Raw genomic sequence first — 57,671 nt, 5'->3', positions numbered from 1 at the left:
ATATTATTGGTGTGCGTGCTTTTGCGCAGTTCGAGAATAAAGAAGATGATTATCAAGAAAAGATTCTCAATCAGTTTATAAAATATTCGGGAAAACCTGTCTTCAGTATGGAAGCTGCTACAGGTCATCCACTACAAGCATTTGCCGACCTAATTACAATCGAAGAATATAAGAAAACAGCTCGTCCGAAGGTCGTTTTAACATGGGCTCCACACCCGAAAGCATTGCCACAGGCAGTACCTAACTCTTTCGCCGATTTTATGAATGAGGCGGATGTTGATTTTGTTATCACTCACCCTGAAGGCTATGAGTTGGACTCTAAATTTGTGCGTGGTGCTAAAGTCGAATACGATCAGGATAAGGCGCTGGCCGGAGCAGACTTTGTGTATGCTAAAAACTGGGCTGCGTATACCGATCCGAATTATGGAAAGATACTAAGCAAAGATATGTCGTGGACAGTAACCAGTGAGAAAATGGCACTTACTAACAATGCTTATTTTATGCATTGCCTACCTGTACGCCGTAATATGATTGTAAGTGATGATGTTATAGAAAGCCCTCAATCTATTGTTATTCAAGAGGCGGCGAACCGTGAGATATCAGCACAGACCGTTATAAAAAGAATGCTTGAGAGCTTGTAATAGAACAAATTTATTATAAGAAAAATATAAGGAAGTGTTTTCAATTAAATGAATAACACTTCTTTATATTTTTAATGCCTGCAGATTAGTAATGATGAATCACATTACCTTCGTTTATCTGAATATTTTTCTTTTGAAAATACTCGGAAGGAATCATTCCTGTTAGTTGTCTGAAATTACGTAAAGCGGTGCTACGCGAACGAAATCCGACAAAAAAGAAAGCTTCTTGATAATTAACATATTGGCCCGATTCTATTTGTTGCAAGAAATCCTCAATGCGCAGCTTATTAATATAGTGTGTATAGCTTTCATAGCCATTTTCGCGCATAACTTGCGCCAGAGTTGTACGGTTAGTAAAAAGTTCTGAGGCTAACATATTGAGAGACAAATAAGGATCTCGCCATGCATATTTTTTCTTCATATATGCATCTAATCTATCAATCAAGATCGTATTTTTTTGCTCAGGACATGAGGATGACTGCGCATCTTCTACCGTAGCGTCTTCAGACTGTATATTTTTTTCTTCAGCATTTTTCTCAAGAACTGATTTTCCGATGAGACGATCGAACAGCTCCATGTAAACAATATAGAGGCTACACCCGACACTAATATAATAGTACGAAATATTCATTATAGGGTGATTAAATATCAAGATGAGAACATATGCCAGAATATTTATAAAAAGTGTAATCGAGTATTTCTTCAACCAAATATAATCGGTGTTATTGTAGCGTCTTGTACGATGAACAAAAAAGACAAACAACCCGGGGAGAAATATCAATAACGCAAGTAAAAGGCGAAACCAAACCTCAAATCGATGAGCATCGGGCAACATCTCCAGAAGCGTATTATATGGAGTATAGTGCATACCTGTGCGGGAGGTAATAAGATAAACACCCAGCAAAAACAGCCAAAGAGAATATAGCTTTATTATCCGCCAAAAATTTAAACAGCCGGGAGCAATAACCTCTATAGGATACATAATGTAAGATACAACCATAAAGTTTGCCACCAACAATAATTTTGCAGAAACCACAAAATCGGGAACGACCCCGTTGCAAAGCGCAATAAAACGTGGAATATAATTAAAAACAGAGAAAAAGACTATGACCGCAAGAATTACACGAGAACGTTCTCCGGTCTTACGGCGAAGAACTAACAATAGCGAGGCAAGCAAACATACAAGCGCACCAGCAAAGACTGTAGCTATATATAGATATTGCATTATGGGTAATAATTAAATGTAATAAGATAAGGATATGAATGAAGTCGCATTCATTTAACTTGTTTTTCACTTTTGAGCCAGATCTTCTTTTTACTCTAATTGTAAAAAAGAGATCTTAATAATGTAAGCAAATTTGAAATATTACAGGTCTGGTAATTTAAATAGTCTCGTCTTCAAAATACTTTTTGGACCTTTCTTCTGCAAAAGTAAGTTTTAATTTTAACTTTTCATGCCAACAAAACTAATAATTATAGGATATTGAAAGAGAAATTTCGTTAAAAACACAAAATATGTTATCGGGAATATCTTCAACTGTAATTTTCACAAAATAGCTTCCTGTAGGGAATATAGATTTAATATTATCTAAATACAGAGCTCATTAAGGAATTTTAATATTGCAAATCAGCAAAACTAAACTATAAAATTTGTAAATATAAGACAGCAGTTTTGTAAATATGAAACATCGCAAGTTTTGATATTGCATAGATTTGCATATCCAATTGTGTGTTGCTACTCCGTGTCAATAGCATATATTCGGTATACCAGCAATACGTAAATTAGAGAGAATCGATATTAGAAAACACCCGAATGAATTAAACTGCTTAAAAAAATTATCACTAATATTTATTATACGATGAAAAAAATTTATTATTTACTTTTACTTATTGCAGTAACCTTTCCCTTTAGTTTGGTTTCATGCAATAATACTGACGAAGAGATTACCTCAAATCCATTTGACAGTATCAGCAACGGGAATATCAACGGACGAAACAAGATTGTCGTTATTAGCGACTTGCATCTAGGAAATGATTTGTCTTACTCAGAAAATGTGAAACACCTCAAACGTTTAGAAGAATTCTTAACTGAAGTAAGGTCGTCAACGACTATCAAAGAACTTGTTCTTAATGGCGATATACTGGACGAATGGTATATTCCTACACGTGTAAATCCTTATGGTGGTGGTTCGCAGGCCGACTTTATAAGAAAGTCTGTAGCAGCAAATAAGAATGTTTTTGATATTTTGAACGGAATAATTAAAGATGGTAAGATAAAACTCACCTATATTCCGGGTAATCACGACATGGGATTCACGGCAGAAAATATCGATATTGCAATGCCGGGAGTGAACCAAGCTCGCGATGCAGGAGCTAAATATGGAATAGGAACTTATCATCCCGAAGGTTATCCTCAGATAGCGATAGAGCACAGCCATCGGTACGATTTCTTTAATGCGATAACACCAAATGCGAATGAGAGCGAAGCTCCGGGTGCAACTTTACCTCCGGGTTATTTCTTTGCTCGTATTGCAGCTAACTCGTTTACTGACCCCACTACTCCGGAAGCAGCAACCAAAGTTCCTGAAGTAGTACAAAATAACCCAGGTAATGCCGAACAAGAAAGTAAATTCATTTATTATAACCTGTGGAAGGAAGTAATGGAAGGACTTATTTATGTGAAGGACAATTTCAGTGACCCCATTATTGAAACAAATGTAGGTAACTACACAAAGACTTATTCGATAAACGACATTCTGCCATATAACAGCACAACTGATGGAAGTATCCAAATGAAGTTATACAATAACTTGTTTACACAAACCAATTGGAATCGTCGATTAAAATACAACAATGCTATTGTTATGACAGATATCAACGAAGCAATAGTAGGTAGTCTGAGAACAGAATTTATCGACAAGCAAGCAGATGTGCAGTATTTTAGGAATGCTCTATCTAACGTTCGTATTGTCATCTTTGGACACACTCATATCCCGATGATAAAATCCTATACTAATCTGGACAAGCAACCTTGTATATATGCAAACTCGGGAACATGGGAAGACCAAAAGACCCGAGACAAAAACGAAGTGATTGACCAAGATGCGAAAAAGATGAACTTTATAGTGATTGCTCCTGTGAAATCTGACAAAACAAAAATAGAAGTGGGATTGTACCAATATCGTTATGGAAAGCATGTCTTAAATGAGAAAAAAGAAATAGATTTATAATATCCTCGATCTTAAAGTTCTATTGTCCCGATGGCAATTTCTCTCAAAAGAAAAATGTCATCGGGACTGATATTTAATTCTTTGTAATAAATAAAGAATAGAAAGCCGCAATAAAAAATTAGGGTAAAAAAATATATAATTAATCAAAAAAGAAGTATCTTTTCGGTAAAAATAAAATAGGGTGACAAGAAGTAAAATCTAATAATATGCATTATGTACAATTCAATTAGAAAGATACTTACCTATGTCAGCTTACAAAAGCAGACAGAAGATTTTGAAGAAATACACAATTCCATAACACAAGGAATTTCTTTTAAGGGAACCAACATCTGGATATTAGTTTGTGCTATTATTATAGCATCAGTGGGGCTTAACACCAATTCAACGGCAGTAATAATAGGTGCCATGCTTATTTCTCCATTGATGGGGCCGATTAACGGAATGGGCTATAGTATCGCTATTCACGACTTTGGCCTGCTTCGCCAGTCTTTAAAAAACTTTGGATTTGCAGTATTAGCGAGTATAATAGCCTCAACTATATATTTTACGATTACACCTGTTCATACAGCCCACTCCGAATTGCTAGCTCGTACCAGCCCGACTATTTACGATGTGCTGATTGCTCTATTTGGTGGATTTGCAGGTATAATCGCAATCAGCAGTAAGCAAAAAGGAAATGTCATACCCGGCGTAGCTATTGCAACAGCCTTGATGCCTCCTCTGTGCACAGCAGGATATGGTTTGGCAACTTTTCAGTTCTCTTTCTTCTACGGAGCGTTTTATTTATTTACCATCAATACTGTCTGTATTGCTTATGCTTCGGTTTTGATTTCTCAAATGCTGAAATTTCCAATCAGAGATATCAATATAAGTGAAACTAAAAAGAAGCGTATTAATCAAGCATTATCTATCATTCTAATCATAATCATATTACCTAGCATCTATTTAGGCTATCGCATGTCTCAGAATGAGAAATTCAGGGCAAATGCAGAAAAATATACACGTTACGTTGGAATATATAAAGGAAATTACCTGCTCAACAATGAGATTAGTGCCAATAAAAAAGAAATTAATTTAGTATATGGCGGATCATCATTGACGGAAGATGATAAAAAAGCAATTATTGATCAGGCTAATTTATTCTCTTTAATTGATGCTAAAATAACAATTGAGCAAGGACTGGCTATAGATAATGACATGGCTAAAGATCGCTTAAAAGCACAATCGGAAGAAGAAAGGTTAAGACAACAAATAGCCCTTCTTAATTTGGAAGTCACTAGCTATAGACACAAAATAGATAGTGTACAGAATCAATATTTCATAGGGAAGCAATTATTATCTGAATTGGCTCCTCTATATCCCCAGATAGAGAGTTGTTCATATTCTGATGCATATATTTATCAACAAAGCGATACTTTATCTCGCGAAAAAACAGGTATATTTACGATTACATCGAAGAACACCCTTTCGAAAAATGAACAGGAAAAGATAAAGAATTGGCTAATGAAAAGATTAAATAAAAAAGAGGTCAAGGTGTATTTTGACATAGGGAGGTAGTCATTAATTATATTATTTTCTAGATTATATTGGTTTTCAATATTATCTATATTTTTATACAATAGAAAGTATCTATCGCTATTATTATTCTATCCATGTTAATTTAGAAGATATTAGATTCCATCTACCATTCTCTTTTTTCAGATAAGCCTCTCCTCCTTGATAAACAAGTCTAAAGAATAATTTAGCATAGTTCATTTCTTTATCAAAGACTATAGTATACACTTGTGGGTATGTCAAAAGCTGCCAATATGCTCCCCAGTGTCCTCTCCATATTTTTATCTTTTTTTCAAGAAAACATTGTCTTTTAGCTACCTCTTTGTCCGACAAATAATATAAATAATTAAGAGCTTCTTTATTCTTCTTAATACGAGTGCCTAAAAACGTTGTTAATTCTATATTGTATGAAGGACTTAGATATACAACTTCTTTACCTCTAAAAGAAATATTCGGTCTAAAATTAGTAATAGTATCAGTGCTTATGATATCTTTGTCTAATAATTCTTTCATTAATCTTTCTTCTGCAAAAGCAGGTATCTTTTGTAGATTTAAACTGTCAATACCATCTTGTCCTTCCTTTTTCAATAGCTTTTTGTAAATTATTATTTTCTCGTCTTCAGTATAAAATACTTTATTTTGAACTCTATACTGAAGATTATGCTGAATGATTATATATTTTGTGTTCTGATATATAGTATCTCCCCACTCAGAACTTCCAATTCTTTGCAAGTCTATTGGATTATAAAAAGCATAAAACACATCATATACAGCTTTCTCTGTAGTCAATAAGGCTTGATATTCTTTATCTGAAATTGGCAAAATATCTTTTCGCCAATGATCCAAGAAATCTTCAAGCTTCTTTTCTGACTTTTTTTTGTATGCTTCTTCCAATATATTAAACTGAGAATATGAATAGTTAAAGGATGAGCACAGTAAAAACATAATAATAACTTTCCTCATAGTCCAAATTATTAATAGAGTAATATGTAAAAATACTAATCTATTTTATCTGAGGAAAACTATTATTTTATTTTTACAACAAATTACTCGTAGCTTAACTCTAATAATCCAGAAATTCATATCCTTGCACTAAAAAAATCTCTGAGAACAAACATACGGTACTTTCTGTCGTCTGTCATCCTATTGTTGGTTTAACTTACACCCTTAAAAAAACACCTTTTTGACAATAAAAAAAGACAGCTACAAATTGTAACTGTCTTTTTTAACGTGGTGCCACCAGGAATCGAACCGGGGACACAAGGATTTTCAGTCCTTTGCTCTATCCTGCATTAAAAGCTCGGCAAGCCTTCGCTTTCAATGCTCCAACTGAGCTATACACCACCGTTTTGCGTGTTATTCAACCTCTTATTTCGAATATTATTCTATCTTTCATTATACTCGGTTTACACACTGGTTTACACAAGTTACTTGATTAATACTAATTTTAATTATTTCTAAACTAAAACGGTAAACAATATTTCATGCTTACCGTTGTTACAACCTTATTATTTTATTCTCTGGAAGCTTTCATTATACCCCTTTAAATTTCCCTTAATGTCATATCCTTCTATAATTAAACTAATCGAGTTTAATTCATGTATTTTATAAATATCCCAATCTTGAACATCATCTTCATCCCAGATTAGATATAATTTATCCGATTCTATTTTATATTTACCTGTTTCACTATAACTATCTTTTGTATAGAAATACTCAAACGTCCCATTAGATTTATACTCAATTATTTCATATGTATCAGTATGCCCTTCTCCCATTACTTTCCATTTGCCTATAATTGAATTATCCTCTTTTGTGCCGTCTTCATTATCACTGCTGCAAGCTGTAATATTAAATACCATAGTTGCGAATAGGAGTAATACCGTAATAAATTTAATCTGTTTCATTTCTTTTAATAAATTAGTTGTTATCTGTTTAGCCAATAATATTCAAATACTGCAATTACAATAATGTAAATTATCCAAGCGAACATTACACTATTGCCATAAGGGTTACTGTTTCTTAAATCATTGGCAATATCAATAACCACGAATAATAGAATCAATGGAACTGCAATAGCTCCAATAATAGTAAGAGGTAGGTTTGTCTTTTTTTCTCCCATAGTAAATAAATTTGTTTATGTCTTTCTGTCCTCTTAAAAGACGATTAAATAAAATAAAAAGCATGAGAACGATTGCCAAATACCTGATTTGAAGGGTCTCGACTCCCTGCCATTCAAGATAAATAGACAACCGCCTCATGCCATTATCTTATATAATACCAAATAGGTTTATACATTCCAAATGACATGAAAGCGAGTTGCTATTATTCCCTGATGGCTAAAAATTGTCGAGATTTTCAAATCAAGAATAATGCTTTTATGCTTTCACTAATATGTCTCTCCAATATCAACACTTTGATAAATAGGAGTTGGGACAAAGTTAAATAAAAGCGTTTCAGTTACAAATAGTTGGATTGAGAATTTTTGAAAAAGAAGTATTTATTTTCATACTGCTTTATCGGTAAAACAATCTGATTAAATGTATAATCAATAAATTATATATTGAACTTTAATTAAATCGGTTTTCACGGGAATAGATTTTTTCTTGGGACTCCGATTGTTTTTTACAGTACCGTTGTATGTTTTTAAAGCATTCTTTTTCTTATCGAACTTTGCGGGGGTCTTTTGGGGCGCTAAAGTGGTGTTTATGTATATGAGATTATTTTCTATTTAGGAGAGATGGAATTTTATCAGGTATAAAATATACACATATTATATAAATAAGGAAAAAGCATTTATTTTGTTTTTTTTAGATAAAATTATGGGATAGTTAATTCATGAGGAGATTCTAATGTTACTGTATTACTTATTTCAATATGTATATTATGTACTCTAGCATACTCTGTTTTTTTTAAAAGAGCTGAACTATCTGTAGTCCAATACATATTATCAAAAGGACCCGCTATTTTGGGAAAACTTATTATTCCTATAACTATTTTATCAGAACTTATTATTCCTTTGTTTCTAAAAAATAGGGCTGTCTTTCCTATCTGATCTGTTGCTTGTAAAGGATATCGTAGAGCATTGTTTCTATTATCTGTATATTTTGTTTCAATAAATAATATCCAGTTTTCTTCTTTCATCTCAGAAGGGAATAAAACACATTCACATTGAGATTCACATTTAGATCGACTAATCTTAAAAGCATTATTCAGAAATGCATCATAGTAAACTTCTATTCTTGATAAACTATTGTCTAGAGTAACTGCAGATATCTCTGGTTTATTAGAAGTAATAATTACATTGCCATTATTATAGTTTGCATAATCTGCAATATAAATATACTCTGTATCAATAATATTAACAATATGACATTTCGAAGCTGGATTTCTTCCACCGTAAAGTAATCGTTCTATCTTAGTCTTCATTTTTTAAAACACTTGAGAATATTGCTATACTCTTTCAACGTATCCCCCATTATATCATTAAAGTAATGTTGTCCAATGACTTTTTGTTCAGAGTCTTTTATATCCTTTAATTGACCGTCATATATCTCCCATATTGAAACTTTGTCTGGATCTATCCAAGATTTATAGCTATGGAAAGATTTATTCTTTGTAGTTATATCTTTTAATTGTCCCCCTAAAATACAATTATTTAATGCATATAGAATAAATGGACTATGGGTTGTGATCATTAATATTGAATCTTCAATTGTATTTGATTGCTCAACTAGATAATAAAGGAGTTGTTGTTGAGTAGATGGGAATAAATTACTCTCTGGCTCTTCTAAAAATAATTTTAGATGATTGTTCTTTAGATAGTTATTTCTTAACTCACTAGCTTCCGACACAAATTTACCTATAGGACTTTTTATGATCTTTTTTAACTTCGAGTTTTTCTTCTTTAGATTTGCTTCCTCAGATAGTGATTCAACTTGTTTAATGAATTCGTCTATTTTTCTTATCCAAGTATCCACTGAATTTCCAACTTCTTTATCAATAAGATAATTTGTCAATTTAGACTCTAGCTCCTTATTGGCAGAGTCTTCTTTTATACTTCCTAGTTCTTCTGTGTTATTGATTGTTTTTAGAAAGTAGCCAATCAGAACATAAATAGGGATTAAAGACTGAGTTCCACTAGAGGCTGTTGTTAATTTTATTTTCTTTTTATCATTATCCTCTAAAATGGTTATGAAGTCATTCTTCAAATCATTATCATAATAGTATTCAATATCTAAACTTTCTATAAACAAAGGATGCTCTTTATCATATATATATCTAGCTTCATTCCAATCTGTCATATAATTTTTTATATTATTCTTTGGCAAGGTTACTTCAATCCAATTCGGAATAACAGATACCACATTTCTCTCTGCTGGAATATATGAAATTTTTGGACGTTTATACTCATATCTATTGTTCCATGAGAATTTAGGAATTGAACTCTCAGATGCATTAAATTCAATTGATAAAACATCACTAACATACTTTATATAGCTCTTTTCATTTACATAATCTTCTAGATTATGAAAAACCTCTAAATTTTGTAGAAAAACATTTTGTGAGTAAAAAAAATCAAAAGATTGATCAACACATATTTTCTTTTCAACCCATGATAAATAACATGCTATTTTATTTATAGTACTTTTTCCACTGCTTTGAGGTCCAATAATAATGTTTATTTTATTCAAATTAATATCAACATTCTTAATTGGACCAACATTTCGTATTATTAAATGCATAAGTTATTTAAATAAAATATATAAGTATTGATTTATTGAGTAAAGATAATTAATTTTAAACATCTTCCAATTTGATGACAGTTTTTATCATTTTAAATTATTTACAGAAAAGCCACTAACAATTTAATGTCAATGGCTTTATCACTAAAGGACAATATCAAATTATATTTACTTGTAAAATAAAAATTTGTCCTTTCACTTTAATAATCAGCTGCAGTAAACAAAATTTTCAGAGAATATATAAATCTTAATATCAAAAAATAGACTTCTCCTTTTTTATTCTTATTGACTATTCCCTCTATAAGAGAGATAAATAATATTTTTGAGAAATTTGAGAATCCTAATTTTTAAGTAAGAATCAATCCTGTCTTGTCGATACTCTCAGTTTAAAATTCATTCGTAGAATTTCAAAACCGTTTTTATCTTTTCCCTCTTTATCTTTGACTTTGCAAGGTTTGGTATCATACCAATCAGAATTTTTAAGTTGTTCTGCTGTGGCATTTTTCTTGTAGCCTGCTTTATTATATATATCTTGTAATTTAGCTTTTATATAGTCTTTAGTATAGCGGTTACCAACAGAAAAGGTGAGAGGTAAAAGTTTTAAAACTTTCATTTCAGAATCTTTATTATCTTTTAAGATTAGTAGTTTCTTTATTTCATCCATTTTATAATCAGTAGAATTTATTTCTTCTTTGGTTAACATCTGGTAGGCTTTGTATAAAGTAGGCTGTGTATTTATTAGTTTATCAAGAGCTTGGTCTGCGAAAATAATAAATTGATTTTTACGGTTTTCGGGGTCTAAGATTTCAAAATCTGATAGTATTTCTTGAACAGATTTCTTGGTTTTACGTTGTATTGCCTTTTCTAATATTTGTTTGTGCTCCAATACATCTGTTTGAAATCCTGAGTTTTCCCAAGCTTGCTGTATGTAGTCAATATGATTAAATTCCTCATTACAGGCAGATTCATTAATAAACTGGTCTGTTTTCTGATAACATAATTTCGCATATCCTGTTCCTTTATCTAATGTTGTGTATCTTTTTACAAATTCGGTTTTGTCTTTGTTGGGTTCTCTGTTATTCGCTTTACAAGCATCGAGATAGCGGTTATATTCTTCCATATCCCAATTTGCATCAAATAAATATTCGTCTTTAAATTCTTCCAATGTTTTAAATGTTAGTCTGTTTCTGTGATTAGTAATGTGATAGATTGCAAAAGGCTTTGTTTCAGGGCGGTTCTCCTTGATTCTTTGTCTGCCAACTGCTTGAACTCCTTTATTAGAGATACCAACCTTTGTATGTGGTTTATTTACATCTGTTACTAAAATGATCGTAGGGTTAATATCTTCCAGATTCCATCCCTCAAAATGACTTGTAGTATAGAAATTCACTTTTTTATATTCTCCTTTAATTGGTTGCTGTTTGAAAAATTGATATACTTTTTCCAGATTCTCTTCTTTATCGGCACAATGTACATTACAGTCTTTAAGTTCTGCTAGTTCAATAGCTTCTGCAATTTCGGTTACTGAATTATAAAATATATGCAGATTTCCTTTTGTATTCATTTCTCCTGTTAGAAACGCATTTACACATGCTCTTATGCTTCTTGTATTTATAATTGTAATATTGTCTATAGGTTCATCAAACTTGATCCTGTAATAGTTGAATTCTTCCATTCGGGGGTCTGAAAAGTAATAAGGGGTAGCTGATATAATAATTTTGTTTTTAAAATTGAATAGAAGTTCAAAAGCATCAATCATGCTTTCTCTAAAATATTCAGTTATAACAGAATGTGCTTCGTCAAGAATTAGGTAAAAATCAGAGTATAATTTATTTATTATTTCTACGTTTTCGGCTGCTTCTATTATCTTATGTAAGCTGTCAGGAGTAACAATGATTTTTTTGAATGGTATACCTTTTAGTAAATATTCTTCTATATCCTTCGTTTTGACTCCACCTTTTACAAAAAATAAGTCTGGATATTCTAATTCTCCGTATTCATCTGTTGAGTTGATTTTATCTGTAATAATACTTTTAATAGGCACAATAAGAATAGAATTTCTGTCAGTCTTTAACTCTAGATGTGTGCCACCAATGCCACAACGCCCTTTGTGTATGAATGCATTTTCTGGTAATACTTTAAAAGCCTTATCTATGTAATCTGTTAGTTTTAGTGTGATTGGTTCTTCATTTGATTTTTGACTTTGCATATTAATTAAATAAATAGATTAAAGAATTTAATCTGGCTGTGTTTCTCAATATCACATTGAGAGCATCTGAAAAATAGGAAGACAAAGGCAAAATAATAGACAGACTTTTTATAGCCTGTCTATTATCAATATGCTGTGTCTAAAAATCTGATTTTAAGGAAAATTATTAATGCAAAAGTAGATAAGATAAGATCATAAATACTTTGGGATATGTAGATTTTTCCCTTATTTGATATACAAATTTACTGAATTTCGCACTGCAAACATAGTGAAATAGGGGTATCTTGAAAAATAGGGACAATTTATATTTTTATATTTAAAAAGAATAATATATTGTCCTCTTAAACAAATCCGACAGAATAATATCATGTCTAATTTCTTTATACAAAAAGAAAATAATTATAAAAGTATAAGATTATGATAACATTATTTTTCATAACTTGCAGTACTTAAATATAATACTATGGCAATTCTGTATCCCCAATATGATATTATTATGACTTTAAAAGTACCTCCAACAGAAGGTGAAAAAAGAATAATTGATTTTTTATTGGATATTTTAAATGATGAATATGAGATATTCTTTCAACCCTTTTTAAATGGTGATTGTCCTGATATTATAGTTATGAGAAAAGGAGGGGGTATTTTGATAATAGAGGTTAAAGATTGGGATTTGAATAGTTACCACATTAAATATAAAGACAAATGGCATGTTTCATATAATAATGCCTATATAAAATCTCCGATTTCTCAAGTTCTAAAATATAAAGAAAACCTATATGACCTACATATTCAGAGTTTACTTGACTTAAAATTAAAAGATTACAAATATTGGCTTATTGTTAATTGTGCTGTTTTCTTTTATAATGAAAATCACAATGATATTTATAACTTTATTTTTGCTCCATTTCATGAAAGACAAAGAGGCTTAAATATAAATGATACAGAATGTCAAATCGAACTTCAAAAGTATAAAGATTTTATAGATAAAAATGTAAGTATAATAGGCAAAGATGATCTCAAAGATAGTTTCTTTAATAGCTTACTTAATAAAACATGGATAAGTAGAAAATCACGATATTTTGATTTAGAATTATATAGAAGTTTTAAGAGATATCTTAAACCTTCATTTCATTCGATTGAAGATGGCAAGGATATAAGATATACGACTAAACAAAAAGAATTAATTATAAGTAAAGATGGGGAACAAAAAATAAGAGGAATAGCGGGCTCTGGAAAAACTTTAGTTTTAGCAAAAAGAGCTATAAACGCTCACATTAGAAAAAATGAAACGATTTTGATCCTAACATATAATATTTCTCTCAGAAATTACATCCACGAGAAATTAAGCGATGTCCGAGAGAATTTTCATTGGGAAAGTTTTCACATTTTAAATTATCATGATTTTATAAATTCTATAATGAATAATCTTGGTATAGAATTTATGATACCGAAGGATTTTGATTGTATGTCATCAATATTTAAAGAGCAATTCTTCAATCAAAATTATTATGGAAATATAAAACTATTTGAAAAACATATAGAAAGAATTAATAAATATTCGACTATTTTAATAGATGAAGTACAAGATTTTCAAACAGAGTGGTTGAGAATTGTTAAAAAATATTTTTTGGCTCAAGATGGAGAATTTGTTGTATTTGGAGATAGTAAACAAGACATTTATAATAGAGTTTCTCTTGATTCTTCTAATAAGAAAAGTATTCAAATACCAGATAGCCCAGGGCGATGGAATGAATTAAATCAGTCTTTTCGATTAACACCAATATTAACAGCTTATGCCTCGAACTTTCAGAATACTTTCATGAAAGAAAAACATGATGTTGATATATTTGATAATACTGAGAATATTCAAAGACGAATAAATGACAATATTTACTATAAATATTTAGAAGGACGATATTTTGATGATATCATAAAAACAATTATACAATTTTCTAAAACGAACCGAATCCATCCGAATGATATTTGCATTCTCTCTTCTTCTATAGATTTAATTCGAGAATTAGATTTCTTATTTAGGGATAATACTAAAGAGAAAACATATATAATGTCCGAAACCAAAGAACAATATGATGAAAGAATAAAAAAATCAAATAATAATAAGAAATATTTTGAAAGAATAAGAAAGAATAAGAAAATTCATTTCTGGATGAACTCAGGATTAACTAAATTATCAACAGTTCATAGCTTTAAAGGATGGGAGATTGATTCTTTGTTTTTTATAATCACAGAAGATTTTGAAACAAATTATGAGCTTACATATACTGGATTCACACGTTGTATTAACAATTTGATCATATTGAATATAGGCAATATACGATTTGATTTATATATGAAAAGTTTACCTTATGTGATTGTTCTATAAGTTATACCATCTATATATATTTTGCTTTAAGTAGCTTATAACCTTTTTCAAATTGATTTTTGCGTTTTATGGTTCTTCGGGGTGTAGTTTCAAAGTAGTCTTTTATATCGGTTGCTCTTATCTTTTTATTGATTTCTAAAATAGTATAGATTTTATTAAGGGTATCTGTTATTTCTTTTTCAGTATAGGCAATACCAATTTTAAAAGATTGTAATACAGCTTCTATTACAGGAAAACTAAGCCTTTTTTCATCGGTCTTTTTCTTTATTAATGCAAGTGTTAGAGATTGTTTCTTATACTCTTTATCAATAATAAATTCCTTATCAAAGTTTTGACATATTTCAACTATAAATTCGTCTTTGCGCTTCAATTCTTCAAATATTGCTTTTTGTTCTTCGGTTTCTATTCTTTTATCCAATTCCAGACTGAAAAATATATCAACTATCTCTTTACGCAATAGCCTGTCATTTTTAGAGGATATCTTTAGTTTGTCGGTTTCCCAATCATAGGAATTATTATACTGATTTTCAATTTCAAAAAATTCTTCATCAAAAGAGTAAGACAAAATAAAGTCCTGCCATGTTTTATATCTTGATTTTGTGGCTTCTGCATCTAAAAGGTTTTCAGTCATAAAATAATTGAAAGAATTATCTTCTTCTAAATATTTACTTATTTCAATACGTTCTAAGGCTTCTTTCATTACTTGTTTAACTCCATTCTCTGTGGCTGAATTATAGATCGTCTTTAGCTGAATATAAGCTTTGCGTTGTTCTTCCAAATATTCTTGCAATTCTTTATATTTTTTAGCCTGTATGGTTTTATCCAATCCTGCAATATGGGTAAATGATGTTATACCATTTCTGAATCTTCCAGCAATTTGTCGGGATTCTAATAAAGGCTCAATCATTGTTTGAGGTGCTTTTATAGCATCGGATATAACAATAACATGAGGTTTATAATCTGTTATAATATCAACGGCTGAATAAAAACGGCTTGTATAGAAATTGTATTTATTGAGGTCTGATATTTTAGTAAAAATATTTGAAAATCCTTTTCTAGTTAGTTTCTCAATACTCTGATTAGAACAATATATATTTGATTGTTCTTTAATATTCAATGCGTTGACAATAGCAATTATTATATCTATCGAATTGATAAAGAAACATATTCGGCTATCTTCTTTATCTGATATATTATTAATAAAATGGTGAATATCCTGCAATATATTGTTGGTTGAATAGAGATTTACTTTTAAAGCGTGATAGTATTTAGGTTCTACTATTACTTCTTTAAAATTATACTTTTTGAATATAGGGTATGAATTGAAATTGGTAAGTGTAGCGGATATTAAGGAACGGTTTTTAAATTTCCAAAAGTCCTGTATGGGTAGGGTTATTGTTTCTCTGAAATCTAATTCAGATGTAAGTTTGTGTGCTTCATCATACAATAAGAAATAATCATTGTACATATCTATATTTAACAATGAAAATGCCCTTTTGACCTTTCCGAATGATTCAGGGGTAGTCATTATCTTTTTATAAGTAATTGTATTATTTTGTAGATAGTCAATTATATGGTTTGTCTGTATGCCCTCAAATACTCCGAATAAAGTATTATGTTTTCCAATTTTGCCTTCTATAACAGGTGTATTTGGTTCTATTATGATTGAATTACGGTTTGATTCTATTTCAAGTGTGGTTGCACCTATTCCTGTTATCTTTTTATAAATAACTGCATTTGCAGGGATAGAGCCTTTTAAATATTCTCCTTTGTTTATATATATTGTTTCTTTTTTAGCCATAATAGAAAAAGGACAAGATATATTTTATATCATACACAAAAATATAAATTGTCCTTTAGTTATTGTTATATAAAAATATCAATCCATATACATTGACTCATCCCAATATTCGAAACCTTCATATTGAGATTGATAATCAGTCTGTTGATTCTGTTCAAATTCCCATTCTGCTAAAAGATAGTCGTTTGCGATATCTTCTTCTGTTAGAGGTATATTATACTCTGCGAGTTCTTCGGGAGTAGTAGGTATACTTATTCCTGTAAATGTTGTATGACGAGAATTTGTATCTTTTCCGCCTTCCTTGATTTGGGTAATATGTATTAGTTTACCTATTAGATCAGAGATGTTTTTAAATGATTCATTGTCAAATAAAGGGTTGGAAGTTCCATCTATTAGACTATTTACATTTATTTGAAAAACTGTATTTCCATATGTGTCTGCTTTGTTTTCTTTATATAGAGCATAAGCGATATTGACTGTTTTATTCTGTGACTTAAATTCACTTGTCTTAGGCTTTATATCAATGAAATAATAATATCCCCTTTGTAGGTTAGCTATTTTATTATTTACGTGAAAATAACCTTCATTGATTACGTCTTTTAAAAATGGGGTTTCCTTCGCAATTCCGTATTTTTTAACCTCTTTGTATTTATCTCCTTCTTTCTCAGATTCGACAAATTCGTATTCTTTTAATTTTGCAATTTTTGAAAGTTGATCTTTTGTCCAGTATGCCATATAGTCAGTTTTTTTTTAATATTTTATTTATCTCGCTCTTTAATTTCTTATGAGTTTGTTTCAACTCTTCATATTCTTCGTATAGCTTATTGTAACGATCTTCTAAGTTTTTATAAGAAGCATTGATCTCCTCTAGATTAAGGGATAATTCATAAGTCTCCCAACAGCCAAGTCTATTTAGTTTTTCTAATAATGGAACTAATTCTTCTATTAAAAACAAATCATTATTCTGAAGTGATTCATATGAATATGATTTATTTCTTAATGAATCACGTATTTCCACATTTCTTCCAAAAAAATTTGTACAACCTCTATCGTTATCAATATGAGTGATTTCAAAATTTCCTATTTTGAGAATTGTAGGAAGCCCATTCTCATCTATAATGGTATAACAATACCAATTAGTTTCATTTCCAGAATTACTTTTATAAGTATGACTATACTTTTTAAAAATACGATACTTAACATATAAAACTCGATTAATTTCTTCAAGCGTTTTTTTTCTAATAATCTTTCCGCTTTCTAAAAATGCTAAAAAAACATCCTTATCTGTAATTTCCAACCCCATGATGTAAACAAGCTTATTTAACGAGTGCAATTTAGTAAAAAACGAAATACCTCTTATAAATACAAAGAGGTATTTTTTAACAATTACAACAAGTTTTTCATTGCTTCATCAATCTGACTATTTTCAAAGCTATCTAAGTAGATTTGCGTTATTTTTTCCGAACTATGACCTAATGATTCAGATATAATAGAAGTATTTACACCAGAACGTTTTAAAACAGTTGCAAACGAATGGCGAGCCACATATGTTGTTAAGTCAATTGGGATATTCAATTCTTTACCAATGTCTTTTAACCGTTTATTTACTTTAGTAATTACCTTATGAACTCGATTTACTTTTTGTTGCTCTGTTTTATGGAAACTGTTTAAAATCGGGAATAGATAAGGATTCTCGAAATTAGAATATTTATTGATGATCTCCATTGCTTTATACTGTAATGGCGTTTTTATCAACTTATTTGTCTTTCTTCGGAAGTATATTAATCTATCCTCAATTATATTATCTCTGGTTAAATAAGCCATATCAACAAAGTTTATCCCTGCCATTAAATAAGAGAATGTAAATAATTCAATAGCAAGCATTTCATATATGTTATTACCATCATAAGGGTAATTTATAACAGAAATAACATTACCTTTTGAAATAGAACGCTTTACAGTTTCCTGCTTTAGTTTAGAAACATTATATTCCTTAAATGGATAGTGTTCCGCTTTGGCAATGTTCTCTTTAATCGCTGCATTGTAAACGGCTCTCAAAGTCCTAAATCGGATGCCTATCGTGTTTGTTGATATATTGTTGCTTCGTAACCAAGTTTCATACTTCTTTAGCCAAGAAACATCCATATCCGAAAAGTAAATATCAAGATGCGTATTATACTCTAATAATGAATTTAAGACTTGTAAATGAGATAAGGCATATCCACGCCGTTTTTCTTTGAATAACCGCTCTATCTGGTCTTCAAATGCTTCTTTTACTGTTTTCTTGATTATAGGATTATGTACTTTATCAATTAATGATTTAGCGGTAAACTCCTTATTTGTAGACTTATAATCAATTATCTGTTCTCTGTATTCTTTCGTTTTATCTGAAATAAGGGTTGATATTTGCTCTTTATTAGGACAGTTACGTTTTGGCTTGTTTTTGGTAAAATCCCAATACTCTGGATTTATTGAAATTCCAAGGCTTAAATATCGTCTTTTTCGGTCTTTCGTTACTCTTAGCATTAAAGGATTCTCATTGTTTTTCAACACTTTAGATTTATAACAAATCACATCAATTGTCGCACTCATGGTTTACACATCGGTTTACACAACCTATGTAAAACAGTGTATTTCCGTATATAAAAGATAGGGAAGTTATATTAAACGAAAAAGCCATAATTCAATGAATTACAGCTTTTTACTAAGTGGTGCCACCAGGAATCGAACCGGGGACACAAGGATTTTCAGTCCTTTGCTCTACCAACTGAGCTATGGCACCTTAACCGTTTTGCGTGTGCAAAGATAGTACATAATTTATATTCTCCAAAAATTATACGAACTAATTTGATAATATTTTCACAATTCATAGAGCCCTGCAAGCTGCAACCAGCCTAATTATTGAGCTTTTTAGCCTCATTATCAGAATCTATAGACTAAATAAAGTCGGCTGAAAAATATTTTAAAAAAACAGGTGATATTTTTCATATAAAATCGTATTCAGGCACGAAAGCTGATTCGCTTTACATAAAAACAAAAATATCGGTCTTAATTCGATACTACTTTCAATCCAATAATTGAACAGACAAGCGTAAAAATAAAGAATAACCGCCAAAAGCTAGAAGGCTCTTTAAATACCAAAATACCTAACAATACAGTACCAACTGCACCAATGCCTGTAAATATAGCATAAGCTGTACCCATTGGTATTGTTTGAACAGCTTTTATCAACAAATACATACCCAAAGCAAGACAAATACCAAAACCAATATACCAGTAATAGGAATGAGGAGCAATTGCCTCTTTTGCTTTTGATATGCAAAATGTAAACCCAACCTCAAACAAACTCGCTAATAATAAATAAATCCATCCCATAATACTATACACTAACTGAACAAACGTTCAATATATTAAAAAAATAATACTACTTCAATAAAAAAATATAATGTAATAAAGCCTTTTCCAGATTCTGAACGATCGAATTTCCATCTGTACTGAAAATACTTTGAAACCAAATACCATCAGTCAGGGTGAACAATTGCATCGCTGAAACTTCAATATCTGTATCCTGCTTTATCTCTTTCTTCGATACACTATTTCTCAGCGCACTCTCCCACCCGATTTTTTCTTTTTCGATTGTAGCCTGATATTTATTTCTAAATATGGCATCACGTTGCATCACTTGATAGAAAAGAAAATGATAGTTGAGCATCGACACATTTGTATTCTTAGATGCTTCGCCAACAATATCAGAGACTATTCTAGCGATCTTCTTAAAACGCTTGCACATAAAATCAACAAATTCGAAAACTGTGTAATTTGCGGTGCGTCGAACTTCAAAATCAAATATTCTTATAAAATACTTTTCAGTAACCTGTATAAACAGATCCTCTTTATTCTTGTAATAATGATACAGAAGACCTCTGGACAGACCAGTCGCTTGCTGTATATCAGATATTGACACAGCATCAAAGCCTTTCAAGAGCAACAGCTCAAATGTTCTTTCTAATATTAATTCTTCTGACACCATAATTGAACAATCATTCAACAAAGATATATTTTTATACCAAATCAGACAAGATCGAATGTATAATTATAGAAAATTTATAGAATAATAGTCTTTATAAACCAATCGTAAAGCAACGAGAGAAGAATCCAATTAAGTGAACCATAATAGAGCAGCACGGGATAAAGATGACAATAGATACAAAAACGATGAAAAGTTCTTACCTTTGCCCTTTCTTTATTTAGATCGAAATATAACAAAGGCATCGAGAAAAATGACTGTATTATACGAAGACAACCATATCATTATCATCAATAAAACAGTATCTGAGATTGTACAAGGAGACAAAACCGGAGATAAGCCACTTTCAGAAATTGTAAAAGAGTATCTAAAGGAGAAATACAACAAACCCGGAAATGTATTTTGCGGGGTAACACACCGTCTCGACAGGCCGGTAAGCGGCATTGTTATCTTTGCGAAGACAAGCAAAGCCCTTAGCCGTTTGAATGAAATGTTCAAAAACAAACAGATAGATAAAACCTACTGGGCAATAGTAAAAAACATGCCGAAAGAAGCGGAAGGAACACTTAGAAACTATCTAATTAGAAATGAAAAGCAAAACAAATCGTATGCTTACGATGTGGAAAAGCCAAATTCGAAATTAGCCATACTCCATTATAAGTTGATCGCACGATCCAACAGATATAATTTACTTGAAGTCGACCTCGAAACAGGCCGTCACCACCAGATACGTGTACAACTGTCTAAAATGGGATGCCCTATAAAAGGTGATCTGAAATACGGCTTCGACAGGTCCAATCCTGATGGAGGCATCAGCCTTCACGCACGTAAAATATCTTTCCTACACCCTGTTTCAAAAGAACGGATTGAGGTTACTGCCCCTCTTCCAAAAGAGACCCTTTGGCAAGCTCTGGAAAAAGCAATTAGTTAGAACTTACAGGAACTTCTTTCCCAGAGATGACATCCTCTATATATGAACGTAGAGAGGTATATTCCACGCCCTTGGGAAAAGTACGTCCGTAAATATAACGTGTTACTCCTTTTATTTTAGAAACTTTGTATTCTCCTCCAGACTGATTATCAAGAGATGGTGTATATTCAACGAAAATAGAAGAGTCCACTTCTCCCGAGTCATTCATCACATAGAATATATTTTTAACGAAAGGCTGAGATGAGCTCTCTTCATAACGTTCGTACGCATATACATCAAAGGGATCAACTTTAAACTGATCTATACAAAAGTTATCAGAGATGGTAGTCGAAGCCAACTGGCCTTCTTTATATGCATTATATAGCTTAGTCTTATATGCATCCGCCCTGTTATACTCCCCAAGCTTAACATAACACTGAACCAGCTTTTCATAAGAATAATAATCGTCAGGAAGATAGCCGACTAATTCCTCATAGGCTTCTGCAGCTTTGGTATATCTACCAAAATCATATTCTATTCGTGCTATATTATAAAGTACTGTAACCAACAATTCCTTATCCTTCTCAATTTTGTCTTTGGCAGTATAAAATACATTCAATGCATCAGACAGATCGTCTCGGCTTGCATATATTACTCCTATCATGTAGAATGCCTTCTCAGACGGAGGATTAAATGATGTAGCCTTCTTATAGTTTTCCAAAGCTTTATCTGTATCTTCTTTTGCAACAAATACATCACCTAATCCGACGTATGCATCTGCAAAATCAGGAGAAATAGCGATAGCCTTTTCAAAACTACCTTTTGCATCATCTGCACTGCCATTTGCATTCTGAACTAATCCTTTCACATAATAAGCCCGGGCACATTTTGCACTCTTCTGTACAGATAAATCTATATATCGCGACGCATTGATCAGATCGTCCAAGTAAAAATAAGCCTCTGCTACATAAGCAAGGTTATCGGCCGAAAGGCTGCGTGGCTGAGCGGCATATTGTTCTACCACCTCTTGATAAAGTCCTTTATCAAACAATGATTTTATATCCTCTGTTGGTTTTACGACTTGTAGCTGTGCAGAGAGCAATGACTGTACCGAAAAGCACATTAGAAACGAGATAAAGAACAACTTAACAATACTCTTTTTCATACTTAATTTCCTTTATTTTTCTTAAAACCATTTCTGTCTTCTTATCCAAAGGTAAGAAAGAACCGCAATCAATATAAGAGTTATCCAAGCTCCGAGATAACCATATTTCCAATCCATTTCGGGCATCAACTTGAAATTCATACCCCAGACACCTACCATAAATGTCATTGGAATAAATATGGTAGACACTATCGTCAATCGTTTTATAATATCATTCATCTTTAGGTTATTGTTATTATAATACAAGTCCAGAAGGGAAGTCAGCGACTCATGGAAAGAAGCTAAGTTGCCCAAGATAGAGCGCATACGATCATCAAAGTCATTATAATAAACAATATTTTCCTCTTCTATCAACTTATTGTTGTTATGCAAGAGATTGACAAATTCTTCGCGCAGAGAAGTGATAGTACGCTTTATATGCATATAATCGACCCGGCATTCGTGCATCAAACGCAGAATATCGATAGATCCTTTTCCTTCTATCAAATGATCTTCTACATCCGCAAGCCTATCTTCAATATCCATTACGGTATTCACATTCGCCTGATTCACGGCACTCATCAAAATGTATAGAAGGAAGTCTGCTCCTTTCTGACGCACTACCACATTATTCTCTTCTATATTTCTTTTTACATCATCAAAAACAGGGATTGCTGCCTCCTGAAAACTAACAACAAAGTTCTTTCCAAGAATAAACCCGATCTGCATATCGTCAATATCTGTAGTCTCTTTTACCTGATAAAAGAGAGGCATCAGAACAAATGAGATATTTTCATACCCAACAGCCTTTACAACTTGTCTGTTTCCCAGAAGGTCCTTAATATCAAAACCATGAAGTCCAAGCTCTTTACAAATTCTGTATACAGTATTAGCATCAGATATCCCTGTTATCTTTATCCAATTTACTTTCGTTGTATCTATCTTATCCTTAATAGATTCTTGCAATTGAATATTCCTAACCTCCAGACGTGTCATATCATATTGAACGAGTTCAATAGACATCGGTATATCCTTATCACCAAGATATACGGGTTTGGTTAATAGATAATTGTTTCGTGAAACTTTATTCTTCGATTTTCTGGTGGTTCGTTTACTCATACTGCAAAATTATGTTTTGAGTGATATTAAACAATATCAAAAGTAAGAATAAAATACTATATTTGTCGACTCTAAATCCGTATTATTTAAACTAAGGCAGATTTACTGACGATAAATTATTAACACTTGTGATGTAACCAATGAACGAAATATACAGCATATTAAAGAAAAAGAAAATGCAATTCTTTTTCTTATTTTATATCCTACTCCTACTGCCTATACTGTGCCCTTTAGCTCAAAATTTTACTCTTTTAGACAAAGTTGCTGTTTTCTTGGTCTGTGGTTTATTCTTTGCTGCCATCTGGATCTTATCGCTATTTATCAGTTCCAGATCTGAAAAGATCATATACTCTATCATGTTGGCTGTCTCAATTATTCCGGGATCAATCTATCTGGCCTACTTACTGTTTGCACACGTTATGCTTGAGCAAAACAGTGTGACCAGTCTATTCGAAACCAACCCCGAAGAGAGTAAAGAGTTTATAGCGCATTATCTGAGTATGTGGGTTATAGCCGGAGTTGTAGTATACGCTGCGATACCTATCGTGATGATCTGTAAAATGCGATCGTTCAGAAAGCTCAAAATAAAAGAATATAAAACGCTGTTTATATTAAGTATAATAACAATAATAGCCATTGTTGGCATAGGCAGAGTATCGCGATCTGTATATTTCATCAATTTCTACAGAACATTTATCAGCTACAAAATCCGTACAACCCATGAAGTAAAAGAGATACAAGCACGTCAAAGCTTAGATTATGACGTAAAGACCAACCATAAAGATTCCATTCCTCAGATAATGGTACTGGTGATTGGCGAATCACTGAACAAACATCACATGTCTCTCTACGGCTATCCAAGAAATACAAATCCCTTGTTGTCACAATACGGAGATAGCCTTGTTGTATATAATGATGTAGTAGCTCCACATGTGCATACAATTCCGGTGGTTCGTTCTTTATTATCGATGAACGAAGTAGATCATTCGGAATACTTCACAGAGAAACCATCTATGTACGAATTATTCAACCGTGCGGGATACGAAACATACCTCATAAGCAATCAGAGATTTAATGACGAAATGCGGGCAAGCTACGACATACTGCTATCGCTTGCGAAGAAAAGATATAATCTGGCATCTTACAGGCAACACGATGATATCGTCCTTCCCATACTGAATAAAATACTGGAAAAGAATGACAAGAAAGATAAATTGATTATCATACATCTCATAGGCAACCACATGGCCTATGAATTCAGATATCCTAAAGAATACATATTCTTCAACAACCAAAAAGACGGCTTGGTGAAAGATACTCCATACAGAGAAGAAAAGGCAAAAAAAGCAATAGATGCTTACGACAACTCTGTTCTCTATAACGACTATATAGTAAACAGCATTATCGGTTCTCTAAAAAAATTACAGCATCAGGATGCAGCCATGATCTACTTATCCGACCACGGAGAGGAAATGTACGATTACAGAGATTTTGCAGGCCATGCTTATGAAAAAGTATCACCAACGATGAGCGAAGTCCCTTTTCTTGTATGGCTATCGCCGTCATACAGAAAATTCAGAAAAGATCTTGTCTTTGACAAAAACAGAGTCTATTCGTCAGCAGACTTTATTTATTCTGTATCCGATCTGGCAGGGATAAATTATGTTGATTATGAAGACTCGAAAAGCATATTCTCGACCCATTTTGTTCCTCGTGAGCGTTATGTAGGAGAAAAAAAATATGAAGACATAAAAGATAAGTTTGAGAAATAGAAACTATCTGCCGGTGTAATCAGAAAATCATTTTATAGCCTATTCCCCGAATATTTATAATTTGAATTGTAGGATCTAAAGCTAACTTCTTACGCAGCTTTACGATAAACACATGCAGGCTGCGTGTATTAAAGAAACTATCATCGCCCCAAAGCTCAATCAGTACAGCTTTATTCTCTACGATATTATTCTGATTGGAACAAAGGCGTTCCAATATAGCAGCTTCACGGTGAGACAGGATTTCAGTACGTTGGGTGTGAACCAATTTCTGCATCAAAGGATCGAATGTATATTTTCCTATCTCATATATTTTATCTTGAGGGATCTCAGTTTGTGCTCTGTTCAGCAAAGCCTTGATACGCACAATAAGCTCATCCATTCCGAAGGGCTTTTTCAAGTAATCGTTTCCTCCTATTTCAAACCCCTGAACTACATCGTCTGTCCTAGACTTAGCACTTAAGAATAATATCGGGGTTTTCTTGTCACTTTTACGTATCAGTTGAGCCATTGTGAAACCATCCATCTTTGGCATCATTATGTCTGCCACGACGATATCGGGCTTCAACCGATGAAAAAGCTCGAGCCCTTTTTCCCCATTAACTGCTATATCAACAACAAACTCCTTTTTCTCTAAAGCATCTTTAATGATCATAGACAAGGCCGGTTCGTCCTCTACTAACAATACATTTATCTTATTCATCCTATTATTATTTCGAAACAAGTACCTTTACCTTCCACACTTTTTGCTTTAATATTCCAGCCATGCTTAACCACAATCGTCTTTACATAAAAAAGCCCTAAGCCATATCCTTTAACATCGTGAACATTACCTGTATGAACACGGTAAAACTTATCAAATATCTTATCCAAAGACCCGTCCGGAATACCGATTCCGTTATCACATACAGATAAAACAATTTTGTTTCCCGACTTACGTGCCAACAACCGAATCTCTACCGAATCGTTGGAATATTTGATTGCGTTTTCAATCAGATTACTTACTACATTACCAAAATGCAATCGATCGGCTTCAATACTCAATCCTTCAGGTTGTATATCTATTACAAATGAGGTTGGTTTTACAGTGTTCAGTAAAAACTTATTTTTCTGACTCTCAAATATGCTGCCCACTTCTATATTTTCTAAATTCAGTTTGAGATTTTTCCGCTCTTCTACCGACATAGTTAGTATCTGTTCCACAAGGCTATTCAGATACATTAACTGCTCACGTGAGATATCAAGATATTCTTTTCTTTTTATAGGGTCATCGCCAAATCCAAAGTTTTGGAGGGAATCTACAGCCGCGTAAGTAACTGATATCGGAGTTTTAAGCTCATGTGTCATATTATTTACAAAGTCTGTTTTTATTTCATCTATTGTTTTTTGTCTTAATATGATTTTAAGCAAATATATAAAAGTCACAATTAGTAAAATAACCATCAATACAGAAACGGAGGTCAACCCCCACATACCTTTAAAGATATACCACTTAGGATTATCCATATACAAATAATAAGTATGTATCTGGGTTTTGAGACCTTCTAAAACATATTCCTTACTATTCTTAAAATCGAAAGTTCCTTTAGGTATTTGAGTCACCAAGGTATCTCCAATAGATGTTCTACACTGGATAACATGAGGTATATCGAATCCTTGTGCAGACAAATCGGCACTCATAATACTATCCAAACGTACTAAGTCGAGTGGGGTTATTTCTCCAATAGCAGACAAAAGTCCTTTCTTGATTTGTATCGTTACCTCTTGCAAGTCTGCGTAAATAGAATCAGAGCTACTTTTTTCGCCTCCTCGTTCTTTGGAGAAACTCATACTAATGGTTGTCTTACCTTTGCCGGAGTTATAAGTCTTTGTTTCTACAGAAGCAGGAATACCATTTTCTGCTTCTTCCTCTTCAGCATCCTTGGCTGATATGGTAGACATTCTGATTGCCAACTCTTTGAAGGAGCTGCTTTCTGCCGTATTGTTTATTACTGTTTCTAACTTCTCATATTGCTGGTTATAGAAATTGACCAACCAATAAGCCTGATAAGAACAAACCAGAATTAACAAACTAAAAATAACGATCGCTATGGATTTAAATCTGAACTTCATACATGAATTCATTATCGATAAAGCAAATGTAAACAATAGCTTAGAAACAAAAAATAGTGATAACACTAAATAACACTAGACAAGCAAACTTCTGTACAAATGATTTCGATAAAATTATCTTATATAAAGGTAGTTATAGTAACAAAGAAATAAAATACAGACACTTTTTGTAACAGAGAAAAGGTGACAATAAAAACAGATCGAAAAGGTGTTACTTTTGTCACCTTTTGTCAGCTATTTCATTGTTTACTAATACTTAACAGAACATTTATATTTTGTCACTTTTTTAACTAACATACAGTTCTCTATTGCTTGCTGGGATAGGCATATTATATCCGCTTTTTTTAGTACTTTTGCAACTTATTACGGAAAAATCAATGAGCGAACTTAAGAAAGAAATACAAAAAAGACGCACTTTTGCTATTATAAGTCACCCCGATGCGGGTAAAACAACCCTTACTGAAAAGTTATTACTATTTGGAGGGGCAATACATGTTGCCGGAGCAGTAAAGTCAAATAAGATAAAGAAAACTGCTACCTCGGACTGGATGGAGATAGAAAAGCAACGTGGTATTTCTGTTGCCACCTCTGTTATGGGATTCGAATACGATGGTTATAAGATCAACATACTCGATACTCCCGGTCACCAGGATTTTGCCGAAGACACTTATCGTACCCTGACTGCAGTGGACAGTGTGATCATTGTTGTAGATTCGGCCAAAGGGGTTGAAGCACAAACACGCAAGCTGATGGAGGTCTGCCGTATGCGCCATACTCCTGTCATGATATTCGTCAACAAGATGGATAGAGAAGGTAGAGATCCTTTTGAATTACTCGACGAACTGGAAGCCGAATTACAAATCGGAGTTCGTCCCTTGAGTTGGCCAATTGATAGCGGACAACGTTTCAAAGGAGTTTATAATATATATCAGGAAAAATTAGACCTATACACTCCAAGTAAACAGACTGTTACGGAATCTATAGGATTTAAAGATATAAATAGCCCTGAGCTGGAAACATACATTGGAGTACCCTTGGCTGCAAAGCTGAGAGATGACATCGAGTTGATTGACGGAGTATATTCCGAACTGGATATGGATACATACCTCAAAGGACAAATTGCCCCTGTATTCTTTGGATCGGCTCTCAACAATTTCGGAGTAAAAGAGCTGTTGGATTGCTTTGTAAGGATTGCACCGTCTCCACGTCCTGTGGAAGCAATCGAGCGTGAAGTAAAACCTGACGAACAGGCTTTTACGGGATTCATATTCAAGATACATGCCAATATGGACCCGAATCACCGTTCATGTATTGCCTTTGTTAAGATATGTTCAGGAAAGTTTGAACGGAATGTAAACTATAAACATATGCGATTGAACCGTTCGATGAAGTTTTCCTCTCCTACTGCCTTCATGGCTCAAAAGAAAGAAACTGTAGATGAAGCTTTTGCCGGTGACATTGTAGGTCTGCCCGATACCGGGAACTTTAAAATCGGGGATACACTCACATCGGGAGAGGATTTACACTTCAAAGGTTTACCTAGCTTCTCTCCTGAAATGTTTAAGTATATCGAAAATGCTGACCCGATGAAGTCGAAACAACTTCAGAAGGGAATAGACCAATTGATGGACGAAGGTGTTGCCCAGTTGTTTACAAACCAATTTAACGGACGCAAAATTATAGGAACTGTTGGTCAGCTGCAATTTGAAGTAATCCAATATCGCCTATTGCATGAATATGGTGCTCAGTGTAGATGGGAAGCAATCAATTTGTATAAAGCTTGTTGGATAGAAAGTGACAACAAGGAACAACTGGCTGACTTTAAGAAGCGTAAGGCTCAATATATGGCAGTAGATAAAGAAGGACGAGATGTCTTTCTTGCAGACTCTAACTATGTATTGATGATGGCTCAACAAGATTTCAAGGATATAAAATTCCATTTCACTTCTGAGTTTTAAGATGGTAGAAATTGTTATTAATCCCGAATATAAATATCTGGAAGGTTTTGTAGAAAATCTTTCTGACTCTTTTGCTTATGAAGGTGAAACACTATATGCCGCTCGGAATATTATAAAGCTATTTGATGTAGATGGGTTTAAGGTAAATGTGAAGTTCTTTAAAAAGCCTATTTTTATCAATCAGATAGTATACAGGACATTTAGAAAGTCTAAAGCCCGACGCTCTTACGAATATGCTTTTAAGCTAAAGGAGAAAGGACTTCATACTCCCGACCCGATAGCCTATATAAAAGAGACTAAATTCGGGTTGCTTAAAAACAGCTTCTATATATCAAAGCATGAGTCTTTTGATGGCACAATGCGTGAACTAAAAACATCACTCCTCTCAGAAAAGGAAGAACTGATAAAGCAGTTTGCAAGGTATACAGCCGACCTGCATGAACAGCAAATACTTCATTTGGATTACTCTTCCGGGAATGTCTTATATAAAAAGGAAGGAGACGATTATATCTTTTATCTGGTAGACCTTAATAGAATGGAGTTTGATAAACCTATCAGCATGGATACAGCTTGTTTTAACTTCAGACGATTATGGGGAAGCGATGATATGATTTTCTTATTTATTAAAGAATATGCCCAAAGCAGAAACCTTGATGTAGAAGATTGTCTTAAACGGACGTTATACTACAGGAAGAGATTTTGGGATAATTTCACAAAAAAGCATCCGGGCTCTTCACCATATATAACGAACTACTAATCAGTTACAGAAAAAAAATATTTATTAATATTTATCTAACCCATTTTGGCAATAGGTTCCTTGGCTATTAATAGTTTCCAATAAGGTTTTGTGGTTTTGATTGGCTTTGTCTCTACTATTCACAGGGTGATCAATATGATATTCTACAGCCCCCATCTTTAAGAATTGCCTTTTTATTCCGGCAAAGGTAAGACGCGCGGCGATTTCGTTATCTTCATATCCCCAACCGATAATATCTTCGTTATATCCATTTACCTTTAGCAAATCTTCTTTCCAGAAAGCGGTATTACAACCTCGAACGAAGTAAGGATGATCGGCTTTATATCTGAATCGAAAATAGTTTTGTAAGAACTTTGACCTTAATCTATTTGGTTGAAAAAATGACGACCATGAAAAAGGAATATCCACCGTGCCATTCCTCAATACCTCCGCACTAGATTTTGGCGATAACTTCACTCTACTTCCTGATGTGAAGCAACCCTTTTGAGCAAAAGAGTGGTGATCTTCGACAAAATGCTTTTCTAATATGATGTCACCATCTATTTGGATAATATAATCACCCGAAGCTTTCATTATAGCTTTATTTCTTATCTCAGACAACCTGAAACCATTGTCTTCATGCCATACGTGGATAAGTTTACAAGGGAATGATTTTTGCATCCTTTCTATTAGTTTTCTTGTATCATCTCTTGAACCATCATCCGCTACGATTACCTCTATTGGTAAACATGTCTGATTGGTAACACTAAGCAATGAAACCTTAAGAGCTTCAGGCCAATTATATGTTGATATGATAAGTGTGATAGAAAAGTCGTTATTATTCATGAATACTAATTAAAGTTAATAGATATAAGATGTTAAGTCCTCTATATGTGTCATATTATATTTCTCGCAAGAAAGCACCAACGACTTATTGGGGTTGATAAATAAATCACTTTTAAGTCGATCTTGCAAATTAAACTCGATACCATCCGGATGAAACAGTAGTAATCCCGAATAAAACTCTGTTTTCTCAATCTCACTCCTAAATGGGAAAGCATTAGTTATCTGCCCTTTATCATTTACCTCTATAATATAATTTTTCAGATATATATTCGGATATATAAAGGTATAATGCGAATAATAGCGTTTCATTTCAAAACTTTGAAGGTATAGGAATTTCGAGTTTTTAATTAGGTTCCGGACGACCTACACTTTCCTTACGGATATTATCTGTTGATCGGTTCGGTTGCCTTGTAGAAAGACCGTCTTTATGTCTTGCAACAGCTACAGAGTCTATATAGCTTATATTATGTATCAAGACATTTGATCCACTACTCGTATTATTTCTAAGGTGTATATACCCTGATATGCCGTTCAGTAAGCTATCAGGTAACGAAGGTTTACTTATTGAATAATGACTATTACTTTCGATAGGAATCCTTGTTTTAACTAAGGTGTCCTTGTAATTGAAATAAATTGCAGCCTCAGCTTTCTGCTTAGCGCTCAATCCTTGTATATCAAACTTTAGGTGAAAATCGGATATATTCTTTATACTCTTCATCTTCAATGTATCTATATTGAAAGAAAGAGTTGGAGTATAACTATTCAGATAGTAAAATGTAGGTATGATCAAATTACTCTGAGCACCCCTGCTCAGCATTGCAGATCTAGAATTTAGAAGCGATTCATTTCTAAATTTGAGACGTGCAGCTACAGTATCATTTATTACTGCATAATATTGTATATTATCCGAGTACCACAGAAGAGATGTATCTAGTTCGGCTTGAGTTATATTATGCTTTTTAAGCACTCCGGCCACTAGCGCATCTTTCATGTCATCAGACCTGAATTGAGGATCGTCATTGAAAATAGATTGAGCTAGCCTTATATCGTATAAGACATCTGTCATCTTATCGGGGGAGATTACATATCCCGGTCTTCTTCCGCAAGAGCTAAACAGAATAAGAATAGAAATAATGATATAAATAACAGATCGTTGCATAATTATGCTTTGCCGTTTTTTTCTAAAGATAGCGCAAGAGTCTTACGATAGAAAAGAAGAAGGATAAAAATACCAACAGTAATAGCTGAATCAGCTATATTGAATATAGCACTGAAGAAAACAAATGGTTGTCCGCCCCATACAGGAACCCATGAAGGAAAAGTGCTTTCGATCAATGGGAAGTACAACATGTCTACAACCTTACCATGCAGCCAGCTAGAATATCCGTCTCCCAAAGAAACAAAGGACGCAACATGCCCGGAGTAGCTAGCTGAAAATATTTCCCCGTAGAATACACTGTCTATGATATTACCAAATGCCCCGGCTAATATAAGCGATATACATATGATATATCCTGTCTTATATCTCCCGTTAATCAGCTTGTATAAGTAATAACCAATAAAACCGATAGCTACGATACGGAATATAGAAAGAAACATCTTACCGATGAATTCCATCCCAAAAGCCATTCCGTTATTTTCTACAAAATATATTTTGAACCAGCTTGTTATTTCAATACTCTCAAAGAGAGACATGTGGGTTTTGACCCAGATTTTAGATGCTTGATCTATTACAAGAACGAGTACTATTACTAGGATTGCTATCAGTCCTTGATTCTTTTTCTCCATATATCAGCCGATTCCTGTAAAGAAAGTGAAGAAAAAACAGGCATAATTCACCCTTGCTTTTTCTTCCTTTCTTCTATGCTTTTTTTATTTAATTACTACTTATTTTACTCCGCTGTTCTTAGCCTCAATACTTAATGTAGCATGAGGAACAGCACGCAATCTTTCTTTCGGTATCAATTTACCTGTTTCGCGACAAACGCCGTATGTCTTATTTTCGATACGAATAAGAGCCGATTGAAGATTTTGGATAAACTTCATCTGGCGTTGAGCCAAACGGCCGGCTTCTTCTTTCGACAATGTAGATGCACCTTCTTCCAGGACTTTGAATGTCGGTGAAGTGTCAGTAACATCATTCCCATCGGCATTTGTTATAGCCGCTCTCAACTCTTCATATTCTCCTTTAGCCTTATTTAGCTTCTCAAGAATAATATCGCGGAATTCATTTAATTCCTCATCAGAATATCTTGTTTTTTCTGCCATAACCGTTAGTTTTATAATTCCTGTTTCTTATTTTACTTAAAGATAATACATTTTCAGACTTTTTCAACAGATATCTGTAAAATATAATCATCCATATCAATATTTTGCCCATCTACAGACTCCAACAGTTCTATTTTGTCAGCAAGTACCTGTGACGCTATGTAATTATTATATTCCGAAACAGTTTCTCTTATCTGCTCCAAGTCTGTCAATTTTATATTTATTCTGTCAGTTATTTCCAATCCGCTGGATTTACGTATATTTTGTATACGGTTTACCAGCTCGCGGGCTATACCTTCTTTTCTCAGATCGTCTGTTATTGTTACATCAAGTGCAACAGTCAATTTTCCGGCATTAGCAACCAACCATCCCGGTATATCTTCAGATATGATTTCCACGTCAGCCAATTCTATAGTAGCTGCTTGTCCATCAATATCGAAAGTATATTTTTCTTCTTTTTCGAATGTAGCGATAGCTTCCTGGCTCATCCCCTGAACTTCTGCGGCAAGCTGTTTCATGATCTTACCATAACGAGGCCCAAGTTTTTTGAAATCGGGTTTTACTTTCTTCACCAAGATACCGGCAGCATTATCTACATGCTTAAGCTCTTTGACGTTTACTTCATTCAATATCAGTTCGCGCACAGCATCCAAATCTTTTCCTTGCTGATCGTTTAACACCGGTATCATGATTTGTGTCAATGGCTGACGTACCTTGATATTGGTCTTACGGCGCAAAGCCAAAACAGCGGATGATATATCCTGCGCTATCTGCATACGTTCTTCCAGATTCTTATCCACGACAGATGCGTCATAAGTAGGAAAATCCGAAAGGTGTACCGACGCTACTTTTTCATGCTCTGTTACAACAATCAAATCACAGAAAAGTTTATCGGCATAGAATGGAGATATCGGAGCCATAAGTTTGGCTATTGTCTCCAAACATGTATATAAGGTCTGATATGCAGATAATTTATCTTTTGTCATTTCTCCTCCCCAGAAACGTTTTCTGTTGAGGCGCACATACCAGTTGCTGAGATTATCATTTACGAAATCAGAGATAGCACGTCCGGCCTTTGTGGGTTCGTATGTATTATAATACTCATCCACATCCTTGACTAGCGTATTGAGTAATGATATTACCCAACGATCGATCTCCGGTCTTTCCGAAACAGGTATCAAGTCTTCCTTAAAGGAGAAGTTATCCACGTTTGCATACAAAGCAAAGAATGAATAAGTATTATAAAGTGTTCCGAAAAACTTACGGCGCACCTCTTCTACCCCCTCTATATCGAATTTTAGGTTATCCCAAGGCGACGCATTGGTTATCATATACCAGCGCAAAGGGTCTGAACCATACTTATCTATTGTCTCAAAAGGATCGATAGCATTGCCTAAGCGTTTTGACATCTTTTGTCCGTTCATATCCAATACAAGTCCGTTGGAAACAACATTTTTAAACGATATGCTGTCCTTGAACATTGTAGATATAGCATGTAGAGTAAAGAACCATCCACGGGTCTGATCTACACCCTCAGCTATAAAATCAGCCGGATATACTTTTGAGAACTCATCTTCGCTGATATTTGGATAAAATACCTGAGCAAAAGGCATTGCCCCCGAATCGAACCAAACGTCGATCAAATCTTTCTCGCGTGTCATTGGTTGTCCCGAATCGGATACAAGTATTATATCATCAACATACGGACGGTGAAGATCTATTTTCTCATAGTTTGCCTTATCCAGATTTCCGACTTCGAAACCTGTCCAAGGTATTTCTTTCATCACACCGGCATCTACGGCTTTTTGCATTTCGGCATAAAGCTCTTTCATCGAACCGATGCACTTTTCTTCTTTTCCATCCTCTGTTCTCCATATAGGAAGAGGTGTTCCCCAATAGCGGCTACGGCTGAGATTCCAATCCTGCAGGTTTTCGAGCCATTTTCCAAAACGGCCTGTACCTGTCGATTCCGGTTTCCAATTTATTGTCTTATTGAGTTCTATCAAACGTTCGCGACAAGCAGTGGTACGTATAAACCAGCTATCGAGCGGATAATATAATACCGGTTTGTCGGTACGCCAACAGTGCGGATAGTTGTGCACATGACGTTCTATTTTGAATGCACGATTTTGTTGCTTCAACATCACGCAAAGATCTATATCTAAAGTTGTTGCATCAGCAGGAAGCGTATCGTCGTATTCGTTTTTCACATAACGACCGGCATATTCCTTATATAGCTCAACATTTACATTATCACTAACAAAGCTAGGATCTAAATCCTCTAAGTTGAAATACTTACCGGTGAGATCTACCATCGGACGTTGATTCTCGTCTTTGTCCAACAGAAGTAATGCAGGTACATTATTTGCTTTTGCTACACGGGCATCATCCGCACCAAATGTAGGAGCTATATGTACAATCCCTGTACCATCTTCTGTCGTTACGAAGTCGCCTGCAAGAACTTTAAATGCACCTTCTCCCGGATTAACCCATGGAATAAGTTGTTCGTATTCCATTCCGGCCAAGTCTTTACCTTTCCATTCTCCTACAATCTTATAAGGTATAAGCTTATCTCCTACCTTATAATCTTCAAGAGCTATGTCTTTGGCTTTCTCATTGAACATACTGAACACAAGAGACTGTGCCATTACAGTAGTTATCTTATTTCCTGTATACGGATTGTAAGATTGTACTGCTACATAGGTTATCTCGGGTCCTACAGCTAGTGCCGTATTGGATGGAAGAGTCCAAGGGGTTGTCGTCCAAGCTAAAAAGAAAGCCTCTCCAAACTGAGACATTTCAGGTTTCGGAGATTTTATCTTAAACTGTGCAACACAGGTTGTATCTTTCACATCACGATATGCACCCGGCATATTCAGTTCGTGTGTACTAAGTCCTGTTCCGGCAGCGGGCGAATATGGTTGTATTGTATATCCTTTATAAAGGTAGCCTTTGTTATATAGTTCTTTTAGTAAGAACCAAAGTGTTTCTATATAACGATTATCGTATGTGATATAAGGATCGTTCATATCTACCCAATATCCCATTATGCGGGTAAGGTTCTCCCATTCCCCGGTATATTTCATTACCTCTTTGCGACAGGCATCGTTATATTCTTCTACTGTTATTTTCTTGCCGATATCTTCTTTGGTTATACCCAGTTTCTTTTCTACAGCAAGCTCCACAGGCAAGCCATGAGTATCCCATCCTGCCTTACGGTTTACAAGAAAACCTTTCATAGTCTTGTAACGGCAGAAAATATCCTTAACCGATCTAGCCATAACATGGTGAATACCGGGCATACCATTAGCCGACGGAGGTCCTTCATAGAAAACAAATGATGGCGCTCCGGTGCGTATTTCCAAGCTCTTTTGGAATATGCCTTCTTTATCCCATTTTTCTAATATCTCTTTGTTGACATCAGATAAGTTAAATCGATTATATTCTGAAAATTGTTTACTCATAATGTAAAATAACCTGCTTAAAAAATTGAGGACAAATATAATGAAAAAATCTATACGGTATAGTGTACGATTTTACGTTAGTTAATATAATAAGGTAAAAAAAGATAATTCACAATGATCACAACTGATTGCAAATAAATACAAAACTCATGCCAAAGAATAAAAACAAGAAAAGTAACAAAAGTAACAGATTCGTATCTGTTTTTTGATGTCACTTTTTTATTTCGGATGTAAAGACCCTATATTATTAAGAGATAAATTTATGATGCATCGATAAACTGTTTCTTTACCCAATCCTTTCCTTCTGCCAAACGGGTTACCATCATTGCACAAACCACATTCCCCGTAGAGTTGAGCAGTGTAGCCGGCACATCGATTATAGTACTTATAATCATCAATGTAGCAGCAAACTGAGGTGAAAACCCAAAGATAGAACAAATCAACAATTCGCCCGTCATACCTCCGCTTGGGATAGCTCCTACAACGGCAGCAGATAGTACGGCAACACCTATAATCATAAACATATTCGAAGAAGATGTTATCTCTTGCCCGAAAATAGTAAATAGAAATATAATTTTCAGAACACCACCTATGATAGAACCATCCTTGTGCATGTTTGTACCTAACGGAATCACTGTTTCGGCAATACGCGAGGGAATACCCATCCGCTTAGAAGCTTCTATATTGACAGGAATACATGCTGCACTGGAAGATGTGGCAATCGCCGTAAGTGATGGAGTCAATATATTCTGCCAAAACGAAACAAAACCTTTTTTACCTCCCGCCCAAAACACATATATAGAGTTGAGCCCGAAAAAGCTAATTCCTGTAAGGATGAGGAAAAGAATAAAAACATGCATATACCCATTCAGTATCTGTCCGCCCAGATTCCCAACCGTATCGGCAAAGTAACAGCCTAGTCCGATAGGAGCCGCTTTCATTATGATATCCATCATTTTCATAATTACATGAGTGGAAGCATTTAAAAAGTCTGCCACTATTTTTCCTTTCGTACCCGAAAAAGAGGTCGCCAAGCCAAAGAAGATAGAGAATATAATAAGAGGCAGCAGATTCGCTTTTGTAAATAGCTGCTGAAAATCGGAAACAGTAAAGACATTCACAAATATTTCGGCAGAAGTCAATTGTTTTACTGTTTGTTGGGGCAGCCCTAGTAAAAATTCCGACTGATTAACTCCTCCTAGAGGATTATATAAGAGGGTAAAAAGATAGGATACGGCGGCGGCCACAACTCCGGTAAAGAGAAATACAAAAACAATGCTTCCTATCACTTTGCCGACCATGTTAGAGTCGCGCATGTTGTAAATAGATGATGCTACACTAAAGAAAACAAGCGGCACGATGAGCACAAACATCAAATTGAGAAAAATATCCCCCACAGGCTTTACAACACTAGCCCCTTCTCCAAAAATAATACCGCAAATACCACCAATCAGAATACCGAGAAGCAAAAAGATCGTAAATGCGTAGTTCTTCAAAACATTCATTAATCAAACTCTTATATAAGTCGACAAAAATACACTTTCATTTCGAAATATCTGTATTAAAAGAACATAGATTTTATAGGTGAAGAGTCTAAATAAAAAAGATTAAGATTTTTCATCATACCCCTTGCTAATACAAGAAAAATGCATATATTTGCACCGCAATTGCAAAACGGTGGTTGTAGCTCAGTTGGTTAGAGCGTCGGATTGTGGTTCCGAAGGTCGCGGGTTCGAGCCCCGTCTTCCACCCTAGAAAAGAAACTGTTAAATAAACAGTTTCTTTTTTTATTATATCATATATCCAAACTTGGAACACTTCCTCTTTAAGTGATGATTCTCTCTCATTCAGCACAATAACAAAACCCATTTCAAAAAAAAGATCGAAGACTTGTTCAACAACAATCAATATTCTTTTATTAAAATTGAATATTGTATTTATAAAAAATAAACATTACATTTGCAAACAAACTTTGACACGAACTCATTTAACATAACAAAATTTATAAAACAAAATTTAAACCGTTCGATATAAGGAAATTTTACAAAATTAATACCCAGAGAAAATCAAACTATAGTCTTTAACACTAATAGATAATAAAATATTACTCTTTTATCTATTTTGTAATTTGTTTGCACAAAGCATTTTGGGCACACCATACACACAGACATATTATTATATTGAAATGTCAGGAATTTCAGACTTAAATACACAAACAATTAACTTTTACATTTATGACAACAAACAATTTACTTAATTACTTTTTAATTCACCTTAACGGATTAAAGGAAAAGACAAGAACAAGGAAAACAAAAAGTTTCGCTTACCTATGTATGACCTTTGCTTGCTTTATGATCACAAGTAATGCTACGGGACAAGTAACAATAGGTTCGAATGTCTCACCGGAGGGAGGTTCTATTTTAGACCTAAAGGAGTTTGCGGCCAAAAGCCAAAACCAGACATCAGACAAAGGTGTAGTTCTGCCTCGTGTTCTACTTACAAACAAAAATGAGTTATACCCTATGTATTGGAATACCTCTACAAGCTCTGAACAAATTGAATACACAAACAACAAAGCAGAGTTAAAGAAGAAACATGTAGGAATGACAGTATTTAATTTAACAAATACCGGCGACTTTGTTATTGGAGTACATATCTGGACAGGGACAGAATGGAGAAAAATAGACGACAGTCCGGTTATACAACCTCAAATCACATCCTTAATATGCAGTAGTTCTCAAATGACACCTAATACCTATACGGCAAATGTTCCTTTCGAAGGAATACTAAAAGTACCTTATTTAGGAGGAAATGGAGGATCATACTCAGGAACTGCCGCAACATCAATAGATAATGGACTATCGATAGAACGAATTGGAGGTAAACTCGCCTACGGAGGAGGAGAAGTTATGTACCGAATATTTGGGACACCGATAGCATCATCTCCAACAGCAGCAACCATACCTTCTATCGACTTTTTAGGTCAGACTTGTAGTAATATAAAAATCGGTGACGGCATGATAGGCATAAACCTAAAAAACTTAACCAGCGATATTACTATCAGCACAACCTATAATAGTGTAAATGGAGACCATGCTCAAGCCAACCAACTTCCATTCGGCGATATCACAATAAATGAATCGGGAAGCTACGCATTCTCACTACGACTTTACGGCCGAATTGGAACAACCACTCAGAATCGTTTACCATTCTATATATATCTTCAAAAAAACGACAAATCTACCCTTATAGATGCCGCTGAAATCGACGTAGTAGTTTTAGGGCTACCAACTAACCAACAAGATTATAGTTATAGCGTAACACTAGGAGGAACATTTGATGCAGGAGATAAGGTTATTATCAGTATGCTTAGACCCGATTTATCGAACTGGACATTAAGACAGGGATTAAGTTCAACCAGTGCTATACGCACCAGCCTTATTTACTGGAAGCTTTAAACATAAAACATTATTAAACAGCAAAATATCGAATAAAAAATATCGATTAACACATTAAGGTTAAAATAAAACTACTTAAATAAAAAACGCAGAAAGTTTGTAATACATTAAGTCTATAATTGGAGTTGTCTCTTTCGATGACAACTCCTTTTTTTATTGATGCAATAAGATTCAACCCTTCCATAAAAAAAAGAGTCATCGGAAAACCCCGACGACTCTTTTTATAATATTTTCTCCGGCTTTATTTCTTTATACCGTTTCTTTCCAGCAATGCATTTACAGTAGGTTCTTGCCCTCTGAATTTAACATACAAAGTCATTGGTTCTTCGGTATTCCCTTTCTCTAAAATGTTTTCACGGAACGAACGAGCTGTATCTTTGTTGAAAATACCCGTTTGTTTGAACAATGCAAAAGCATCTGCATCCAATACCTCCGCCCATTTATAACCATAATATCCGGCAGCATATCCTCCGGCAAATATATGGCTGAATGATGTAGACATATTAGTGCCTTCTACTACTGGCAACAAGGCTGTTTTGTCCATTGCCTTACGCTCAAATGAGATCACATCACCTGTATATGGTTGCTCTAAAGTATGCCATGCCATATCAAGGTATCCGAATGATAATTGACGATAGCAGAGATATCCTGCATTATAATTGGCGGCATCTACAAGTTTCTTTACAAGATCAGCAGGTATTTTTTCTCCTGTTTTGTAATGAACGGCAAACTTATCTAGATATTCCTTTTCTGTTAACCAGTTTTCCATTATCTGAGAAGGTAGCTCTACAAAATCATGTAAAACATTTGTACCTGACAATGTTTCGTAAGTACATTTGGTTAACATACCATGCAAGGCATGTCCAAACTCATGAAGGAATGTTTCTACCTCGTCGAAAGTAAGTAAAGCAGGCTCAGTCTCTGTTGGACGTGTAAAGTTCATCACAATCGTAACAAACGGACGAGAGTCTTTTCCTTTTTCTACATACTGTCCTTTAAACTCAGACATCCATGCTCCTTGGCGTTTTCCTTCACGTGGATGAAAGTCTGTATACAGAACAGCCAAAAAATTACCCTTTTCGTCTAACACATCAAAAGCTTCTACTTCAGGATGATAAACCTGTATTTTAGTATTCTTTTTAAATGTAATTCCATACAGATCTGTAGCGAGGCCAAAAACACCTTTCTTTACATTTTCCAATTCAAAGTAAGGACGTACCAATTCATCGCTTACACTATATTTAGCATCTTTAAGTTTTTCTGAATAGAAAGACCAGTCCCAAGGTTGCAGGTCTATTGCTTTTCCTTCCATTCCTACAGCAAAGCCTTCTACCATCTTCACATCTTCACGAGCCGCCTGTGCATAAGCGCTAAACAAGTCATCCAACAAGCCGTAAACATGCTCCTTATCTTTTGCCATCTTGTTCCGTAATGTATAAGTAGCATAATCCGGATAGCCCAAAAGATTCGCTATTTGCATTCTGGTTTTAGCTATTTCTTTTACATTCTCCTGATTGTCGAACTCTCCACCGGCTACACATTTTGTATTGTATGCCATATATAGTTTCTGACGAAGGTCACGGCGAGTAGAATATTTCATAAATGCAATATAGCTAGGTGCAGAAAGATCGAAGATATATCCTTCTTTTCCTTTAGCCTTTGCTTTGGCTGCCGCAGCATCTTTCACCATCTGAGGCAATCCTGCCAAATCAGCCTCATCTGTCAGAAGCATCTCAAATTTATTACTTTCTTTCAAAGCATTCTGTCCAAAATCTAAAGTCAATTGGCTCAGCTTTGTAGAAAGCTCTTTGTATGTATCTCTATCTTTTCCTACAAGTGTAGCCCCGCTATTTTCAAAGCCTCGGTATGTTTTTTCTACCAGACGGATTTGCTCGGGTGTAAGATTCGATTCCAGACGTTTATCATAAACAGCCTTCACTTTTTGAAACAAACCTTCATTCAATGTTATTGAATTGGAATGTTCCGAAAGTTTTGGTTGAATACGCTGTGCGATTTCCATCATCTCATCATTGCTCTCGGAGCTGAGTAGATTAAAGAACACTGATGTTACTCTACTCAACAGCTTTCCGGACTCTTCCAAAGGAACGATTGTATTCTCGAAGGTAGGAACGGCCCTGATCATTACTATCTTGTTTATTTCAGCCTGATGCTCTGCTATTCCTTTTTCTATAGCAGGTTCGTAATGCTCGTTCTTGATTTTATTGAACGGCGGTGTATCGTAAGGCGTTTTATACGCCGAGAAAAACGGGTTTTGAGCTTGAATTGTAGTCATAGCTATTGTTAATAATAAAACGAAAAAACACTTTTTTTTCATATAATTCAAATATTTGAGGTTATCAATTATCTCTTTATTTAACTTCCATTATCAATTTTAGCGATACATAAATGATTTGCTTGATTTAGGACTCTATTTATCGTTATAGTTTTAAATTAAATAATTCAATGGAAACATACAAAGGTACAAAAAGTAACACAAAAATCTTACCTTTGCTCATTAAATAAGAAGCCTGAATGGCAAACACGAACAAGAAAGATAGAGTATTTGATTTTTCATTTTTAGATTATTATTTAATGGCATACGCAAAGAGGCGTGATATAAGAATTTGGATTTGATAGCAAATATCCTTAATTTATCATACGTATGCTACATAAAACGAAAGTTAAACAACCTCTAAATCGTCTTGAAATATACTTTTTTTAATATTTACACGTTATAAATTAGTAAAATTTACGAACCGATTATGATAGATTATATAAAAGGGGATATTGCTGAACTAACCCCTACTTCCGCTACACTCGAAACACATGGTATAGGTTATTTTATTAACATAAGCTTAAATACATATACCAGTATCTCAGGACAAAAGAGTGCCAAATTATACATATATGAGGCAATAAGAGAAGACGCTTACCAGCTATATGGTTTCTCCGAAAAACAAGAACGTGAGCTATTCATCTTATTGATAAGTGTCTCCGGCATAGGAGCAAGCACGGGTCGTATGATTCTATCGTCGATGACTGTACAGGAATTAACAAACGTAATAGCCTCCGGTAACTCGGATATACTAAAAACCGTTAAGGGTATAGGCACTAAGACCGCCCAACGTGTAATTGTTGACCTGAAAGATAAAATCAAGGTCAGTGGAATTGAGTCTGTAGAGATGTTTGCAAAAACAAGTCAGGCGGGAGAAGAAGCTATTGCAGCACTGGTAATGTTAGGCTTTCCTCAGCAGGCTTCGCAAAAAGCAGTGTCTAAAATATTGAAAGACAAACCGGACAGTACTGTTGAGCAAATAATAAAGACGGCACTAAAAATGCTCTGATCATTCACTCTATTTATATTTACCTTGTCGGATTGAAGAAGAAACTTACAAAATATTTGTTTTTTATCACGCTTTTAGTAAGCTCGATCAGTTTATTTTCCGGTATTTACGGAAAAAAGGAAATCGATATTGCCCAAAAAGAAAGCTCTCTGCTAGAAACAAATGATACAGTGCCTCTCTTTCCGGTAAAGAAAACACAGTTAGAAACTTATAAAGACCTCAACGCTAATCCTCCGGCAGACCTCAAAGACCCCGACAACCTAAAGAAGTCTGTAGAATATGACCCTGCCAGCGGACTGTATATTTTCCGTACAAAAATCGGAGACCAAGAAATATCCACTCCTTTTTCTTTAAGTTCTGACGAGTATATGGATTACACCCTCAAGCAATCCATGAGTAGATATTTCAGATCTAAAAATGCAGAAGCATACGACAAGAAAGATGAAAAAGATGAGTTTTCTCTGAAAGACATAAAACTAAACTTAGGTCCGGCAGAGCGGCTTTTTGGACCCGGTGGAGTAAAGGTGAGAACTCAAGGATATGTTGAAACTACAATGGGCTTTAAGCGAAGTAGCACAGACAACCCTACCCTCTCGGAACGCAACCGAAGTCACACTACCTTTCAGTTCAAAGAAGATATCCAGATGAACGTTACAGCGTCGGTTGGAGATAAGATCAACTTCGGCATGAATTATGACACCAAAGCCTTATTTGATTTCGACTCTAAAAAGCTGAAATTGGGGTACGATGGAAAGGAAGACGAAATAATAAAGAAGATAGAGGCCGGAAACGTAAGCATGAGTACAACAAACTCGCTCATCAACGGAGGAACAGCCTTATTCGGGATCAACGCAGAACTTCAGTTCGGAAAACTACGGATAAATACAGTTATCTCTCAACAGGAGTCTCAGTCGCAGACGGTGAATACAAAGGGAGGAATACAAACAACCGAATTCTCTTTTAAGGCTGATCAATACGACGAAAACAGACACTTCTTCTTGGGATACTATTTCCGTGATAATTACGATAATGCAATGAGTAGAATCCCTTATATCAATTCACCTGTATCAATCACTAAAATAGAAGTATGGGTTACGAATAGGAGAAGCGACTTTATGCAGTCTAGAAATATTGTTGCCTTTGCCGATATTGCAGAGCGTGACAATATTAAAAATCCAAAATGGATAGGGACAGGCTCTGTAAAGACACCATATAATGCCGCTAATAACCTATATGGTACGATGACCACAGCACACACCAGGGCTAGGGATATTTCGCAAGTAACCAGCGAGTTTAATGGCTATATAGAAAGCGGACTCGACTATGAGAAAATAGAAAGTGCGCGAATGCTTAGTTCTTCGGAATATACATACAACGCTCAGCTAGGGTACTTATCTCTAAACTCTGCGTTACAAGCCGACGAAGTACTTGCAGTAGCTTACCAGTATACAGTAAATGGAACTACATATCAAGTAGGAGAACTATCCACAGATATATCTGCCAATTATGAGTCAAGCAACCCCAAATCAGGTGCTTTGTTTGTTAAGTTATTAAAGCCCATATCTCTGTCTCCACGTTCATATACATGGGATTTGATGATGAAAAACATTTACTCCCTTGGCGCAAGCAATATACAACAAGACCGTTTTAGATTAAACATAGCCTATCAGTCAGACACTTTAGGTACATACATAAACTATCTGCCTGAGGGAAACATTAAAAATCAACTTCTGATAAAGATGATGAACCTAGACAGATTGAACTCTCAGAATAAAGAAGTTACCCAAAAAGACGGAACAAAAGGCGATGGTATTTTCGACTATCTTGAAGGATATACCGTCCAGTCTCAGAACGGACGCATTATATTCCCTGTGGTTGAACCATTCGGAAAGCATCTGGCGAATAAAATAGGCAGTCCTATTATTGCAGAAAAGTATGTTTACCAGCAATTATATGACTCGACATTGACCGTAGCCAGACAAATCGCAGAAAAAAACAAATTCAAGATATACGGTTCATTCAGAGGATCATCGAACAGTAAAGCTGAAATTGACCTGATGTCGACAAACATACCACAAGGATCAGTTAAACTTACAGCCAATGGTATGCTCCTCACCGAAGGAACAGACTATATAGTTGACTACACATCGGGTATAGTCACTATCATAAATCAGAACCTGATAGATTCTGATGCCAATATACAGGCTTCGTTAGAGGAACGATCGTTAGGTATGCAGCGAAAAACAATGATGGGGCTGAATCTGAGCTACGATATCTCAAAGAATTTCAACATCGGCGGTACAATTATGCATCTATACGAAAAGCCCCTTACCACTAAAACAGTTATCGGCGAAGAATCTGTCAATAATACCTTATGGGGATTGAATACATCATATAAAACCGAATCGATGTGGCTCACCAACCTGATTGACAAGATACCGTTTGTGAATGCGACACAGCCTTCTCAAATTAGTTTTATGGGTGAGTTTGCGCACATGATACCGGGACATTACCAAAATAAAGATACGGGTGGATTCTCTTATCTCGATGATTTTGAGTCGTCGCAATCACGCATCGAACTCAAAAGCCCTTATGCATGGAATCTTGCGTCAACACCGAAGGAACTACCTAAATATGTTTATCCCCCTACTATATCAGGGAATAAACCTTCGGATAGTATCCAATATGCAAAAAACAGAGCCATGTTATCTTGGTTTACCATCGATCCGCTATTTACACGCAAAGGGTCGTCACTTACACCAAGTTATATAAATAGTGACTCTTTATCAGATCACTATGTAAGGGAAATTGGTATCACCGAAATATACCCGAACCGGGATATCAGACAAACAGAATCGGCAACAATACCAACATTAAACTTATCGTACTACCCTAACGAAAGGGGACCTTACAATCTGGATGGAGAAAAAATAGATTCGGATGGGAAATTATTAAATCCACGAGATCGCTGGGCGGGCATTACACGTAAAATGGATGTGCGTGACTTCGAAGCATCAAATATCGAATATATTGAATTCTGGCTAATGGATCCATTTGTAAAAGATTTTTCAAGCTCGCACAAAGGAGGAGACCTTTATTTCAATCTGGGAGAAATATCGGAAGATGTTTTGAAAGATGGGAAAAAGTTTTACGAAAACGGACTACCAGTCAATGATGATCCTACAGCATATACAAAAACTGTGTGGGGAAAAGTACCTACGCGCCAATCTACAGTATATGCATTCGATGATAATTTGGGAGCTATTGCCCGCGAAAAACAGGATGTCGGGCTAAATGGATTGAATCAAGAGGAAGAAAAAACATACGGCGTATATAAGGATTTCTTAGACAATCTGAGAACAAAGTTACCTCAAAGCACGCTTGATGAAATGGTAAACGATCCTTTCTCTCCACTCAATACTCCTTCGAGAGACTTATACCATTTCTATCGTGGCTCAGACTACGACCGCGAGCGAAAAGGGATACTCGACCGCTACAAATACTATAACGGGACGGAAGGAAATTCGAAACCGACAGATCAGAGTGGAGAAAGGTATTCTACCGCAGCACGTGGAGTTCCCGATGTAGAAGATATAGATCAGGATTACACGCTGAATGAAAATGAATCGTATTACCAATATCGGGTATCACTGAAACCAGACAGCATGAATGTCGGTCGCAACTATATTGTAGACGAACGAGAAGTAACTGTCCCGCTCCGAAACGGAAAAGAAGAAAAGGTAAAATGGTATCAGTTCAAAATTCCAATTCGCCAAGGTAAACGAGTTGGAAATATCAACGATTTCAAAAGCATCCGTTTCATGAGAATGTTCCTGACTGATTTTGAACAACAAACAGTGCTGCGATTCGGAACCTTACAGCTTGTTAGAGGTGATTGGCGTGTTTACGATCAGGACTTAACAAGTGGGGCTAAGATGGGAAATGGGTCTATTGATATTTCGACAGTAAATATTGAAGAAAACTCTGAAAGAAAACCCGTAAATTATGTATTGCCTCCGGGGCTAAGCAGATCCCTAGATCCTGACCAAACACAATTGACCAAAGAAAATGAGCAATCGCTATCGATGCGCGTGACAAATCTCGATCCGGAAGATGCACGAGCCATATACAAGAATACATCTTACGACCTGAGACGCTATAAGCGCATACAATTATTTACACATGCCGAAAATCTTATAAATAGAACTGAGTTGGCAAATGGAGACATATCTGTATTTATGCGTTTAGGTTCAGACTACAAGAACAATTACTATGAATATGAAATACCTTTAACAATAACACCCGAAGGCAATTATGGAAACGGAGACAGGGCTGTGGTATGGCCTAAAGATAATATGTTTGATTTCCCTCTCGAGTTACTGAAAAATATAAAACTGAACAGAAACAGAGAAAAAAGAAAGTCGGGCTCAACGGTTTCTTATACAACCCTATACCATGAGTATGACCCTGATAAACCAAACAATAAAGTAAGTGTAATGGGTAATCCGTCTTTATCTGATGTTTACGTAATCATGATCGGTGTCCGCAACAACTCCAGACTAACCAAATCGGGTGAAGTGTGGATCAACGAGCTTCGCCTGACCGATTTCGACGAAGAAGGAGGATGGGCGGCTCAGGGTAGCCTGAATGTTGCTCTTTCGGATCTGGGAAACATCAGCGTTTCGGGACGGAAGGAGACAGCTGGATTCGGAGCTCTGGATCAAAGCCTGATGGAAAGACGACAAGACGACTATCATACATACAGCATAGCCGCAAACATAGATTTGGGAAGGTTTTTACCTGAAAAGGCAAAGGTTAGCTTGCCGCTGTATTATTCATACTCCAATCAGACGACAACACCTAAATACGATCCGTTCGATCAGGATGTAACGCTGAAAGAATCATTCAGCTTGGTAGAAACTAAAGCCGAAAAAGACTCGATAAAAAGTCTTGCTCAAGAAAAGTCTACCACAAAGAGTATAAGCCTCAACAATATAAAAGTGAATATACAAAGTAAGACGCCAATGCCTTACGACCCGGCAAATTTCAATATCGGATATTCATTTAATCAGACTGAGATTAAAAATCCAAGTACAGTCTACGATGTAACTAAAAATTACAACCTGACTTTTGGTTATAATTATAGCCCGATAGTAAAAACGTGGGAGCCTTTCAAAAATACAAAAAGTAAATCCGGCGCGGCTAAGTATGCCAAATCGCTCGGGTTCAACTACCTGCCAAGTAATATCGCCCTCAATTCAAGGATTACCCGTTATTATAGCGAGACGCTTTTACGTGACATAGAAAGCTACTCATTGGGCGGAAGCAATAATAATGAGTTCTTGTCGTGGAGTCAGTCTTTCTTATGGGACAGAGATTTTAATATCAATTGGGATTTTACAAAAAATCTGAAATTCTCATTCCAATCGGGAACCAGAGCCGAAATAGAAGAACCATACTTACAGGTAAATAAGAAACTGAACAGGAACGACTATGAGATCTGGAAAGATTCCGTCATGCACAGTATCAGAAACTTAGGAAGTCCCCTATCCTATCGCCAGATAGCCAGAGTAACTTATCAATTGCCATTCAAGAACATTCCGGCTACCGACTGGCTGACATCCAATGCCAGCTACACAAGTGGCTATCAGTGGGATCGTGGAGCACAAGTAGAAGGAATAGAGGTAGGAAATACGATAAGCAATAATGTAACCCTAGACTTTACCAATCGCATCGACATGGTTTCTCTATACAATAAATGGGGATTCCTCAAAAAAGTAAACGATCGATTCGATTCGAGGAGAAGACAGTCTCCAACTCAAAGACAGCAAGAAAAGAGACAGCCTGAAAGAAGGCGCTTTACTCAGGATATTACATTGCGAAAGGATACAACATACACCCTAAGGCACGGACTGAATACAAAAAACATACAGGTATCAGCAAAGCTAGACGGTAAACCGTATTCTGTAAAATTCAAAAAGACAGATACAAATACAATATTAATAACGAATAAAGATTCTGCAAATATCCTGATCAGCGTCGAGAGTAAGATCAACGACCCGAATAGCTCGCAGCTACTTACTGATATAATAGACTATTCCGCCAGAGGCTTAATGTCATTACGTACTCTGAATATTAATTACTCGAAACGAAGAGAAACACATCTTTCGGGATTTATCCCAACTATTGGAGATATGTTTGGACAGAAAGATACAAATGAGTACGGGCTTGTTCCGGGGCTGGGTTTTGCATTCGGTCTCGAAGGAGGAGAAAAGTTCATCAACAAATCGTTGAGTAGAGATTGGTTGGTGATGGACACTATGAATATCTCGCCTGCTGTATATAATAGTGCCGAAAAGTTGGAACTAAGAGCTCAGATAGAACCTATCAAGAACCTCAAAATAGAGCTTAATGCCAATTACGAAAATAATAAGAGAACTGAAATCCAATATATGTCGAAAGGGATGCCACGCACACTGGGCGGAAACTTCTCTATGACTACTATTGCTCTAAAAACAACTCTTAGAGGCAGCAACTCAAAAAATGACTATCAATCCGATACATTCGACAAATTCTTAGCTTATAAGGAAATAGTTAAAAACAGGCTACAAAAACAGTACAACAATGTAACCTTACCCGATGGTTTGGCAAGCGGAAATGCCGCAACGGTCAACCCAAACTCGGGAGACGTACTCATTCCTGCTTTTATAGCAGCTTATACTGGGCGTGATGTAAATAATATCTCCATGTCGGCATTCCCATCTATATGGTCTATCCTCCCGAATTGGAACATAACCTACGATGGATTAAGCAATATCCCTCTTATTAAATCTAAGTTCAGATCGTTAAGGTTGAGTCATTCCTACAGCTGCTTTTATCAGGTAGGAAGTTACAGCTCTTTCTCTGGCTGGCAACAAGCCATAGGCGGAGGCGATGACTTGGGGTATATACGTGATGTACTCGGAGGTAACCCTATCCCATCATCTCCATACAATATATCATCAGTAGGTATTACAGAATTGTTCAGACCCCTGATAGGAGCCGAAGGAATACTGAATAACAACATGAATATCAACGCTCAGTACAATAGTGGGCGTACACTTACGCTGAACATGTCGTCTTATCAGATCATCGAATATCTCGAAAAAGAATTTGTATTGGGATTCGGTTACCGTATCAATGAATTTAATAGGGTGATAGGATTAACATCCAGAACACCGAAGAATTTCAACAATGACCTGGATATAAAAACAGAGGTATCTTATAAATCATCAGAAGCCTTGTTGAGAAAAATAGAGGAATATTTTACCCAAGCGACCAGTGGGGTTACAGTTTTTACATTAAAGATATCAGCCGACTATACTTTGAGCCGTGCGCTCACCCTAAGGGCATTCTATGACAGGATTTTAAATAAACCGTTGATTTCAGCCTCATCTTATCCAACAACCAACAGTAATTTTGGAATAAGTTTAAAATTTACACTTGTACAATAAAAAATATTGATAAGTTTGCATAAGAAAAAAAAATCATATAAGTTTATTTCCTCAAATGTTAAACAATATCTTACTCTCAATTGTTAAATAGTTGTTCAGTGCAAAAGGTTAATGTTTGATAATTATCGCATTATTTAATTGACTAGAGAAGACTGAGGATATTAAGAGAAAATGAAAAAATCGACAATTTGGATACTCGCAGCAATAATGGCTGTAGCATTCTTTGGTCTGTTGTATTTACAAATAACCTATTTACGCGAATCAATAAGATTGAGGAGCGATCAGTTTAATGAAGCGGTAAACCGTAGTTTGGCTCAAATTTCAAGAAATTTGGAACTCGATCAAACAAAAAAATATCTGGATGAAGCGTTCATTGAAACACAGAAGAAGGATGCAGCGGCTTACAATCGCTCTATGGCATTAAGAAATCAGCCACAGGAAGAAACTGTTACACAGCAGCAAAGAACAAAGATGACAGCGCCCGACGGCACAGTCATTTATATGGAACACAATGTGACTACGGTACAAACAACACCGCCTAAACAGGTATTCCAGTCGCCTAAAAGCGGCACAAATGCGATCTCAAAAACATTCTTCGACCTACAGGAAGAGCAGATAAAGAGATACCTATATGAAAAAGATATCATGAATGATGTCTTGAACAGGATATTCAAATCGGCAAGTGATGTGCCTATAGAAGAAAGGATAAACTTTAAAGATCTGGAGACTAAGATAAAGAATGAATTAAAAAACAATAATATAGAGTTACTTTTCCAGTACGAAGTTGTAGATAAAAATGATAAGCCGGTTTATAGGCAACCTCGTTTTCTGGATAGAGACAAGAAATATGCATATCAACAAGTACTATTTCCGAATGATCCGCCAAATAAAGTCACCTATCTGAAAGTTTACTTTCCCGATAAAGGACACTATCTATCAAGCGAGGTATCATTCTTGTATCCGGCCATAATATTTACTTTTATCTTGTTGGTTACATTTATAATAATAATATACATTACATTCCGACAAAAGCGTTTATCGGAAATGAAGAATGACTTTATGAACAATATGACCCACGAATTGAAAACACCGGTATCGACTATATCTTTAGCCGCCCAGATGTTAAAAGACGGGGCTATTACAAAATCACCCGAGGTATTTAAACATATATCCGGGGTAATAAACGACGAAACGGAACGATTGAGTTTTCAGGTAGAAAAAGTTCTTCAGATGTCGCTATTCGAAAAACAAAGAGCTACACTAAAACTCAAGGAACTGGATGCCAACGACATTGTGGTAGGGGTTGCAAACACATTCCAAATCAAAGTTGAAAAATTTGGAGGAAATCTTGATATCGATTTAGAGGCTACCGAATCTGCAATCGAAGCAGACAAGATGCACATTACAAATGTGTTGTTCAATTTGCTCGATAACGCCGTGAAGTACAGAAAAGAAGATATTCCTTTGCAATTGATGATTCGAACGTGGAACAGCAATAATAAATTGTACATCGCTGTAGAGGACAATGGTATCGGAATAAAAAAGGAATATGTAAAGAAAATATTCGAACGGTTTTATCGGGTATCAACAGGTAACAGACATGATGTCAAAGGTTTTGGACTAGGACTTGCATACGTAAAAAAAATAATAGAGGATCATAAAGGAACAATAAAAGCCGAGAGTGAGCTGGGGAAGGGCACCAAATTTATAATTTGCCTGCCTATAATGAAGAGTAAAAGTTAGTTAAGCAAAATAAACTGTAAATAAGTAAGTTATGGAAGAAAAATTGAAACTGTTTTTATGTGAAGATGATGAAAATCTTGGTATGTTGCTAAGAGAATATCTTCAGGCCAAAGGGTACGACACAGACCTCTACACCGATGGTGAGGTTGGATACAAAGGCTTTGTTAAAGAAAAGTATGATTTGTGTATATTGGATGTTATGATGCCTAAAAAAGACGGTATCACTCTTGTGAAAGAGATCAGAGCAATCAATACAGAAATACCTATCATATTCTTGACAGCCAAAAATATGAAAGATGATATTCTGGAAGGATTCAAAGCCGGAGCAGACGATTATATCACGAAACCGTTCAGCATGGAGGAACTTGTTCTTCGTATCGAAGCAATCTTCCGTCGTGTGAAAGGTAAAAGAAGTAAAGAACAACAGCTTTATCAGTTTGGTAATATGAACTTTGATACTCAAAAACAAATTTTGACGATCAATGGAGAAAGTACTAAACTTACAACTAAAGAAGCAGAACTTCTTGCTCTATTGTGTGCTCATGCTAACGACATTCTGGAAAGAAATCATGCCCTAAAGCAAATTTGGGTGGACGATAACTACTTCAACGCTCGTAGCATGGATGTTTACATCACTAAATTGCGTAAGCTATTGAAACCTGACCCAAGTATTGAGATCATCAATATCCATGGTAAAGGTTACAAACTGATAGCTCCGGTAAACGAAGAAGAAAGCGCAGAGTAATAATTGCAATTATATATGAGAGGCTAATGATAGAATATAATCATTAGCCTTTCTTTTTTAGTAATTCTATAACCTTTGCAAGAGGCAGCAAAAGCATCATCTACATCAATCCAAAATAATAGTATCGATAAGTGAATTAAGAAGTAAAGTATGTCTTTTTAACTCATACTTTTTTTATTTGTGCATTATCAGTGTCTTATATTTCATTTTTTTACTAATTTTGCACCCTGAATTGAATTGCTTATATAAATTATAAATATTGAAAATGAAAGCATTTGTATTCCCAGGGCAAGGAGCTCAGTTTGTAGGAATGGGTAAAGACCTTTACGAAACATCTCCTGTTGCTAAAGAAATGTTCGAAAAAGCGAATGAGATTTTAGGTTTCCGCATAACAGATTTAATGTTTAACGGTACTGACGAAGATCTTCGTCAGACTAAAGTTACTCAACCGGCTATTTTCCTCCATTCGGTAATATTGGCTAAAACAATTGGCGATGAATTTAAGCCAGATATGGTTGCGGGTCACTCTTTAGGAGAGTTCTCTGCTTTGGTTGCAGCCGGCGCCATGTCTTTCGAAGATGGTTTAAATCTTGTTTATAAACGTGCTCTTGCTATGCAGGAAGCATGCGAAATGAATCCTTCTACAATGGCAGCAGTGTTAGGATTGCCTGACGCTAAAGTAGAAGAAATATGTGCATCTATCAAGAATGAAGTAGTTGTACCGGCTAATTATAACTGTCCCGGACAGGTGGTAATATCAGGTTCTAATACAGGTATTGATGCTGCATGCGAATTGTTACTTGCTGCCGGAGCAAAAAGAGCTCTTAAGCTGAAAGTAGGAGGAGCATTCCACTCTCCATTGATGGAGCCTGCAAAAGTAAAATTGTCGGAAGCTATAAACAATACAATTATCACAGTTCCTACATGTCCTGTATATCAGAATGTGTCTACAGTAGGAGAAACAGATCCTGCCGTTATAAAGGACAATTTGATAGCACAATTAACAGCACCTGTAAAATGGACTCAATCTGTTGAACATATGGTTGCAGACGGAGCTGTTGAATTTGTGGAACTTGGACCGGGTAATGTTTTACAAGGTCTTGTAAAGAAAATAGCACCACAGGTATCTGCAACAGGCAAGCAACAATTGGTTAGCTGCATTTAAAAAAAATAAATCAAAATGGCTTTTTTTTCAGGAAATAAACAAGCCGACGATCAAGATGAAACAGCGAAGAATATTTTTCTGTTCGAACTCGTTCAGAAAAATATTCTTGTTACAGGATGTAACGGACAGTTGGGAAATGAGATAAGACGAATATCGGCTAATCATGAAAACAACTTCCGTTTCTTCTTTACAGATGTAGCAGAGCTGGACATTACTGATCTTAAGGCTGTAGATTCCTTTATAAAAGAAAATAATATAAAGTACATTATCAACTGCGCAGCTTATACTGCTGTGGACAAAGCAGAGGATGATGTAGATTTATGTTATAAAATCAACCGCGATGCTGTTGCCAATTTAGGGCTGGCAGCAACAAACAACAATGCTAAAGTTATACATATATCCACAGACTATGTGTATGATGGAACAGCAAACAAACCTTATGTTGAGACTGATACGGTAAATCCTCAGTCTGTATATGGTAAATCGAAGCAAGAAGGCGAAGCTGAATTATTGAAAGCTTGTGCTGATAGTATTATTATACGAACAGCATGGTTGTATTCCATTTTTGGAAGCAACTTTGTGAAGACAATGATAAAACTAGGCAAAGAGCGCGAAACACTAAACGTTGTAGCCGACCAGAGAGGAACACCTACCTATGGAACAGATCTGGCCAAAACAATTGTAAAAATACTTGATTTCAGTGAAGCCAACGGATTTAAACCCGGTATATACCATTACTCCAATGAGGGGGCTACTACCTGGTACGATTTCACATTAGCAATCCACAAAGAAGCGGGTATCAATACATGCAAAGTGAACCCTATAACGACCGAACAATATCCGGTAAAAGCCACAAGGCCTAAATATAGTGTACTGGACAAAACCAAGATAAAATCTACATTCAACCTTACTATCCCTAAATGGGAAGAAAGTTTAAACAATTGCATCAAAGAATTGTTATCTATTTGAACTTAGTTAATTTACAATCACATTCTAGCTACTAAAATGAAAAAGATTTATCTTTTCAGTTTTATATTTTTGGTCACAATCGTATCCTGTCAGAATAAACAATCTGAAAATAAGCAAGCTCAGTTGGATACATTAAATGTTGAGCTTTCAGAAACCCAGTTAAGCAATAAGGCAGATAGCATGGATCTGACGGATATCGCCAGACTGACCGAAAAAGAGTATACCGATTTGCAGTTGTTCAACGTTAAAGGTTTAGAAGGTTACAGTGCCGAAGATTTATCGATGGGGCGTATTTTACTGGCGAATGAGAATGGCAAAATATTAACCGTCCTAGTGATAACAGATGGTGAAATAACCGAGTATTTGTTAAGCTACGACAAAAGCGGAAACCTGCAAGATAATCTGCTTGTCGCTTACGAAGATATGGTAGAGTATTACAGCGAAGTATCATCAAAGATAAATAGTAAAGAGATTATTGTTCAGACTATAAATTTCACCTATAGCGACAACGATGATGACCAAGTGGAAAAATCAGATACTGCTTTTGTGAAATATCAGATCACTCCTGAGTTTAAATTTATAGCAAATTAGCATATCCAATATTAAAGAATAAATCAACAGAGGTTTTCGTACAAAGAGAACCTCTGTTTTTATTTATAGGCAATAACATTGTAATCTGACGTTTGACTACAGATATCAGAACCTTGTATTTTCTAATTATTAAATTGTCTTATATTAAGGATTGTTAGAGCCTGATTAAATTTTGCTCGTTCCAATATTTAGAGCTATTTTCAGGATGATTTATTCTTTTGAGAAACGATAATAGCGGGTATTGGAGTTGAATAAAATGATAAATCGGACAAAAGAGACTAAAAATGAACGAAGAAAATTCGTGGAAAATTTAAAGAGGCTATTAGTATTATTGAATAAAGAAAAAAGTGACAACAAATAATATATTTAAAAGTGTTACTTTTGTTACTTTTTCTATTTAATTTGTTTTATATATGGAAGTTAAGAGAAAAGGAGCAAAATCCTTAAAAGATATACCAGCCGAAGTATTGCAACAACTGAATCTGGGTATGATAGAGTCTGTTAATCTGACAGAGTGGCTGGCTGTTGACCAAAAAGAGCTTTTGAAAAACGTTTTGTCGGAGAAATATGCGACGGCTTGTTTATCAGACCTTGAAGTGTTGGAAAAAGCGAGTACAATGCAAACGATACGCAGAATAGGAGAAACGCTTTTGAGAGAAACGCTTCAAGAAACAGATAAGAAGCTGTTGAAAGCACTTAAAAGTCACATATCCGATAATGTACGCTGTTGGGCTGCCTATATGATAGGCTTAGACAAATCAATATCTTTTGTAGATAAACTGGAAGCAATCAAAGATTTTGCCGCCGATGGCAATTTTGGGGTAAGAGAGATTGCATGGATGGCCGTTCGTGAAGATATGGATCGCAATATAGAAAATGCTATACCGATATTGTTAGCATGGACTAAGGACAAAGATTATAATATTCGCAGATTTGCATCAGAAGCTATACGTCCGAATGGGGTATGGAGCAAACATATCGAAAAACTTAAGCAACAGCCCGAAATTGCTTTGCCAATTTTAGAAGCACTAAAGTCGGACTCTGAAAAGTATGTACAGGATAGTGTAGGCAATTGGTTGAATGATGCAAGTAAAACCCGTCCCGATTTTGTAATTGAAGTTACAAATAAATGGGAAAGCAATAATCCGACCAAGGAGACAAAATATATAATAAAGAAGGCTCTTCGAACGATTAACAAAAAATAAGAGATTAACAATGAAAAGAAGTACATATAATATACTCAT

The 57,671-nt window shown here is 35.0% G+C and carries 43 protein-coding genes and 3 tRNA genes (2 of these 46 only partly in view); 19 read left to right on the top strand and 27 right to left on the bottom strand.

Going from position 1 to position 57,671, the window contains the following annotated elements; translation table 11 throughout:
• Nucleotides 1-641: the 3' portion of an N-acetylornithine carbamoyltransferase gene (locus E4T88_RS09240; protein WP_135105151.1), read on the top strand. It extends 313 nt beyond the left edge of the window; only the last 641 of its 954 coding nucleotides appear in the window; its start codon lies off the left edge, out of view; the stop codon is at nt 639-641.
• Nucleotides 642-726: 85 nt separating this feature from the next.
• Here E4T88_RS09240 and E4T88_RS09235 read toward each other — a convergent pair whose 3' ends face one another.
• A complete protein-coding gene (locus E4T88_RS09235; protein ID WP_135105150.1) occupies nt 727-1,866 on the bottom strand; it encodes a helix-turn-helix domain-containing protein in 1,140 nt (379 codons plus the stop codon).
• Nucleotides 1,867-2,500: 634 nt separating this feature from the next.
• Here E4T88_RS09235 and E4T88_RS09230 point away from each other — a divergent pair.
• Nucleotides 2,501-3,871 carry a metallophosphoesterase gene (locus E4T88_RS09230; protein WP_135105149.1) on the top strand — a complete coding sequence of 457 codons (1,371 nt, stop codon included), beginning with the start codon at nt 2,501-2,503 and terminating at the stop codon, nt 3,869-3,871.
• Nucleotides 3,872-4,084: 213 nt separating this feature from the next.
• A complete protein-coding gene (locus E4T88_RS09225) occupies nt 4,085-5,428 on the top strand; it encodes a TIGR00341 family protein (protein ID WP_135105148.1) in 1,344 nt (447 codons plus the stop codon).
• Nucleotides 5,429-5,512: 84 nt separating this feature from the next.
• Here the strand turns inward: E4T88_RS09225 and E4T88_RS09220 are convergent, their stop codons facing one another.
• The 7 genes from E4T88_RS09220 to E4T88_RS09190 form a co-directional block, all read right to left on the bottom strand.
• Nucleotides 5,513-6,319: a hypothetical protein gene (locus E4T88_RS09220; protein ID WP_135105147.1), complete on the bottom strand. Its 807-nt coding sequence runs from the start codon at nt 6,317-6,319 to the stop codon at nt 5,513-5,515.
• A 337-nt stretch (nt 6,320-6,656) separates the two neighbouring features.
• Nucleotides 6,657-6,768 (bottom strand) — tRNA-Phe (locus tag E4T88_RS09215).
• Nucleotides 6,769-6,933: 165 nt separating this feature from the next.
• Entirely contained in the window at nt 6,934-7,332 is a 399-nt protein-coding gene (locus E4T88_RS09210) for a hypothetical protein (RefSeq protein ID WP_135105146.1), read from the bottom strand.
• Nucleotides 7,333-7,352: 20 nt separating this feature from the next.
• Nucleotides 7,353-7,547: a hypothetical protein gene (locus tag E4T88_RS09205; RefSeq protein WP_135105145.1), complete on the bottom strand. Its 195-nt coding sequence runs from the start codon at nt 7,545-7,547 to the stop codon at nt 7,353-7,355.
• Between the two features lie 698 nt (nt 7,548-8,245).
• On the bottom strand, nt 8,246-8,854 hold the full coding sequence (locus E4T88_RS09200) for a hypothetical protein (protein ID WP_135105144.1): 609 nt from the start codon (nt 8,852-8,854) through the stop codon (nt 8,246-8,248).
• A complete protein-coding gene (locus E4T88_RS09195) occupies nt 8,851-10,170 on the bottom strand; it encodes a hypothetical protein (RefSeq protein WP_135105143.1) in 1,320 nt (439 codons plus the stop codon). The genes E4T88_RS09200 and E4T88_RS09195 overlap by 4 nt, the downstream gene beginning before the upstream one ends.
• Nucleotides 10,171-10,528: 358 nt before the next feature.
• On the bottom strand, nt 10,529-12,379 hold the full coding sequence (locus E4T88_RS09190; protein WP_135105142.1) for a DEAD/DEAH box helicase: 1,851 nt from the start codon (nt 12,377-12,379) through the stop codon (nt 10,529-10,531).
• Between the two features lie 496 nt (nt 12,380-12,875).
• Between E4T88_RS09190 and E4T88_RS09185 the strand changes: the two genes are divergently transcribed.
• Nucleotides 12,876-14,765 carry a nuclease-related domain-containing DEAD/DEAH box helicase gene (locus E4T88_RS09185; RefSeq protein WP_221411796.1) on the top strand — a complete coding sequence of 630 codons (1,890 nt, stop codon included), beginning with the start codon at nt 12,876-12,878 and terminating at the stop codon, nt 14,763-14,765.
• Nucleotides 14,766-14,775: 10 nt separating this feature from the next.
• On the opposite strand, the gene E4T88_RS09180 is transcribed toward E4T88_RS09185, so the two are convergent.
• From E4T88_RS09180 to E4T88_RS09150, 7 genes are all read right to left on the bottom strand, one after another.
• Nucleotides 14,776-16,566, bottom strand: coding sequence for a hypothetical protein (locus tag E4T88_RS09180; protein ID WP_135105140.1), 1,791 nt, complete (start codon nt 16,564-16,566; stop codon nt 14,776-14,778).
• A 78-nt stretch (nt 16,567-16,644) separates the two neighbouring features.
• Nucleotides 16,645-17,301 carry a hypothetical protein gene (locus tag E4T88_RS09175; RefSeq protein ID WP_135105139.1) on the bottom strand — a complete coding sequence of 219 codons (657 nt, stop codon included), beginning with the start codon at nt 17,299-17,301 and terminating at the stop codon, nt 16,645-16,647.
• A gap of 4 nt (nt 17,302-17,305) precedes the next feature.
• Nucleotides 17,306-17,869: a hypothetical protein gene (locus tag E4T88_RS09170; protein ID WP_135105138.1), complete on the bottom strand. Its 564-nt coding sequence runs from the start codon at nt 17,867-17,869 to the stop codon at nt 17,306-17,308.
• A gap of 83 nt (nt 17,870-17,952) precedes the next feature.
• Nucleotides 17,953-19,158 (bottom strand): site-specific integrase, encoded by a 1,206-nt coding sequence (locus tag E4T88_RS09165; protein WP_135105137.1) that lies wholly within the window; start codon nt 19,156-19,158, stop codon nt 17,953-17,955.
• A gap of 117 nt (nt 19,159-19,275) precedes the next feature.
• Nucleotides 19,276-19,348, bottom strand: a tRNA-Phe gene (locus E4T88_RS09160).
• A gap of 266 nt (nt 19,349-19,614) precedes the next feature.
• On the bottom strand, nt 19,615-19,941 hold the full coding sequence (locus tag E4T88_RS09155) for a DMT family transporter (protein WP_135105136.1): 327 nt from the start codon (nt 19,939-19,941) through the stop codon (nt 19,615-19,617).
• 49 nt (nt 19,942-19,990) lie between these two features.
• On the bottom strand, nt 19,991-20,596 hold the full coding sequence (locus E4T88_RS09150) for a TetR/AcrR family transcriptional regulator (protein ID WP_135105135.1): 606 nt from the start codon (nt 20,594-20,596) through the stop codon (nt 19,991-19,993).
• 250 nt (nt 20,597-20,846) lie between these two features.
• Here E4T88_RS09150 and E4T88_RS09145 point away from each other — a divergent pair, with 250 nt between their 5' ends.
• Nucleotides 20,847-21,524 carry an RluA family pseudouridine synthase gene (locus E4T88_RS09145; RefSeq protein ID WP_135105285.1) on the top strand — a complete coding sequence of 226 codons (678 nt, stop codon included), beginning with the start codon at nt 20,847-20,849 and terminating at the stop codon, nt 21,522-21,524.
• Here E4T88_RS09145 and E4T88_RS09140 read toward each other — a convergent pair.
• Both E4T88_RS09140 and corA read right to left on the bottom strand, forming a co-directional pair.
• Nucleotides 21,517-22,668 carry a tetratricopeptide repeat protein gene (locus E4T88_RS09140; protein WP_135105134.1) on the bottom strand — a complete coding sequence of 384 codons (1,152 nt, stop codon included), beginning with the start codon at nt 22,666-22,668 and terminating at the stop codon, nt 21,517-21,519. The genes E4T88_RS09145 and E4T88_RS09140 overlap by 8 nt on opposite strands.
• 21 nt (nt 22,669-22,689) lie before the next feature.
• Nucleotides 22,690-23,766, bottom strand: a complete 1,077-nt coding sequence (corA, locus tag E4T88_RS09135; protein ID WP_135105133.1) for a magnesium/cobalt transporter CorA — start codon at nt 23,764-23,766, stop codon at nt 22,690-22,692.
• A gap of 140 nt (nt 23,767-23,906) precedes the next feature.
• On the opposite strand from corA, the gene E4T88_RS09130 reads away from it, so the two are divergent.
• A complete protein-coding gene (locus E4T88_RS09130) occupies nt 23,907-25,538 on the top strand; it encodes a sulfatase-like hydrolase/transferase (protein ID WP_135105132.1) in 1,632 nt (543 codons plus the stop codon).
• 19 nt (nt 25,539-25,557) lie between these two features.
• Here E4T88_RS09130 and E4T88_RS09125 read toward each other — a convergent pair whose 3' ends face one another.
• Both E4T88_RS09125 and E4T88_RS09120 read right to left on the bottom strand, forming a co-directional pair.
• Complete coding sequence (locus E4T88_RS09125; RefSeq protein ID WP_135105131.1) at nt 25,558-26,238, bottom strand: response regulator transcription factor; 681 nt, start codon at nt 26,236-26,238, stop codon at nt 25,558-25,560.
• The gene (locus E4T88_RS09120) at nt 26,235-27,647 is read right to left on the bottom strand and encodes a sensor histidine kinase (RefSeq protein ID WP_135105130.1); all 1,413 of its coding nucleotides are present in this window, start codon (nt 27,645-27,647) and stop codon (nt 26,235-26,237) included. Before E4T88_RS09120 ends, E4T88_RS09125 begins: the two co-directional genes overlap by 4 nt.
• 377 nt (nt 27,648-28,024) lie before the next feature.
• On the opposite strand from E4T88_RS09120, the gene E4T88_RS09115 reads away from it, so the two are divergent.
• Together E4T88_RS09115 and E4T88_RS09110 are read left to right on the top strand one after the other, a co-directional pair.
• The gene (locus E4T88_RS09115) at nt 28,025-29,605 is read left to right on the top strand and encodes a peptide chain release factor 3 (protein ID WP_135105129.1); all 1,581 of its coding nucleotides are present in this window, start codon (nt 28,025-28,027) and stop codon (nt 29,603-29,605) included.
• Nucleotide 29,606: 1 nt separating this feature from the next.
• Nucleotides 29,607-30,362, top strand: coding sequence for a lipopolysaccharide kinase InaA family protein (locus E4T88_RS09110; protein ID WP_135105128.1), 756 nt, complete (start codon nt 29,607-29,609; stop codon nt 30,360-30,362).
• Nucleotides 30,363-30,386: 24 nt separating this feature from the next.
• Here the strand turns inward: E4T88_RS09110 and E4T88_RS09105 are convergent, their stop codons facing one another.
• The 7 genes from E4T88_RS09105 to E4T88_RS09075 all read right to left on the bottom strand — a co-directional run bounded on the left by E4T88_RS09105 (nt 30,387) and on the right by E4T88_RS09075 (nt 38,424).
• The gene (locus E4T88_RS09105; protein ID WP_135105127.1) at nt 30,387-31,187 is read right to left on the bottom strand and encodes a glycosyltransferase family 2 protein; all 801 of its coding nucleotides are present in this window, start codon (nt 31,185-31,187) and stop codon (nt 30,387-30,389) included.
• Between the two features lie 15 nt (nt 31,188-31,202).
• Nucleotides 31,203-31,496, bottom strand: coding sequence for a hypothetical protein (locus tag E4T88_RS09100; protein ID WP_135105126.1), 294 nt, complete (start codon nt 31,494-31,496; stop codon nt 31,203-31,205).
• Between the two features lie 34 nt (nt 31,497-31,530).
• Nucleotides 31,531-32,346 (bottom strand): DUF4296 domain-containing protein, encoded by an 816-nt coding sequence (locus E4T88_RS09095; protein WP_135105125.1) that lies wholly within the window; start codon nt 32,344-32,346, stop codon nt 31,531-31,533.
• A 2-nt stretch (nt 32,347-32,348) separates the two neighbouring features.
• On the bottom strand, nt 32,349-32,975 hold the full coding sequence (locus tag E4T88_RS09090) for a lipoprotein signal peptidase (protein WP_006842932.1): 627 nt from the start codon (nt 32,973-32,975) through the stop codon (nt 32,349-32,351).
• Nucleotides 32,976-33,074: 99 nt separating this feature from the next.
• Nucleotides 33,075-33,455 (bottom strand): TraR/DksA family transcriptional regulator, encoded by a 381-nt coding sequence (locus E4T88_RS09085; RefSeq protein WP_006842933.1) that lies wholly within the window; start codon nt 33,453-33,455, stop codon nt 33,075-33,077.
• 53 nt (nt 33,456-33,508) lie between these two features.
• On the bottom strand, nt 33,509-36,919 hold the full coding sequence (ileS, locus tag E4T88_RS09080; RefSeq protein ID WP_135105124.1) for an isoleucine--tRNA ligase: 3,411 nt from the start codon (nt 36,917-36,919) through the stop codon (nt 33,509-33,511).
• A gap of 260 nt (nt 36,920-37,179) precedes the next feature.
• Complete coding sequence (locus E4T88_RS09075) at nt 37,180-38,424, bottom strand: dicarboxylate/amino acid:cation symporter (RefSeq protein WP_135105123.1); 1,245 nt, start codon at nt 38,422-38,424, stop codon at nt 37,180-37,182.
• A gap of 171 nt (nt 38,425-38,595) precedes the next feature.
• Between E4T88_RS09075 and E4T88_RS09070 the strand changes: the two genes are divergently transcribed.
• Both E4T88_RS09070 and E4T88_RS09065 read left to right on the top strand, forming a co-directional pair.
• Nucleotides 38,596-38,671, top strand: a tRNA-His gene (locus E4T88_RS09070).
• 599 nt (nt 38,672-39,270) lie between these two features.
• Nucleotides 39,271-40,377 carry a phage tail-like protein gene (locus tag E4T88_RS09065; RefSeq protein ID WP_228093846.1) on the top strand — a complete coding sequence of 369 codons (1,107 nt, stop codon included), beginning with the start codon at nt 39,271-39,273 and terminating at the stop codon, nt 40,375-40,377.
• A 241-nt stretch (nt 40,378-40,618) separates the two neighbouring features.
• Here E4T88_RS09065 and E4T88_RS09060 read toward each other — a convergent pair whose 3' ends face one another.
• Nucleotides 40,619-42,670 carry a M3 family metallopeptidase gene (locus tag E4T88_RS09060; protein WP_438503326.1) on the bottom strand — a complete coding sequence of 684 codons (2,052 nt, stop codon included), beginning with the start codon at nt 42,668-42,670 and terminating at the stop codon, nt 40,619-40,621.
• Nucleotides 42,671-43,139: 469 nt separating this feature from the next.
• Between E4T88_RS09060 and ruvA the strand changes: the two genes are divergently transcribed.
• The 9 genes from ruvA to E4T88_RS09015 all read left to right on the top strand — a co-directional run.
• Complete coding sequence (ruvA, locus tag E4T88_RS09055; RefSeq protein ID WP_135105120.1) at nt 43,140-43,721, top strand: Holliday junction branch migration protein RuvA; 582 nt, start codon at nt 43,140-43,142, stop codon at nt 43,719-43,721.
• A 32-nt stretch (nt 43,722-43,753) separates the two neighbouring features.
• A complete protein-coding gene (gene sov / locus E4T88_RS09050) occupies nt 43,754-51,214 on the top strand; it encodes a T9SS outer membrane translocon Sov/SprA (protein WP_135105119.1) in 7,461 nt (2,486 codons plus the stop codon).
• Nucleotides 51,215-51,385: 171 nt separating this feature from the next.
• Nucleotides 51,386-52,957 carry a sensor histidine kinase gene (locus E4T88_RS09045; protein WP_135105118.1) on the top strand — a complete coding sequence of 524 codons (1,572 nt, stop codon included), beginning with the start codon at nt 51,386-51,388 and terminating at the stop codon, nt 52,955-52,957.
• Between the two features lie 31 nt (nt 52,958-52,988).
• Nucleotides 52,989-53,702, top strand: a complete 714-nt coding sequence (gene rprY / locus E4T88_RS09040) for a response regulator transcription factor RprY (RefSeq protein ID WP_006842944.1) — start codon at nt 52,989-52,991, stop codon at nt 53,700-53,702.
• Between the two features lie 265 nt (nt 53,703-53,967).
• A complete protein-coding gene (gene fabD / locus E4T88_RS09035; RefSeq protein WP_135105117.1) occupies nt 53,968-54,867 on the top strand; it encodes an ACP S-malonyltransferase in 900 nt (299 codons plus the stop codon).
• A gap of 15 nt (nt 54,868-54,882) precedes the next feature.
• On the top strand, nt 54,883-55,836 hold the full coding sequence (gene rfbD / locus E4T88_RS09030; RefSeq protein ID WP_135105116.1) for a dTDP-4-dehydrorhamnose reductase: 954 nt from the start codon (nt 54,883-54,885) through the stop codon (nt 55,834-55,836).
• Between the two features lie 36 nt (nt 55,837-55,872).
• Nucleotides 55,873-56,427, top strand: a complete 555-nt coding sequence (locus E4T88_RS09025) for a hypothetical protein (RefSeq protein WP_135105115.1) — start codon at nt 55,873-55,875, stop codon at nt 56,425-56,427.
• Nucleotides 56,428-56,840: 413 nt separating this feature from the next.
• Nucleotides 56,841-57,632, top strand: coding sequence for a DNA alkylation repair protein (locus E4T88_RS09020; RefSeq protein WP_135105114.1), 792 nt, complete (start codon nt 56,841-56,843; stop codon nt 57,630-57,632).
• A gap of 10 nt (nt 57,633-57,642) precedes the next feature.
• Nucleotides 57,643-57,671 carry the start of a membrane dipeptidase gene (locus E4T88_RS09015; protein WP_135105113.1) on the top strand. It continues 1,816 nt past the right edge of the window, so the window shows 29 of its 1,845 coding nt (coding positions 1-29); it begins with the start codon at nt 57,643-57,645; the stop codon falls past the right edge of the window.

It is taken from the genome of Dysgonomonas mossii (assembly GCF_004569505.1).
Classification (GTDB): domain Bacteria; phylum Bacteroidota; class Bacteroidia; order Bacteroidales; family Dysgonomonadaceae; genus Dysgonomonas.
The sequence above is the reverse complement of the archived record's forward strand: the minus strand, read 5'-3'. Positions and strand labels throughout refer to the sequence as shown.

What these genes read in the sequence shown, in the direction of transcription:
- E4T88_RS09235 (WP_135105150.1), bottom strand. Translation starts at nt 1,866, where the DNA reads ATGCAATATCTATATATAGCTACAGTCTTTGCTGGTGCGCTTGTATGT.
- E4T88_RS09230 (WP_135105149.1), top strand. Translation starts at nt 2,501, where the DNA reads ATGAAAAAAATTTATTATTTACTTTTACTTATTGCAGTAACCTTTCCC.
- E4T88_RS09225 (WP_135105148.1), top strand. Translation starts at nt 4,085, where the DNA reads ATGTACAATTCAATTAGAAAGATACTTACCTATGTCAGCTTACAAAAG.
- E4T88_RS09210 (WP_135105146.1), bottom strand. Translation starts at nt 7,332, where the DNA reads ATGAAACAGATTAAATTTATTACGGTATTACTCCTATTCGCAACTATG.
- E4T88_RS09205 (WP_135105145.1), bottom strand. Translation starts at nt 7,547, where the DNA reads ATGGGAGAAAAAAAGACAAACCTACCTCTTACTATTATTGGAGCTATT.
- E4T88_RS09200 (WP_135105144.1), bottom strand. Translation starts at nt 8,854, where the DNA reads ATGAAGACTAAGATAGAACGATTACTTTACGGTGGAAGAAATCCAGCT.
- E4T88_RS09195 (WP_135105143.1), bottom strand. Translation starts at nt 10,170, where the DNA reads ATGCATTTAATAATACGAAATGTTGGTCCAATTAAGAATGTTGATATT.
- E4T88_RS09190 (WP_135105142.1), bottom strand. Translation starts at nt 12,379, where the DNA reads ATGCAAAGTCAAAAATCAAATGAAGAACCAATCACACTAAAACTAACA.
- E4T88_RS09185 (WP_221411796.1), top strand. Translation starts at nt 12,876, where the DNA reads ATGACTTTAAAAGTACCTCCAACAGAAGGTGAAAAAAGAATAATTGAT.
- E4T88_RS09180 (WP_135105140.1), bottom strand. Translation starts at nt 16,566, where the DNA reads ATGGCTAAAAAAGAAACAATATATATAAACAAAGGAGAATATTTAAAA.
- E4T88_RS09175 (WP_135105139.1), bottom strand. Translation starts at nt 17,301, where the DNA reads ATGGCATACTGGACAAAAGATCAACTTTCAAAAATTGCAAAATTAAAA.
- E4T88_RS09170 (WP_135105138.1), bottom strand. Translation starts at nt 17,869, where the DNA reads ATGGGGTTGGAAATTACAGATAAGGATGTTTTTTTAGCATTTTTAGAA.
- E4T88_RS09165 (WP_135105137.1), bottom strand. Translation starts at nt 19,158, where the DNA reads ATGAGTGCGACAATTGATGTGATTTGTTATAAATCTAAAGTGTTGAAA.
- E4T88_RS09155 (WP_135105136.1), bottom strand. Translation starts at nt 19,941, where the DNA reads ATGGGATGGATTTATTTATTATTAGCGAGTTTGTTTGAGGTTGGGTTT.
- E4T88_RS09150 (WP_135105135.1), bottom strand. Translation starts at nt 20,596, where the DNA reads ATGGTGTCAGAAGAATTAATATTAGAAAGAACATTTGAGCTGTTGCTC.
- E4T88_RS09145 (WP_135105285.1), top strand. Translation starts at nt 20,847, where the DNA reads ATGACTGTATTATACGAAGACAACCATATCATTATCATCAATAAAACA.
- E4T88_RS09140 (WP_135105134.1), bottom strand. Translation starts at nt 22,668, where the DNA reads ATGAAAAAGAGTATTGTTAAGTTGTTCTTTATCTCGTTTCTAATGTGC.
- corA (WP_135105133.1), bottom strand. Translation starts at nt 23,766, where the DNA reads ATGAGTAAACGAACCACCAGAAAATCGAAGAATAAAGTTTCACGAAAC.
- E4T88_RS09130 (WP_135105132.1), top strand. Translation starts at nt 23,907, where the DNA reads ATGAACGAAATATACAGCATATTAAAGAAAAAGAAAATGCAATTCTTT.
- E4T88_RS09125 (WP_135105131.1), bottom strand. Translation starts at nt 26,238, where the DNA reads ATGAATAAGATAAATGTATTGTTAGTAGAGGACGAACCGGCCTTGTCT.
- E4T88_RS09120 (WP_135105130.1), bottom strand. Translation starts at nt 27,647, where the DNA reads ATGAAGTTCAGATTTAAATCCATAGCGATCGTTATTTTTAGTTTGTTA.
- E4T88_RS09115 (WP_135105129.1), top strand. Translation starts at nt 28,025, where the DNA reads ATGAGCGAACTTAAGAAAGAAATACAAAAAAGACGCACTTTTGCTATT.
- E4T88_RS09110 (WP_135105128.1), top strand. Translation starts at nt 29,607, where the DNA reads ATGGTAGAAATTGTTATTAATCCCGAATATAAATATCTGGAAGGTTTT.
- E4T88_RS09105 (WP_135105127.1), bottom strand. Translation starts at nt 31,187, where the DNA reads ATGAATAATAACGACTTTTCTATCACACTTATCATATCAACATATAAT.
- E4T88_RS09100 (WP_135105126.1), bottom strand. Translation starts at nt 31,496, where the DNA reads ATGAAACGCTATTATTCGCATTATACCTTTATATATCCGAATATATAT.
- E4T88_RS09095 (WP_135105125.1), bottom strand. Translation starts at nt 32,346, where the DNA reads ATGCAACGATCTGTTATTTATATCATTATTTCTATTCTTATTCTGTTT.
- E4T88_RS09090 (WP_006842932.1), bottom strand. Translation starts at nt 32,975, where the DNA reads ATGGAGAAAAAGAATCAAGGACTGATAGCAATCCTAGTAATAGTACTC.
- E4T88_RS09085 (WP_006842933.1), bottom strand. Translation starts at nt 33,455, where the DNA reads ATGGCAGAAAAAACAAGATATTCTGATGAGGAATTAAATGAATTCCGC.
- ileS (WP_135105124.1), bottom strand. Translation starts at nt 36,919, where the DNA reads ATGAGTAAACAATTTTCAGAATATAATCGATTTAACTTATCTGATGTC.
- E4T88_RS09075 (WP_135105123.1), bottom strand. Translation starts at nt 38,424, where the DNA reads ATGAATGTTTTGAAGAACTACGCATTTACGATCTTTTTGCTTCTCGGT.
- E4T88_RS09065 (WP_228093846.1), top strand. Translation starts at nt 39,271, where the DNA reads ATGATCACAAGTAATGCTACGGGACAAGTAACAATAGGTTCGAATGTC.
- E4T88_RS09060 (WP_438503326.1), bottom strand. Translation starts at nt 42,670, where the DNA reads ATGACTACAATTCAAGCTCAAAACCCGTTTTTCTCGGCGTATAAAACG.
- ruvA (WP_135105120.1), top strand. Translation starts at nt 43,140, where the DNA reads ATGATAGATTATATAAAAGGGGATATTGCTGAACTAACCCCTACTTCC.
- E4T88_RS09045 (WP_135105118.1), top strand. Translation starts at nt 51,386, where the DNA reads ATGAAAAAATCGACAATTTGGATACTCGCAGCAATAATGGCTGTAGCA.
- rprY (WP_006842944.1), top strand. Translation starts at nt 52,989, where the DNA reads ATGGAAGAAAAATTGAAACTGTTTTTATGTGAAGATGATGAAAATCTT.
- fabD (WP_135105117.1), top strand. Translation starts at nt 53,968, where the DNA reads ATGAAAGCATTTGTATTCCCAGGGCAAGGAGCTCAGTTTGTAGGAATG.
- rfbD (WP_135105116.1), top strand. Translation starts at nt 54,883, where the DNA reads ATGGCTTTTTTTTCAGGAAATAAACAAGCCGACGATCAAGATGAAACA.
- E4T88_RS09025 (WP_135105115.1), top strand. Translation starts at nt 55,873, where the DNA reads ATGAAAAAGATTTATCTTTTCAGTTTTATATTTTTGGTCACAATCGTA.
- E4T88_RS09020 (WP_135105114.1), top strand. Translation starts at nt 56,841, where the DNA reads ATGGAAGTTAAGAGAAAAGGAGCAAAATCCTTAAAAGATATACCAGCC.